This window comes from Thiofaba sp. EF100 (assembly GCF_039822285.1).
GTDB lineage: Bacteria > Pseudomonadota > Gammaproteobacteria > Halothiobacillales > Halothiobacillaceae > Thiofaba.
Genome location: NZ_JBAJEY010000002.1, coordinates 1 through 56,177 on the forward strand (window position 1 = coordinate 1; position 56,177 = coordinate 56,177).

Here is a 56,177-nt window from a genome sequence, read left to right on the forward strand (position 1 = left end):
CCTCGCCCCCATTATGGGACTTCTCTGAAGTGTCCGTGCTATCGGGGTAGAACCCGGAGGTGATTTCGATAATCAGGCAGGGGTTGGTGCGGTAGTAGGGCGATTCGCGGTCATTCGAGTCGCAGGTCAGCACAAGGTCGGGGTAGTAGAAATAGGTATCCCCATCGTCCATGACCTTGACCTTCATATCGGCCATGAAGAGCTGGCAGCCGCGCTTGCGGGCGTGGGGGTAGAGCTGGGCTCCGAGGGCCATCGCGACCAGGCCATGCCGGTCGCTCGCGCCGGCCATGGCCACGACCTCGCCGGCGAGGTATTCGTGCTTGATGCGGCTTTCGAGTTCGCCTTCGAGGTATTCTTCAACGCTTAGTTGGAGTTTCTGCACCAGGGCATGCATGGCTCGTGCTCCTCACTTGGACTTTGCGGGGTAGGAGGCCCGCCCTCGGGCCGATGGCCCGCGCTTGATAGGCCTGTCGCGGCGAGGGCGCCGCTCCTACACGGGGGTTCCGAACGATGGATCGGGTTCATGCGATTGTCCAGGCCCTCAACACCCTACCACCCCGCCGCGCCTTACGTTAAGGTTGCCTGTGGTTTTGTCGGGTTTTGCATAGGGATGATCTCATGGCTCAAGCCCCCGTATTGACGGGTCTGCCCAGGCAGTTGGTGCAAGCGGGTCTTCTCGCCGAGGAGGCGGCCAGCCGGGCCTTTGCCGAGGCGCTGAAAACCAAGCAGTCCTTCCTGCACGTGCTGGCGGCCGAGGGTAAGGTTGATCTTGGCCGAGCGGCGGAGATCGTGGCGTTGGAGTTCGGCCTACCGCTGGTGGAGCTGGAGGCTTTCGACCCCGCGCAACTGCCGCTGCAGGCGGTGAAGGAGGACCTGCTGCGCAAGCACAAGGTCCTGCCCCTGCATCAGCGCGGACGCAAGCTGTTCGTGGCGGCGGCGGACCCCACCCAACAGCAGGCGCTGGACGAGATCCGTTTCGCCTCCGGCCTTGCCATCGAGCCGGTCATTGCCCCGGCGGACAAGCTCGCCACCCTGCTCGAGAAGCTGCTGGAGAGCAGCAGCTCGGCGTCGATGATGCATGGGCTGGATGATGACCTCGGTGAGTTGGACGTGGTGGAGGAGGCCGAGGCAGGCAAGGTTGCCGAGGCGGATGTCTCCGACGCCCCGGTGGTCAAGTTCGTCAACGGCATCCTCATGCAGGCGATCCAGAAGGGGGCGTCCGACATCCACTTCGAGCCCTATGAGCACACTTTCCGCGTGCGTTTTCGCATCGACGGTGAGCTGCGGGAGATCGCCTCCGGTCCCCAGCTCAAGGGCTGGTCGGAGCGGATCATCGCCCGGGTGAAGGTGATGAGCCGGATGGACATTGCCGAGCGCCGCGTGCCGCAGGACGGACGGATCAAGCTGGCGGTGTCCAAGACCCGCGCCATCGACTTCCGCGTGAATTCCTGCCCCACCCTGTTTGGCGAGAAGGTGGTGCTGCGTATCCTCGACCCGTCCAGCGCCAAGCTCGGCATTGACGCGCTGGGTTATGAGCCGGAGCAGAAGCAGTTCTACCTCAATGCGCTGAAGAAGCCCTACGGCATGATCCTGGTGACCGGCCCGACGGGCTCAGGTAAGACGGTGAGTCTGTACACGGGCCTGAACATCCTGAACACCGAGGATCGCAACATCTCGACCGCCGAGGACCCGGCGGAGATCAACATGCCGGGCGTCAACCAGGTGAACGTCAATCCGAAGGCGGGCCTGACCTTTGCCGAGGCGCTGCGCGCCTTCCTGCGCCAGGACCCGGACGTGATCATGGTGGGCGAGATCCGCGACCTGGAAACCGCCGAGATCGCGATCAAGGCGGCCCAGACCGGTCACCTGGTGCTCTCCACCCTGCACACCAACGACGCGCCGCAGACCCTCACCCGCCTGGCCAACATGGGGGTGCCGCCTTACAACATCGCAGGCTCGGTCATCCTCATCATTGCCCAGCGCCTGGCGCGCAAGCTGTGCCCCATCTGCAAGACCGAGGACAAGGTGCCGCGTGATGAACTGCTGCGTGAGGGCTTTACTCCAGTCGACATCGACAAGGGGATGACGATCTACAAGGCCGTGGGCTGCGAGCAGTGCAACAATGGCTACAAGGGCCGCACCGGCATCTATCAGGTGATGCCGATCTCCGAGGAGATGCAGCGCCTGATCATGTCCGGCGCCACCTCCATCGACCTCGCCGACCAGGCGCGCAAGGAAGGCATCCCCAACCTGCGCGAGGCGGGGCTTTTGAAGGTGAAGGCGGGCATCATCAGCCTGGAAGAGCTGAACAACGTGACGAAGGACTGAGAAACGCCGAACCCTCCCGGATGTGGCGCGTCCCCTCCCCCCTGGCGGGGGAGGGTTAGGGAGAGGGGAGCACGTTGCAACGAGTTATCACCCTCTCCCCCAACCCCTCCCCCATCAAGGGGGAGGGGAGAAGCCTCGGGTGAGACAGGGCATCCTAAACACCGCGCTATCAGGGCCAAGACACTGGGCCTACAATCAGCGGGCACACAAGCATGAGGCAAGCCATGGCACAGGCAGGCGAGAACAAGATCACCTTCGTCTGGGAAGGGAAGGACAAGACCGGCAGGCGCATCCAGGGCGAGGTGCTCGCCATCAGCGAGATGCAGGCGCGCAATATCCTGCGCCAGCAGGGCACCCTGCCGCTGAAGATCAAGAAAAAGCCCAAGCCCTTGATCGGCGGCAAGGGCAAGAAGATCAAGCCCGCCCACATCGCCGCCTTCACCCGCCAGCTCGCCACCATGCTCCAGGCCGGGATGCCGCTGTTGCAGGGTCTGGAGATCATCGCCCAGAGCGCGGAGCTGCCCGCCATGGCCAAGCTGGTCAATGAGATCAAGGACGACGTGGCGGGCGGTATCTCGCTAGGCAATGCCCTGGCCCGCCACCCCCTCTACTTCGACAAGCTGTATGTCAGCCTGGTCAAGGCCGGGGAGGATGCCGGCGCGCTGGAGGCCATCCTCGAGCGCATCGCGGTGTACAAGGAGAAGACCGAGAGCCTGAAGAAGAAGATCAAGAAGGCCCTGTTCTATCCGGCCGCGGTGCTGGTGGTGGCCTTCATCGTCACCGCCATCCTGCTGATCTTTGTCATCCCGCAGTTCAAGGACCTGTTCTCCAGCTTCGGCGCCGACCTGCCGGCCTTCACCCTGATGGTGATCGGCCTCTCGGAGATCTTCCAGCAGTACTGGTGGGTGATCTTTGGCAGCATCGGCGTGGCGATTTATGCCTTTTTCTTCTTCAAGAAACGCTCCCAGGCCTTCAATCAGGCCCTGGACCGGCTGGTGCTGCGCCTGCCACTGGTTGGCCCGCTGACCCATAAGGCGGCCATCGCGCGCTTTGCCCGCACCCTCTCGACCATGTTCGCCGCCGGCGTGCCGTTGGTGGAGGCCATGTCCTCGGTGGCCGGGGCCACCGGCAACCATGTGTACGAGAAAGCGGTGCTGGAGATGCGCGACATGACCGCACAGGGCCAGCAGATGCGCATTTCCATGCAGCAGTCCGGCCTGTTTCCCATGATGGTGGTGCAGATGGTGGGCATCGGCGAGGAGACGGGCGAGCTGGACAAGATGCTCAGCAAGGTCGCCGACATCTACGAGGAGGAGGTGGACAACATGGTCAGCGCGCTCTCCAGCCTGATGGAGCCGATGATCATGGCCTTCCTCGGCGTGGTGGTCGGCGGTCTTGTGATCGCCATGTACCTGCCGATCTTCAAGCTCGGCTCGGTGGTGTAAGGTCATGGACGCCCTGCTCCACGCCCTCGAAACCTCCCCCGTCCTGCTCTACACCAGCCTGGCCGTGCTCGGCTTGATGGTGGGCAGCTTCCTCAACGTAGTCATCCTGCGCCTGCCGAAGATGCTGGAGGCGCGCTGGAAGGCCGAGTGCCAGGAATTCCTCGGCCAGCCGGTGGACGAGGCCGACGGCCAGCGCTTCAACCTCGCCATCCCGGCCTCGCACTGCCCAGCTTGCGGACATGCCTTGCGCTGGTGGGAAAACCTGCCGCTCATCAGCTACCTTTGGCTGCGCGGGCGCTGCGCCCACTGCAAGACGCGCATCTCGCCGCAGTACCCGCTGGTCGAGGCTGCCTCGGCGGGCCTGACGGTGCTGACCGCCAGCCAGGTCCCGTTCGGCTGGCCCCTACTGCTCGCGCTGGTGTTCGTCTGGGTGCTGCTGGCGCTGACGGTCATCGACCTCAACACCATGCTCCTGCCGGACCAGCTCACCCTGCCGCTCTTGTGGCTGGGGCTGCTGCTCAACGTGGGCGGCCTGTTCGCGTCCCTGCCGGATGCGGTGATCGGCGCGGCGGCAGGGTATCTTGCGCTGTGGGCGGTGTACCACGGCTTTCGCCTGCTCACCGGCAAGGAGGGGATGGGCTACGGCGACTTCAAACTCCTGGGCGCGCTCGGGGCGTGGATGGGCTGGCAGGCCCTGCCAGGGGTCATCCTGCTCTCGAGCCTGGTCGGCGCCGTCATCGGCATCGGTCTGATGCTGCTGCGCGGGCGCGACAAAAACACGCCCATCCCGTTCGGCCCCTACCTCGCCATCGCCGGCCTGATCTGGTTCTTCTGGGGCGACGCCATCACCGCGCTCTACCTCGGCGGCGGCCTCCGGCCGTAAGCCATGCTGGTGGTCGGCCTGACCGGGGGGGTGGCGAGCGGCAAGTCCACCGTGGCTAGCCTGTTCGCTTCCGACGGTGTGCCGGTCATCGACACCGACCTGATCGCCCGCGAGCTGGTCACCCCCGGCCAGCCGGCGCTGGCGGAGATCGCCGCACGCTTCGGGCCCGACGCCCTGAGCACGGACGGTACCCTCAACCGCCCCTGGCTGCGCCAGCGCATCTTTGCCGACGAGGCCGCGCGCAAAGTACTTGAGTCCATCCTCCATCCCCGCATTCGTGCCGAGGTCCAGCGGCGGCTTGAGGCCCTGCGCCTGCAAACACCGCCCCCTGCCTATGCCTTGGTGGTCATCCCCCTCTTGGTCGAGACCGGGGCTTACGATGCATTGCTCGACCGGGTGCTGGTGGTGGACCTGCCGGAAGACCTCCAGCTTCAGCGGCTGATGACGCGGGACGGGGTGGAGGAACCCCTTGCCCGCGCCATGCTCGCCGCCCAGGCCAGCCGGGAGGCCCGGCTTGCACGTGCGGACGATGTGATCAACAACCGGGGTGCGCCTGATGACCTGATGGAGCAGGTGGAAAGGCTCCACCGGCTATACGCCGGCCTGGCCGCCTAAGCTATCGGCCCGAGGGCGGGCCTCCTACACCCGTGGCTGTAGGAGCGCCGCCCTCGGCGCGAAGGAACGTCGGCTCATCGTCCTGGAGCGGGCCTTCTACCCCTCGGTTGTAGGAGCGCCGCCCTCGGCGCGACCGGGCGCCCGAGATCGCTTGGCACAAAAACATCGCACCCCACGGAGGAAAAGGGATACATGGAAGGACCCCATGGATGCCGCTTACGATACGGGCGATGCTCCGAAGCCGGACGGATTTATCTTGTGACCACGGTCACGGCCCAGCGCCTGCGCGTATTCCAGGACCTGATGAAGGCCCGGGCGATGGTGCAGGTGCTGCGCTCAGCCGCATCCTTGGGCGACGCACAGACCCTGGCCTACGTGCTGATGCCAGACCATGTGCATTGGCTCATGCAGCTTGGGGAGCGGCGCCCGCTGAGTGCCGTCGTCGGCACCATCAAATCCATCAGTGCTCGCCGCATTGCAGGGTTACGTTGGCAGGCAGGCTTTCATGATCATGCCTTGCGCCGGGATGAAGACCTGCGTGCAGTGGCGCGTTATGTGATCCTCAATCCTGTCCGCGCGGGTTTGGTTCAGCGGGTTGGGGATTATTCCCATTGGGACGCGGTGTGGTTGGCTCAAGAAAAGGCGCCATGATCCATCGGCCCGCGGTCGGGCCTCCTACAGACCGGTTGTAGGAGCGCCGCCCTCGGCGCGACCGGGCGCTGGTTCATCGGCCCGGGGGCGGGCCTCCTACAAGCGCCCCTGCTTCCACCCGCAAACGCACGCGCAGGCGGCGGAAATCATCCGGCGGCAAGGCATCGCGCGGCAGTGGCACATGCAGACGCCCTCCATCCTCCAGCCGGAAGGCCAGGCTCACCCACCACGGCAGGCTGCGGCTGGCCTGCACATCGAGCAGCGCCCGGCGCACCTGGCCGTTGGCGAGGATCAGGTGCCAGGTGGCCCCGTCCCCCCATTGCATCTCCCGCACCGGCAGCATGCCGCGCAGGGCAAGTACGGCGCTGGCGGCCAGAGTCAGGCTCAGGCCGAAGGCCGCCGGCCCCGGCAGGGCGGACAGCCCCAGGGCCAGCACGCCCAGTCCGTGGACGAGCAGGATGGCCACCACCAGCGTGGGCGAGCGGCGGGGCTTGAGCAGTAGGATGGGCGAGTGTTTGCGCATCGTTGTTCTCCCTGCACAGGGCTATCGCATGAAGGTTCTGGAGCGCGCGCAACAGGCGAAAACCCAGCCTGCAAAGGGGGGCTATTGGGGTGTAGGAGGCCCGCCCTCGGGCCGATCGCTCCAGCTCGACATGCCTGTCGCGGCGAGGGCGCCGCTCCTACGCGGGTATTCAGAGCGATGAACCAGGCTCATGCGCTTGCCTGCTCTCCCTGAACCTTGCCGGGCTGCACCCGCCCGGCGTGGTGCTAAGATGCCGCGAACAGCCCGTTCACGCCAGATCGCACCGCTTTCCGGAGAGCCCCATGAAACCCGAGTGGAAAACCTTTCTGCAGCAGCGCGGCGCCGAGTGGGATGCGGACCAGGCCCGCGTCGCCCATTTCGGCAACCCCGACCAGGAGCTTGCCCTGAGCCTCACCGGCGAGATCATCGCCGACCTCGGTCACCGCGGGCTGATCGCGGTGATGGGGGAGGAGGCGGAAGGCTTCCTGCAGAACATGCTCTCCAACGACGTGCGCCAGGTGAGCGCCACCCGCAGCCAGCTCACCAGCCTGAACACCCCCAAGGGGCGCATGTTGGCCCTGATGCGGCTGTTCCGGCGCGAGGGGGTGTATTACCTGAGCCTGCCCCGCCCGCTGGTCGAGCCTACCCTCAAGCGCCTGCGCATGTATGTGCTGCGCAGCAAGGTGACCCTGGAGTCCGCCGGCGAGGCCCTGGTGCGCTTTGGCCTGGCCGGCGAGCGGGCGGAAGGCTTGCTGCGCGAAGCCTGGGGCGAGCCGCCGGCGGCCATCGATGAGGTGCGCACCGAGGGTGGGGTGACCGTGCTCCGCATCCCCGGCCCCAGCCCGCGCTTCGAACTCTACGGCGAACTGGAGCCGATGCAGAAGCTCTGGCAACGGCTGGACGTGCATGCCGTGCCGGCGGGCGCGGCGTGCTGGGAGCTTCTGGACACCCTCGCCGCCCTGCCCGAGGTCTACCCCGAGACCGTGGAGGCCTTTGTGCCGCAGATGGCGAACCTCGAGCGCGTCGGCGGGGTGAGCTTCAAGAAGGGCTGCTACCCCGGCCAGGAGGTGGTGGCGCGCATGCACTACCTGGGCAAACCCAACCGGCGCATGGCCCTGCTGCGGGCCAAGGCGGCGGAGAATGCCCAGCCCGGCCAGGCTGTGTTTGGTGATGACCCCGAAACGGCCGTCGGCACGGTGGTGCGAGCCGCCCCCCACCCAGACGGCGGCATCGTGCTGCTCGCCGTGGTACGCTTGCCCGCCCTGACGGAAGGTGCGCTGCATCTGGGCGCCGTGGACGGCCCCGAGCTTGCGCGCCTGCCCCTGCCCTATGCCCTTGAGGACGACGCAGCATGACCGCCTTCAACGACCCGCTCATCATCGCCGGCCGCGCCTACCAGTCCCGCCTGCTCACCGGCACCGGCAAATACAAGGACATGGAGGAGACCCGCCTGGCCACCGAGGCCGCCGGGGCGGAGATCATCACCGTAGCGGTGCGCCGGGTGAACCTTGGGCAGAACCCGAACGAGCCCAGCCTGCTCGACGTGCTGCCGCCCTCGAAATACACCCTGCTGCCCAACACCGCCGGCTGCTACACCGTGGACGATGCAGTGCGCACCTGCCGCCTGGCGCGCGAGCTTTTGGACGGACACGACCTGGTCAAGCTGGAGGTCCTGGGCGACCCCAAGACCCTCTACCCCGACGTCACCGCCACCCTGCAGGCCGCCGAGATCCTGGTGAAGGACGGCTTCAAGGTCATGGTCTACACCTCCGATGACCCCATCATCGCCAAGCGCCTGGAGGAGATCGGCTGCGTCGCGGTCATGCCGCTGGCCGCGCCGATCGGCTCGGGGCTCGGGGTGCAGAACAAGTACAACATCCTCACCATCGTCGAGAACGCCAAGGTGCCGATCATCGTCGATGCCGGGGTGGGTACCGCTTCGGATGCGGCGATCGCCATGGAACTTGGCTGTGACGGCGTGCTGATGAACACCGCCATCGCCGAGGCCAAGGACCCGGTGATGATGGCCGCGGCGATGAAACACGCGATCATCGCCGGACGGCTGGCCTACAAGGCCGGGCGCATGCCGCGCCGCCGCTTCGCCTCGGCCTCCTCGCCGACCGAGGGGCTGTTCTTCTGATGAGCGAAGCGGCCGAGCACACGCCCCCCCGGCGAACCATCAAGAGCTTCGTCCGCCGCGAAGGCCGCCTGACGGTCGGCCAGCAGCGCGCGCTGGACGAGCTTCTGCCGCGCTTTGGCCTGCCCGCAGGCGAGGGGCCGATCGACCTTGCCGCCCTGTTCGGCAACGACCACCCGGTGACGCTGGAGATCGGCTTCGGCAACGGCGAGTCGCTCGCGGCCATGGCCGCAACGGCCCCCGAGCTGAACTTCCTTGGCGTGGAGGTGCACCGCCCCGGCGTCGGCCACCTGCTGCAACTCATCGAGCAGAAGGGCCTGACCAACGTGCGCGTGGCGAACACGGATGCGGTGGATCTGTTGAAGCAGCGCATCCCCGAGGCTAGTCTCGACCGCCTGCTGCTGTTCTTCCCCGACCCCTGGCACAAGAGCCGCCATCACAAGCGCCGCATCGTGCAGCCGGGCTTTGCCGAGTTGGTCGCCTCGCGCCTCAAACCCGGCGGGCTGTGGCACCTGGCGACCGACTGGGAGCCTTACGCCGAACACATGCGTGAGGTGCTGGAGGCCTCCCCCGCGTTCGAGAACGTGCACGGCCCTGGCGCCTTCGCCCCGACCCGGCCGGCCTGGCGGCCGGAGACCAAGTTCGAGCGTCGCGGCCTCAAGCTTGGACACGGCGTCTGGGATCTGCTCTACACACGCAGGGCCTGACCGTCCCCCTTCGCCACCGTCTTTGTCAAGCGGGGAACAAGGGCTTAGAATCGGCCGGATTTTTTCCATTTCTCACCCTTGTCCCGGGAGACCCCTCCATGTCCAAGAAGCATCCCGTCGTCGCGGTGACCGGTTCCTCCGGCGCCGGCACCACGACCGTCAAGCGCGCCTTCGAGCAAATCTTCCGCCGCGAGAAGATCAACCCCGCCATCATCGAGGGCGACAGCTTCCACAGCCTGAACCGCGTCGAGTTCCGCGAGGCCGTGAAGAAGGCCGAGGCCGAGGGCAACAACAACTTCAGCCACTTCGGACCGGAAGCCAACCACTTCGACAAGCTGGCCGATCTGTTCAAGTCCTACGGCAAGGATGGCACCGGCAAGAAGCGCTACTACCTGCACAGCGACGAGGAAGCCGCCGAGCACAACGCCCGCCTGGGCACCAGCCTCAAGGCCGGCGAGTTCACCCCGTGGGAAGACATCCCCGAAGGCACCGACCTGCTGTTCTATGAAGGCCTGCACGGCCTGGTGAAGACCGACACGGTGGATGTCGCCCAGCACGTCGACCTGGGCGTGGGCGTGGTCCCGGTGGTCAACCTGGAGTGGATCCAGAAGATCCACCGCGACAACAAGGAGCGCGGCTACTCCGCCGAAGCGATCGTGGACACCATCCTGCGTCGCATGCCGGACTACATCAACTACGTGACCCCGCAGTTCTCGCGCACCGACGTGAACTTCCAGCGTGTGGCCACTGTGGACACCTCCAACCCGTTCATCGCCCGCGACATCCCGACCCCGGACGAGAGCTTCGTGGTGATCCGCTTCCGCAACCCGAAGCGCGCGGATTTCCCGTACCTGCTGTCCATGATCCCGGGTTCCTTCATGTCCCGTCCGAACACCATCGTGGTTCCGGGCGGCAAGATGGGCTTCGCCATGGAGCTGATCCTGGCCCCGATGATCCATCAGCTGATCGAAGGCCGCGGCAAGTAATTTCCGCCCCTTCTGGAAAACGACCCCGGCCTGGCCGGGGTTTTTTATGGAGCCCTCCATGACGCCCGACCGCTACGCCGTCATCGGCAACCCCATCGCCCACAGCAAGTCCCCCTTCATCCACACCCTGTTCGCAGAGCAGACCGGACAGGCGATGACCTACGAGCGCATCCTCGCCCCCCTGGATGGCTTCCGCGAGACGGTGCTGCGCTTTCGTGCCGAAGGCGGGCGGGGGATGAACGTCACCGTGCCATTCAAGCTCGAGGCGGCTGAACTCTGCGACCGCCTGAGCGGGCGCGCGGCCCGCGCCGGGGCGGTCAACACGCTCATCTTCCATGCGGACGGGACGATCGAGGGCGACAACACCGACGGCGCGGGCCTGGTGCGCGACCTGCTCGGCCATGGGGTACCGCTTGAGGGCCAGCGTGTGCTGATCCTTGGTGCCGGCGGGGCGGTGCGCGGCGTGCTCGCCCCACTCCTGGCCGAGCGGCCCGCTGCGCTGGTCATCGCCAACCGCACCGCCGACAAGGCCGAGCAGCTCGCCGCCGACTTCGCCGACCTGGGGCCGGTGCACGGCTGCGGGTTCGAGGCCCTCGCGGGGCCGTTCGATCTCATCATCAACGGCACCTCAGCCAGCCTCACCGGTGAGCTGCCGCCGCTGCCCGACGACCTTCTGGGGAAAGGGGCGGTGGCCTACGACATGGCCTACGGCAGCGAGCCCACACCCTTCCAGCGCTGGGCGCAGGCCCACGGCGCCCGGCTTGCGCTGGATGGACTGGGGATGCTGGTCGAGCAGGCGGCGGAGAGCTTCTACCGCTGGCGCGGGGTGCGCCCGGATACCGCCCCGGTGCGCCAGGCCCTGGGCGCCAGTCACACCGCCTGAGGGCGCCCCCAACCGAGGGGTCGCGCCGGGGGCGGCGCTCCTACGCCACGGGGTAGGAGTCCCCCGACCGATGATCCGGCGCCCGTTCGTGGCGCGCGCGTTGCCACCACGGCCTGGGGTGTAGGAGGCCCGCCCCCCGGGCCGATTCACCCGCGTCGGTGACCGTGCAGCAGCGCATTCAGCTTGCATTAAGCCTGCGCGTGCCACAATCAAGGCATGAAACACCGTGCCTTGCTCATCCTGCTGCTCAGCCTTCCCGCCCTCGCCCTGGCCGAGGACAGGATCGGGCTGGCCGACGCCCTGCGCCAGGCCTTGCCGCAGGCCCCCGAACAGGCCCTGGTGGAGGCTCGCCAGGGTGAAGCGCAGGCTATCCAGGCGCAAGCCGAGGGCCCCCTCGCGGCGCCCCCCGCACTCGTCCTGGGATCGCAGGGCGGGCGCGACCAAGGCGGCTTTGGCGAATACCGCGAATGGAGCGCGGGGGTCGAGCTGCCGCTCTGGCGCTCCGGCCAGGCCGATGCCCAAGGCCGCCTGGCCAGCCGCATCGACGGCCAGGCACGCGAGGATCAGCGCCTGATCGCCTGGGAACTGGCCGGCCAGCTGCGCGAGGCGGCCTGGCAGGTCGCGCTGGCGGAGGCGGCGGTGGCCGCGCAGGAGGCGGCAAGTCAGGAGGCCCGCCAGGGGCAGGAGCGGTTAACCCGGCTGGTCGCCCTGGGCGAGCGCCCACGCGCCGACCTGGTCACCCTCGACGGCGTGCTGCTGGAGCTCGACACCCAGCTGGAGGTGGCGCATGCCGAGTTGCGTCAGGCCCTGGCGACCTGGCGGCGGGTCAGCCGGCAGGAGGCCCCGCCGACCGTGACGGCGGAGGCCTTGACCACCGAACGCCCCCTCGATGAGCTCCCCCCGTGGACCCAGGCCCGCCAAAGCCTGGAGCGCGCGCGCGCCGAACGGGAAACCGGCGTGCTGGCGGCCAAGGGCACGCCCGCGCTCGGCCTCATGGCCCGGCATGAACAATCCCCGGACAGTCCGACGCGGGAGGCCCTTGCCCTCAACCTGAGCCTGCCCCTGCCGTGGGAGCGTCACCGCCAGGCCGCCGAGGCCGCCCTGCGCTATGCCGAGACAGAGGCGGCGGTGCGTCTCGAGCGGCTGGCGCGGGAATGGCAGGGGCAACGCCAGCAGGCCGCCCTGGGGCTGGAAGCCGCGCGCAAGCAGGCCGAGCTGGTGCAGCGCCGCGCCCAGTCCGCGCGCGAGGAGCTGCGGCTTGCCGGGCGGCGACTGGAGGAGGGGGAGATGGACACCCTCGATTACGTCAACGTAATGCGGCGGACCTTCGAGGCCGAGCGCGCGGCGCGCCTGGGCCAGCTTGAGGTCGGCCGCTGGATTGCACGCTTCAACCAGGCCCAAGGCGTCTTGCCATGAACCTTCGCTCCCTGCTCACCGGACTGGCCCTCTTGGGCTGCTCGGCCCTTGCCCTGGCGGGCGAGACCCTCGAGCTCGAGCTGACCCCCGCCCAGATCGAATCCCTTGGGCTGCGCTTCGCCGCCCCCGTCCCGGCCACCTCGGCCTCGGGCAGTGCCTGGCCGGGGACGGTGCTGCTGCCGCCAGATGGGCACGAGTTGCTGATCGCCCCCCTGCCCGGCCGGGTGGTGCGCGTGCACGCAAGTAGCGGCGAGGTGGTGCAGGCCGGGCAGCCGCTTCTGACCCTCTACAGTCCGACGCTGGTGCAACTGGTGCAGGATTACCTGCGCGCGCAGGCCAGCGAGGATCTGGCCCGGCAGACCCTGACCCGCGAGCAGCGCCTGGTGCGCGAGGGGATCGGGGTCGAGCGCCGTCTGCGGGAGGCCGAGATCGGGCTGCGCCAGGCCCAGGCGGAAAGCCAGGGTCTGGCCGCGCGCCTGAAGCTCGCCGGACTCGACCCACGCCAGACCCTTCAGGGCAAGGTCGTCTCCGAGCTGGTCGTGCGCGCCCCCCGTGCGGGCAGCCTGCTGCTGCTGCACGCCACCCCCGGCGCCTGGCTGGACGAGGGGGCGGCCGCCGCCGAACTGGGCTACACCGAACGCCGCTGGGTGGAGGCCGAGCTGCCGCTCGAGCAGGTGGGGCAGGTGCAGCCGGGGCAGCGGGCCGAGATCCAGCCCGGAGCCATGGCCGGCCGGGTCCTGGCCGTGGCCCTGACCGCCGAGGCCCAGCGCCAGACCGTGCGGGTACGCATCGAACTCGATCAGGGCGGCACGCTGCGCCCGGGCCAGCGCGTGCAGGTGCGCTTCGATGAAACCGGTCTCCTCTGGCGGGTGCCGGGCAGCGCGCTGGTGAACCTCGATGGCAACGAGGTGGTCTTCGTGCAACGCCGGGAAGGCCTGCTGCCCCGGCCCGTCGTGCTGCGCGGCCGAAGCGGGGAGGCCGCCTTGGTCGAGGGTGCCCTGTCGGCGGAGGATCGCGTCGTCACCCTGGGGGCCATGGCGCTCAAGGCCGCCTGGCAGGCCCAGCATGAGGCGAAATGATGCTCGACGCGCTCATTGACCTCGCCCTGCGCCGGCGCCTGCTGACCCTGATCCTCGGGGCGGTCTTGGCGGCGCTGGGCACGTACGCCATGCTGAACCTGCCGATCGACGCCTTTCCGGACGTCTCCGCGCCGCAGGTGAAGATCATTCTCAAGGTGCCGGGGCTGACGCCGGAGGAGATCGAGCGGCGGGTGACCATCCCCATCGAGACCGAGCTTTTAGGCCTGCCCAAACAGACCATGCTGCGCGCGGTGGCCAAGTATGGCCTGACCGACATCACCGTGGACTTCGCCGATGGCACCGATATCTACTGGGCCCGCCAGCAAGTGGCGGAGCGGCTGGCGAATGTGATGGGCAGCCTGCCGGAGGGCGTGGAGGGGGGGCTTGCGCCGATCACCACGCCGCTTGGCGAGATGTTCATGTTCACCATCGAGGGGCCGCAGTCGCTGGAGGAGCGCCGCGCCCTGCTTGACTGGGTGATCCGCCCCGCCCTGCGCACCGTGCCCGGGGTGGCGGACGTGAACGCCCTCGGCGGACGGGTGGCGACCTTCGAGGTCGCCCCCGACCCCACGCGCATGGCCGCGCGCGGGGTGCGCATCGAGGATTTGCGCACCACCCTCATGAGCAACAACCGCAATGATGGCGCCGGCCGGCTGACCGCAGGCGAGGAGGCCCTGCTGGTACGGGTCATCGGCCGCGCCAGCAGCCTGGAGGATCTGACCAGCCTGCGCGTGCCGACCCGCGAGGGCGGCAGCGTGCGGGTGGACGAGGTGGCCGAGGTGCGCCTGGCCAGCCTCACCCGCAACGGCGGGGTGACCCGCAATGGTCAGGGCGAGACGGTGGAGGGCCTGGTGCTGGGGCTGCGGGGGGCGAACGCCCGGGCGGTGGTCGAGGGGGTCCGTGCACGCCTCGACGAGCTGGCGCCCAGCCTGCCGGAGGGCGTGCACATCGAGGTGTTCTACGACCGCGGCAATCTGGTCGATCAAGCCACCCACACCGTGAGCAAGGCCCTGATCGAGGCGGTGGTGCTGGTGGTCATCATGCTGGTGCTGTTTCTGGGCGAGGCACGGGCCGCCCTGGCCGTCGCGCTGATCCTGCCGCTGGCGGCGCTCGCCACCTTCCTCGCCATGCGTGAGCTTGGCATGAGCGCCAACCTGATGAGCCTCGGGGGGCTTGCGGTCGCGCTCGGCATGCTGGTCGACGCCGCGGTGGTGGTGGTGGAGAACATCGTCGCTCAGCTCGGTCAGCAGAATGGGCGCAGCCTGACCGACACCGTGCGTGCCGCCACCTTTGAGGTCGCCAAGCCGGTCGTAAGCGGCATGTTCATCATCGCCGCCGTGTTCCTGCCGCTGCTCACCCTGCAGGGGCTGGAGGGCAAGCTGTTTTCCCCCGTCGCGGTGACCATCATCATCGCCCTAGGCGCCTCGCTGCTCCTGTCCCTGACCTTCATCCCGGCACTCTCGGTCGGGCTACTCAAACCGGGCGCACACCATGAATCCCGCCTGGTGCGGGGATTGCACAAGGTGCATGATCCCGCCCTGCACTGGGCCCTCCGCCATCCACGCAGCCTGATGGGTGGAGTGCTGATCGGTGTGGTGATTGCGGCCCTGGCCCTCGCCCAGGCGGGCAAGACCTTCATGCCGACCATGGACGAGGGCTCACTGATCCTGCAGCTGGAAAAACACCCGTCCATCGACCTGGATGCCTCGCTCGCCCTGGATCAGCGCGTGCAGCAGGCACTGCTTGCGCGGGTGCCGGAGATCGAGGCCATCATCGCCCGCGCAGGCAGCGACGAGTTGGGCCTCGACCCGATGGGCCTGAACCAGACCGACAGCTTCCTGGTGCTCAAGCCGCGTCACACCTGGAGCGTGCCCGACAAGGATGCCCTGATGGACCGCATCCGCACGGTGATGGAGGATTTCCCGGGGGTGACGTATGGCTTCACCCAGCCGATCCAGATGCGCGTCTCCGAGATGATCATCGGCGCGCGCGGCGATGTGGCCATCCGCCTGTTCGGCCCCGAGCTTTCCGTGCTGAACGAGAAGGCCGCCGCCATCGCCGCCACCCTAGAGGGCATCCCTGGCGCGGAGGACGTGTTCACCACCCAGGCCGAGGGCGTGCGCTACCTGACGGTGACGCTGAACCGCCCGGAACTCAACCGCCTGGGGCTCTCGGTGGACGAGGTGGCGAGCCTGTTGCGCGCCCAGCTGGAAGGCTTGCGGGTGGGCGAAATCCAGCAGGGGCTACGCCGCATCCCGCTGATCCTCAAGGCCCCGGCGGGGCAGACGCCCGAAGATTTGGCCGCCCTGCCCGTGGTGTTGCCGGATGGGCAGCAGGTGAGCCTGGGCCAGCTCGCCCGGCTGGAAAACATCGATGGCCCGGTCTTGATTCAGCACGAGCAGGCGGCGCGCAACGTGGTCATCCTCTGCAATGTGCGCGGCCGCGACCTCGCCGGCTTCGTGCAGGAAGCCCAGCAGAAGGTGGCGCAGGCCGTACCCCTGGAGCCGGGCTACCGCCTGACCTGGGGTGGCGAGTTCCAGAATCAGCAGCGCGCCATGCAGCGTCTTTCCATCGTGGTGCCCGCCGCCCTGCTGCTGATCCTTGGGATGCTGGCGGCGACCTTCGGCGGCCTGCGACCGGCCCTGCTGGTCATGGTCAACGTGCCGCTGGCCCTGATCGGTGGCGTCCTGGCCCTCTATCTTGCCGGGGAATATCTCTCCGTCCCGGCCTCGGTGGGCTTCATCGCCTTGCTCGGGATTGCCGTGCTCAACGGCGTGGTGCTGGTCAACACCTTCCTCCACCTGCGCGAGAATGGGCTGGATCTGCGCAGCACGGTGCTGGAAGGCACCCGCCGCCGCCTGCGGCCGGTGATGATGACCGCCACCATCGCCGCCTTGGGGCTGGTGCCGCTGCTGTTCGCCCAGGGGCCGGGGGCCGAGATCCAGCGCCCGCTGGCGGTGGTGGTGATCGGCGGGCTGATCAGCTCCACCCTGCTGACCCTGATCCTGCTGCCGGTGCTGTACGAGCGTTTCGGTGAAGCTCGAAGCGCCACCCCATCGACCTGACGCCCGTTTTGCGCCACCATCCGTGGCATGCGCATCCTGCTGGCCGAAGACGACGACACCCTCGCCACCGCGCTGCAAACGACCTTGCAGCGCGCCGGCTTCGCCGTGGACCGTGCCCGTGATGGCCCCGAGGCACGCTTTCTCGGCCAGGAGGGCCTGCATGATGCGGTCATCCTCGATCTCGGCCTGCCGGGATGCTCCGGCCTGGAGGTCCTCCGCGCCTGGCGTGCAGCCGGGGTGCGTCTGCCGGTGCTGATCCTGACCGCACGCGATGCCTGGCACGAGAAGGTGGATGGCTTCAATGCCGGGGCGGACGATTACCTGACCAAACCTTTCCACCCCGAGGAGCTGGTTGCCCGCCTGACGGCCCTGCTGCGCCGCGCACACGGCCTCCCCCCCGGCCCCCTGCGCGCGGGCAGTCTCACCTTGGACGAGGGCCGCCAGGAGGCGCAACGAGCTGATGGTTCGAGCATCCCGCTGACCGCAATGGAGTTCCGCCTGCTGCGCCTGTTCATGCTCCACCCGGGCCAGGTGCTGGCCAAGGCCTGGTTGGAGGAGCGGCTGTACGACGAAGGCCACGCGCTTGGCAGCAATGTGCTGGAGGTCTACATCAACCGCCTGCGCGCCAAGCTCGGCCGTGACAGCATCCAGACCCGCCGCGGCCAGGGGTATGTCTTCCTCCCCGGAGAGGGCGCATGAGCCTGTATGCCCGGCTGGCCTGGTGGCTGGGGGCGAGCCTGGCGCTCCTGGTGCTGCTGCACGGATTCGTCACCGAACGCGCCCCGCGCCTGACCACGGAGGACTACATCGCCACCCGCCTGGAACATGATGCGGAATGGCTGACGGATGCCCTGCACATCGAGGCCGGGCGCCCCTGGCTCGAGGCGCGACTGATCCCGCCCATCTACCAGCGTCCGGGCAGCGGGCATTACTACACCCTGGTGCTGGGCGGGCAGACCCTGACCTCGCCCTCCAGCAGCGGGCGCGCCCTGCCCATGCCGAAGACCTCCGGAGTGAGCGAGGCCGCCATGCCGCGCGCCCCCCAAGCGGAGAGCAGCGGGCACGGCCACACCGCCCAGGGTCATGGCGAGGAGCCGCTTCTGATCCTGCGCCGCGACCTTCCTGAGGGCGGCACACTCCTGCTGGCCGAGAGCCTGGACGACCTCGAGGCCCACCTTGCGACCTTCCGCACCCGCTTCATCGCCCTCTCGCTCGCCCTGTTCCTGCTGCTGCTCGGCGGCCAGTTCCTGCTCCTGCGCTGGCTGCTGCAGCCGGTCAAGCAGTTGGAGCGGGATACCAAGCGGCTCGAGCGCAACGAGCTGCAGCAGCTGCCCCATCCCCGGCTGAACGAACTACGCCCGCTGGTGCGGGCACTCAATGCCCTGCTCGAGCGCCAGACGCGCCGGATCGAGCGCTCCCGCCATGCCCTGGCTGACCTCGCCCATGCGCTCAAAACGCCCCTGGCCGCGCTGCGCCAAAGCCTGCCCTCGCCCCTGCCTGCCGCGGCGGAGGCCGCCCTGCAGCGCATCGAGGAGATCATCCAGCGCGAGCTGCGCCATGCCCGCTGGAGTGAGCCGGGCACCACCGGCCTGACCCTGCTGGATGCCGCGCCCACGCTCGAGGAACTGCTGCAGACCATGCGCCTGGTCCACCGCGACCGGGAACTCGCGTTCGAGATGCGGGCACCGGAGCACCTCCTGCTCCCCCTCGACCGGGAGGACCTGCTCGAACTGTTCGGCAACCTGCTCGACAACGCCGGCAAATGGGCACAAACACGAGTGCGGCTGACCCTGCGCCCCGCGGAGGGGCAGCTGACGGCCCTGATCGAGGACGATGGCCCCGGGGCCGACACCGAACGCCTCAACCAGGACACCCCGCGCGGCCAGCGCCTGGACGAGAGCCGTCCCGGACATGGGCTGGGCCTGTCCATCGTGCGGCAGATCGTCGCGGCCTACGGTGGCAGCCTGCACTTCGGCCCCAGCCCTGAGCTGGGCGGGCTGCGGGTCGAGGTGAGGCTGCCGCTCCCCGCGCGCTGAGCCCCTCGCGCCCTCTACACCGCCCGGCAGGCGCACCACACCTCCACCCGCGCACACCCGGCTGCCTTGAGCACCCGGGCGAGTTCCCCCGCCGTCGCCCCGGTGGTCAGCACGTCGTCCACCAGCGCCACATGGGCAGGTGGCGGCTGCAACACGGCGAAGGCCCCGCGCACATTGGCTGCGCGCGCCGCCTCGGGCAGGTTCATTTGCGGTGAGGTCACGCGGATTCGCCGCAGGCTGTGAGGCAGGAGGGGCAGGCCCAGCACACGGGCAAGGGGCCGGGCCAGCTCGAGCGCCTGGTTGTAGCCGCGTTCACGCAGGCGCCGGGCGTGGACGGGGACGGGCAGCAGCGCTTCCGGCAGGCGGTCCCCTCGCTCCCGCACGGACGCCAGCAGAGGCCAGGCCAGCGGCATACCGTGGCTGAGGCGGCCGTGGAACTTGAACTGGGTGAGCAGGTACCGCGCCGCCCCGCTGTACTCCAGGGGCGCGAGGGCGGCATCGAAGGGCGGCGGCTGGCGCAGGCAGGCCGGGCACACGCCGGGCGTGACCACCGGCAGGGCGCAGTGCGGGCAAGCCAGCGGCACCCGCGGCAATTCGGCCGAACAGGCCGGACAGAGGTTGTCGCCCCCCGCCGGGGCATCGCACAGCAGGCAGCGGCGGGGCAGGAGCCAATCCGTTATACTGCCGAACGCCCTGTTCCATTCCATGCGCATTGCGGGGGCCCTCCATGCACGAACATCCATCCGACTCTAGCACTGGCGGCGAAATTCTTCCGGCAGCCAACCAGCGCCGCGCGGCCTCCTGGTTCAACTACGGCAACCTGATCGTCATCACCTTGGCGGGCATCCCCCTGCTGCTCGCGGGCTCGGCCAGCGGCCGGACCATGATCTTCGCCACCGCCGCGGCCATCATCCCCATCATCCTCTGGTTCGGCGGCTCGATGCTTTTGTATGCGCTGAACAAGCACCACCCCAACCCCAAGGTCGGCCACTACACCCAGTGGGCGGCCTACCGCTTCTACGCCATCACCGGCAGCCTGGTGGTGATCGGCGCGTTCTTCCCCGCCGACATCCGTTATTACCAGGCCTTCTGGGCCGTGGCCGCCGCCATCCTGATCCCCTGGTCGATCCTGGACCTGCGCAGGATCCAGCGCGACGACTGGCGGCCGCTGCAGGTCCCCGCCCGCGTTGAGGAGCACTGAGCCCATGAGCGTCATCCGCCACGACTGGAGCCGCGAGGAGATCCTCGCCCTGTTCGACCTGCCGTTCAACGACCTGTTGTTCCGAGCGCAAAGCGTGCATCGCGAACACTTCGACCCGAACACGGTGCAGGTCTCCACCCTGCTCTCGATCAAGACCGGTGCCTGCCCGGAAGACTGCTCCTACTGCCCACAGAGCGCCAAGTACGACACCGGCCTTGAGAAGGAGCGCCTGCTGCCGCTGGAGGAGGTGGTGGAGGCGGCCCGCGCGGCGCGCGCCAAGGGCGCCACCCGCTTCTGCATGGGCGCCGCCTGGCGCAACCCCACCGACAAGAACCTGGAGACGGTCGAGGCGATGGTGCGCGCGGTCAAGGACCTCGGCATGGAGACCTGCGTCACCCTCGGCATGCTCAAGGCCGAGCAGGCCCAGCGCCTGAAGCAAGCCGGACTGGACTACTACAACCACAACCTCGACACCTCGCCCGAGTTCTACGGTGCCATCATCAGCACCCGTACCTACGAGGACCGCCTGGACACCCTCAAGCACGTGCGCGAAGCGGGCCTGAACGTATGCGCCGGCGGCATCGTCGGCATGGGCGAGTCCCGCCGCGACCGGGCGGGGCTCCTGCAGCAGCTGGCCAATATGCCGAAGCATCCGGAATCGGTGCCCATCAACAACCTGGTGCAGGTCGAGGGCACCCCGCTGCACGGCACCGCGAAGCTCGACCCGTTCGAGTTCGTGCGCACCGTCGCCGTCGCCCGCATCCTCATGCCCAAGTCCTACGTGCGCCTGTCCGCCGGCCGCACCGAGATGAGCGACGAGCTGCAGGCGCTGTGCTTCCACGCCGGCGCCAACTCGATCTTCTTCGGCGGCAAGCTGTTGACCACCGACAACCCGGATGAGGACCACGACAGCGCCTTGTTCCGCCGCCTGGGCCTGAAGGGCATCGAGGCCCACCACGATGGCGGCTCCTGCGCAAGCTGCGGGGCGATGGATACGCTGTGTGCCTGAGGGGTGGGGCGCTGGATGAGTTGAACAACAAGGCTGGCTGGACACCTCTCTCCCTCAGGGAGAGGGGCAGGGGGAGAGGGAAAATCCCCCTCGGCCGCGCCGTGACGAGGCCGACCGGAGGGAGGTCAAACGGCCAGGGAGGGCCGTTTGAGGTTCGCCGCCACAGGATGTGGCGTCGAACCGGCCTCCCGGAGGCGGTCTCGGCACGGGAACCCCGAAGGGCGGCCTTGCGGGGGATGTTTCCCTCTCCCCCGACCCATGATCCCTCCTCTCCGTCCCTTCCGGCTTCCATGCCGGAAGCCCCTGCGGGGTGAGGCCGTCGAGAACTCCCGCTTGCGGGAGAGGGGGTGTTCAGCCAACCTTCGTTTGTCGATCGCCCATGAAAGACCAACGCCTGCGCCAGCGCCTCGCCGAGCGCCACGCCGCCCACCTCTACCGCCGCCCGCGCATGGCGGAGGGTCCCTCCACGCCACACCGGGTCGTGGACGGCCGGCCGGTGCTCAGTTTCTGCAGCAACGACTATCTTGGCCTTGCCAGCCACCCCCAGGTCATCGCAGCCTTCAAGCAGGGCGCCGAGCAGTACGGGGTGGGCAGCGGCGCCGCCCACCTGGTCAATGGCCACACCCGCGCCCATCAGGCCCTGGAGGAGGAGCTTGCGGACTTTGTCGGGCGCGAGCGGGCGCTGCTGTTCTCCACCGGCTACATGGCCAACCTTGGGGTCATTGGCGCACTCGTCGGTCGTGGCGACGCGGTGTTCGAGGACCGCCTCAACCACGCCTCGCTGCTGGATGGCGGCCTGCTCTCCGGCGCACGCTTCAAACGCTACCCCCATGCCGATGCTAACGCGCTGGCGGGCCTGCTGGCCGAGTCCGGTGCCGGCGAGCGGCTGGTCGTCACCGACGGCGTGTTCAGCATGGACGGCGATCTTGCCCCGCTGCCGGCCCTTGCCACCCTCGCCCATCAACACGATGCCTGGCTGATGGTGGACGACGCCCACGGCCTGGGCGTGCTCGGGGCGCGCGGGCGCGGCACGGTCGAGCACTTCGGCCTCGGCGCGATGGAGGTCCCGGTGCTGATGGGCACTCTCGGCAAGGCGCTCGGCACCGCCGGGGCCTTCGTCGCTGGGGATGCAGACCTGATCGAATGGCTCATCCAGGCCGCCCGCCCCTACATCTACACCACCGCCATGCCCGCCGCGCTGGCCGAGGCCACCCGCGCCAGCCTGCACCTGGTCGACGAGGAACCCTGGCGGCGCGAGCACCTCCGCACCCTGATCACCCGTTTCAGGGCGGGCGCCGAGCAGCTCGGCCTGCGCCTGATGCCCTCGGACACGCCGATCCAGCCGATCCTGGTCGGCGATGCAGGCGAGGCCCTGGGCCTGAGTCAGCGACTTTGGGATGCCGGGATTCAGGTCACCGCCATCCGCCCGCCCACTGTGCCGCAAGGCACGGCACGCCTCCGTGTCACCTTCAGCGCCGCCCATAGCCTGCAGGATTTGGACATCCTGCTTACCGCCCTGTGTAAGTTCAGAAACCTTTGGCACTCCTCACCTTCGGGAGGAGAGCCATGCAAATCCATCGAGTAGGTTACGGGATCCGGGGGTTTTACCGGATCGCTGAACTTGGTCATCTTTGGGCGATGACTCCGAAAGATGCTCAAGAACGTTTCAAGATTCTCCAGTTTTGGGACAAACACGGGCTCGAGGCGACCATGGAGGCCTTTGGGGTATCCAGGCGCACGCTCTACCGCTGGAAGAAGGCCGTGAAGGATGCTTCGAGCAACCCAGCGGCCCTGGCAGCGTGCTCCAGCCGCCCCAAGACGTGCCGTGCACCGACCACGCCCACCTGCGTTAAACGCCAGATTCGCCTTCTACGGCAAGCCCACCCCAACCTGGGGAAGGCCAAGCTGCATGTGCTGATCGCCCCTTGGTGCGAGGCCCGGGGGCTGCCTGTTCCCTCCGTTTCCACCATCGGCCGCATCATTGCGCGGGAGCCGGACAAGATGCGCTTTGCGCCGCAAAAGCTCGATGCCCGCGGGCGCCCCAAGAAGCCCCGTCAGGAGAAGCTCAAGAAGGCGCGCAAGCCCAAAGACCTGCATGCCGCCCCGATGACCCTCTGGGCGCTGGACACCATCGAGCGGGTGCTCGATGGTGTGCGGCGTTACATCCTCTCGCTCTTTGATCCGGTCTCCCGCATGGGCTTTGCGGTGGCCCTGCCCAGCAAGACCACCCAGGCGACCGCGCAAGCCCTGGAGGCCCTGATCCTTGGCCTCTCTGAACCCCAGCAGCCGATGAGCGCCCCGCGTGTGCTCTACGTCCTCTCCGACAACGGCCCGGAGTTCAAGAAACACTTCCATGCCCTGCTTGAAAAGCATGGCCTGACCCACTTCTGGACCTATCCGCGCTCACCGAAGATGAACGCCCATGTTGAGCGCTTCAACCGGACCGTGCAGGAGCAGTTCGTGGACTACCACGAGGACCTGCTGTTCACCGACATCCACGCCTTCAACAAAAAACTCGCCGAGTGGTGCATCGCTTACAACACCGTCATCCCCCACCACAGCCTGGGCCTCCTCTCTCCCGTACAATGGCTCCTTCAAAACCACCCTGAGTGCCAAAGGTACTGGACCCAAACACGCCCTTGAGAACCTTCGTCCTGCGTCCTAATCTCAGGAAAGGCGCTCACAACGACACAGGAGTCTCGCCATGAATACTCGCATCCTTGCCCTGCCCCTGCTCGCCGCCGCCGTCGCCCTGGCCGGCTGCCAGACCTATCAGGAACGCCCCCAGACCACCACCGGCGCCGGCATCGGGGCGGTCACCGGGGCCGTGCTCGGCAGCGCGATCGCCGGGCGAGGCCAGAAGACCGAGGGCGCCATCCTCGGCGCGGTAGTCGGCGGCCTGGCCGGCGGTGCCATCGGCAACTACATGGACGAGCAGGAGCGCGCCCTGCGCCAGCAGACGGCAGGCACCGGCATCGATGTCTCCCGTCAGGGCGAGAACATCGTCCTAAGCTTCCCGGACCAGATCAGCTTCGACGTGGGCCGCGCGGACATCAAGCCGCAGTTCATGCGCACCCTGGACAGTGTGGCCCAGACCCTGCGCCAGTATGACCGCACCCGCATCGAGATCGCCGGCCATACCGACAGCACCGGCAGCATGGAAGCCAACCAGCGCTTGTCCGAGAACCGCGCCAACGCCGTACGCAGCTACCTGGCCAGCCGCGGTGTCGCACCCGAGCGCATGTACGCGGTGGGCTACGGCCAGAGCCGCCCGATCGCCAGCAACGCCACCGCCGAGGGCCGTGCACAGAACCGCCGGGTGGAGATCATCGTGATCCCAAACCAGTAGGAGGCCCGCCCTCCAGGTCGTTTCAAAACTCTTTGAAACAGCCTGGGAATGCGAGCCAAGGATGGCTCGCCCGAGCGTCAATCACAGCAAGTGATTGACGCTCGGAGTCCGTCGCGGGCGTGTACCGCGACGTTCTCGAAGGCCGAACCCCGCAGGGGCTTCCGGCATGGATGCCGGAAGGGCGTGAGAGGAGGACCAGGCGAGTTTCAAAAGGGCAGGACAGCCCTTTTGAAACAGCCTGGGGGCGCCGCTCCCACAGCGATGAGACATCAAATCACCCCCCGCTCGGCCAATGACACCGGCTCGCCATCGCCGATGACGAAATGGTCAAGCAGGCGCACGTCGACCAATCCCAGCGCCTCCTTCAGGCGCAGGGTGATGAGCTCGTCTGCGCGACTCGGCTCCGCCACCCCGGAGGGGTGATTGTGGGCCACGATCAGGGCCGCCGCATTGTGCTGCAGGGCACGGCGTACCACCTCGCGCGGGTGCACGGCGGCCTCGCCGAGGGTACCGAGGAACAGCTCCTCGGCGGCGATCAGGCGGTGGCGGGCATCGAGGAAAAGGACAAGGAAGACCTCGCGTGGCTGATCGCGCAGGCGGGCGGCGAGGTAGCCTCGCACCGCCCCGGGCGAGCTGAAGGCGTCGCCGCGCACGAGCGATTCGCGCAGGTGGCGGCGTGCCATCTCCAGCACCGCCTGCAGCTGGGCGTACTTGGCATCGCCCAGCCCAACCCCGGCGCAGAATTCCGTGCGCGAGGCGTTGAGCAGCGGCCGCAAGCCCCCGAAGCTCGCCAGCAGCTCACGCGCCAGGTCCACGGCGGACTTCCCCGCCACGCCCGTGCGCAGGAAGATCGCCAACAGCTCCGCATCCGACAGCGTGGCCGGACCATGCTTGAGCAACTTCTCCCGCGGACGCTCGTCCTCGGGCCAGTCCGTGATCGCCATGCCTGTACTCCTTGTCCTTGGCCGACGGGCACGAGTGTAGGCCACCTCTGCCCCAAAAGCCGCACGGCAGGATAAACTGCCAACATGAACCTTTCCGGCAAGCACATCCTGCTCGGCCTCTCCGGCGGCATCGCCGCCTACAAGGCCTGCGACCTCGTCCGCCGTCTGCGGGACGCGGGCGCCGAGGTGCGCGTGGTGATGACCGAAGGCGCGACCCATTTCCTCACCCCGCTCACCCTGCAGGCCCTCTCCGGCCATCCGGTGCGCGCGTCCTTGTGGGATGAGACGGCCGAGGCGGCCATGGGCCATATCGAGCTTGCCCGCTGGGCGGACGCCATCCTCATCGCCCCGGCCAGCGCGGATGTGATGGCGCGCCTCGCGGCCGGCCTGGCGGACGACCTTTTAACCACCCTGTGCCTCGCCACCGAGGTCCCGTTGTTCCTCGCCCCGGCCATGAACCGGGTGATGTGGGCCCACCCGGCCACCCAGGCCAATGTGCAGACCCTCGCTGCGCGCGGTACCACGCTCTTCGGCCCGGCCGCAGGAACGCAGGCCTGCGGCGAGACCGGCGAGGGGAGGATGCTGGAGCCGCTGGAGTTGGTTGCCCTGCTCTCGCGCCATCTGGCCCCGGAACAGAATCGGCCGTGGGCGGGCCGACGGGTCGTGATCACGGCCGGCCCCACGCGCGAGGCGCTCGACCCGGTACGCTTTCTCTCCAACCGCAGCTCCGGGCGCATGGGCTTCGCCCTGGCTGAGGCGGCGCGGGATGCCGGCGCCGAGGTCGTGCTGGTCAGCGGCCCCACCGCCTTGCCCACTCCTGAGGGCGTGACGCGCATCGACGTGGAGACGGCCCTGCAGATGCGCGATGCGGTGATGACACAGATGCCCTGCGACATCTTCATCGGCACCGCGGCGGTGGCCGACTACCGTCCGCTCGAGCCCGCCCCCGGAAAGATCAAGAAGACCGCTGACCAGCTCAACCTCACCCTGGTGAAAAACCCCGACATCCTCAGCGAAGTCGCCGCCCGCCTCGATCGCCCCTTCGTGGTCGGCTTCGCCGCTGAAACCGAGCATGTCCTCGAGCACGCGCGCGACAAGCTCGTGCGCAAGCGCCTCGACCTGATCGCCGCCAACCGCGTCGGGGAAGGCCTCGCCTTCGACCAGCCGGACAACGCCCTCACCGTACTCTGGGCCGGCGGCCAGGCCGAGCTGCCCCAGGCAGACAAGCGCCAGCTCGCACGCCAGCTCATCGAACTCATCGACCAGCGAATCACCCCCCGTGCATAACATCCAGCTCAAGATCCTCGACCCGCGCATAGGCACGGACATTCCCCTGCCTGAGTACGCCACCGCCGGCTCCGCCGGCCTCGACCTGCGCGCCTGCATCGACGCCCCGCTCACCCTCGCCCCCGGCCAGACGGAGCTCGTGCCGACCGGCATCGCCATCCACATTGGCGATCCGGGCCTTGCCGCCGTGATCCTCCCGCGCTCGGGGCTCGGCCACAAGCACGGCATCGTGCTCGGCAACCTGGTCGGCCTGATCGACTCCGACTACCAGGGCCAGCTGTTCGTCTCGGTGTGGAACCGTGGCCCGACCCCCTTCACCATCGCCATCGGCGAGCGCATGGCGCAGCTGGTGTTCGTGCCTGTGGTGCAGGCCCACTTCGAAGTGGTCGACGCATTTCAGGCCACGGACCGGGGGGTCGGGGGCTTCGGCTCCACCGGCCGCGGCTGAGCCGAGCGATGCTCGATCCCACCCGCCTTCGCCACGCCTACGACCTGCGCGGGCGGGTCGGCATCGACTTCTCGACCGACGACTTCTTCCGCCTGGGCCGCACCCTCGCCCGCCACATGCGTGCGGAGGGACGTCGGTCGCTGGTCGTGGCGCATGACGGCCGCCTGAGCAGCCCGGATCTTGCCCGGGCCTTGCTCGACGGGTTGCTCGCGGGCGGGGTCGACGTGCTCGACCTCGGCCTCGCGCCCACCCCCCTGGCCTATTTCTCCGAGCGCCACCTTGACGCCGACGGTGTCGCCATCGTCACCGCCAGCCACAACCCCGCGGACTGGAACGGGCTGAAGCTGGTCCTGGGCGGCGAGGTGGTGTTCGGGCAGGCACTCGCCGCCATCGTTGAAGAGGCCCGGCGCGATGCGCCCGATGACGCCCCACCCGGCCGTCATCACAAGCCCGACCCCACCCCCGCCTACCTCGACCACCTCCAGATCCATCAGCCGCTGCCCCGCCCCTTGCGGGTCGGCCTGGACGCCATGCACGGGGCCGCCGGCCCTCTGGCCCTCCACGCACTCCGACGCCTCGGCGTCGAGGTCGCGGCCCTCCGCTGCACCGTGGACGGCCGCTTTCCCGATGGCCCACCCGACCCCTCGCGGGCGGAAAACCTCACCCTGCTGGCGCGCACGGTGGTGGAGCAGCGGCTGGACCTCGGCCTCGCCCTGGACGGTGATGGCGACCGCCTGGTGGTCATGGACGGGCGCGGCGAGGTCATCGCCCCCGACCGGTTGCTGGTCCTGTTCGCCAAAGCCATCCTCGAACACCAGCCCGGCGCCACCGTCCTGCTCGACGTGAAGGGTTCGCACGCCAGCCGCCGCGCCATCGAGGCCGCCGGCGGCTCGGTCGAGATCGTCCCAAGCGGCCACGCGAACATGCGTGCCGCGCTGCGGCGCGCCGGCGCGCTCCTGGGCGGCGAGCTGTCCGGCCACCTGTTCTTCGCCGACAACGGCTATGACGACGGCCTGGATGCCGCGGTGCGGCTGCTGCGGCTCTTAGCCGCGCACCCCGAATCGCCCACGGCGCTGTTTGACACCCTGCCGCGTGCCCACGCCACGCCCGAGCTGCTGATCCCACGCCCTGCCGATCTGGACCTTCCAGCCCTGCTCGAAACGCTGGCTGCCCGCCTGCCCCGCCCCGGCGAACGGCTGCTGCGTATCGACGGGCTTCGGCTGGAATCCTTTGATGGCTTCATCCTCGTACGCGCCTCCAATACCCAGCCGCTGCTCACGCTGCGCATCGAGGGCGAGGACGAAGCGGCCCTCGCCCGGTTAAAATCGCGCCTGAGCCAGGCTTGGCCCGACTCGGCCCCGCGCCTCTCCACCCCGTTCTGAAGCGAGCCCACCATGGACAACCAGACCGCCCTGAATACCGCCAACGTCCTCGTTGAAGCCCTGCCCTACATCCAGCGCCTGCACGACAAGACCGTGGTCATCAAGTTCGGCGGCAACGCCATGGTGGACGAGGCGCTGCAGAACGCCTTCGCGCAGGACATCGTGCTGCTCAAGCAGGTGGGCCTCAACCCGGTGGTGGTGCACGGCGGTGGGCCGCAGATCAACCAGGTGCTGGAAAAGCTCGGCAAGAAGGGCGAGTTCATCCAGGGCATGCGGGTCACCGACCGCGAGACCATGGACGTGGTGCAGATGGTGCTCGGCGGCCTGGTGAACAAGGACATCGTCGCCTTGATCAACCGCCACGGCGGACGCGCGGTGGGGCTCACCGGGCGCGACGCGGGCCTGGTGCGGGCCAAGAAGCTGCACATGACCCACCAGACACCGGAGATGGCCGAGCCGGAGATCATCGACCTTGGCCACGTGGGTGAGGTGGACCGCATCGACCCGGCCATCGTCGAGGCCCTGGACCGCTCCGACTTCATCCCCGTGATCGCGCCGGTGGGCGTGGGTGAGGACGGCGCGGCCTACAACATCAACGCCGACGTGGTGGCCGGCAAGCTGGCCCAGGTGCTGAAGGCCGAAAAGCTGCTGCTGCTGACCAACACCCCGGGCGTGCTCGACAAGCAGGGCAAGCTTTTGACCGGCCTGACCGCAAAGGACGTGGACGGGCTGATCGAGGACGGCACCATCTACGGCGGCATGCTGCCGAAGATCGAGTTCGCCCTGGACGCCGTGCGCGGCGGGGTGAAGACGGTGCAGATCATCGACGGCCGCGTGCCGCACGCGGTGCTGCTGGAGCTGTTGACCGACAAGGGCGTGGGCACCCTGATCAGGGGTTGAGCCGGGAGCGGGGCGCGCTGCTGGAGACGAGCTTGAGGGCGCGCCAACGCGCAAGGTCCTGGGCAAAGGCGTCGACCGTACGTCGGCGCTCCTGCTGCAGGCGCTCGATCGCCTGCCCCCCCTCCTCGATGCGGCGCTTCAGCTCGGGGATCTCCGCATGGCCGGGTTCGCGGCCCTCCAGCATGGCAAGGCGGGCACGCTGATCATCCAACTGACGCTCCAGCACCTCGCGCTGGGCATCCAGCGCCGCCAGCCGTGCATCCCGGGCCTCGAGGATGGAGGCCTCGCTGGCATAGAGCTTGAGCAACATGGCATCCCGCTCGGCCTGCTTCTGCGCCTCGCGCCGCAGGGCCTCGCGCTGAGCCTCCTCACGGCGCAGGGCCTCGCGCTCCTCGGGCGTCGGCTCGGGGGCGAGAAGGCGCACTTCGCGCCCCTGCGGGTTGAGCACCGCGTGTCCATCGCGCACCTTGTCCGGCGGCAGGGTGTCGGCATACACCACCGCTCCTCCTGCCTCCTTCCAGCGGTAAAGCTCAGCCGCATCCACGCCCGACGCCCCCAGCGCCAGGAACCCACCCATGATCACCGCGCCCAGCAACATCATGTCTCCTCCCTGGCCCAGCGAATGCTCCTGAAGAGTTAAGCACGAAGAGGCCCACGATGGAATGGCTCGATCATCTCCTTTTATTGACTGTGGCATTAGCCGCCAATCTGCTCTCCGCCCTGGCGGGTGGCGGGGCGGGGCTGCTGCAGCTGCCGGCGCTGATCTTCCTCGGCCTGCCGTTCGGCGTCGCCCTGGCGACGCACAAGGTGGCGAGCGTGGCCCTCGGCGTGGGCGCCACGCTGCGCCATGCCCGCCAGAACACGCTGGATCGACGCTTTACCCTGTTCATCCTCGCCTGCGGCCTGCCGGGGGTGGTGGCAGGCTCCAGCCTGATCCTCACCGTGCCGGAGACGCCGGCACGCATCGCCTTGGGGCTGATGACCATCGCCATGGGGGTCTATTCCTGGCGCAATCCTGGACTTGGGCAGGACCATGCCCCGCGCCACCGCGACCTGCACGGTTTCCTCATCGGCGGTGCGGTGCTGTTTGCCATCGGGCTACTCAACGGCTCGCTCACCTCGGGCACCGGCCTGTTGGTCACCCTGTGGCTGGTGCGCTGGTTCGGCCTCGACTACAAGCGCGCAGTGGCCTACACCCTGGTGCTGGTCGGCCTGTTCTGGAACGGCGCGGGGGCGCTGACCCTGGGCTGGCTTGGCGAGATCCGCTGGGACTGGCTGCCTGCCCTGTTCGTCGGATCGCTGATGGGCGGCTACCTCGGCGCGCACTTCTCCATCATCAAGGGCAACCGCTTCATCAAGCGGGCCTTCGAGGGGGTCACCATCGCCACGGGCCTTGCCCTGATCGGAGGCACAATCGCATGACGGATGCAAGGAGTTATGCACAAATCAGGTGCAGGACCGCGTAAGTCATTGATTTGCTGTCACGCGACTCACGCACGATCACGCACACAAGCTAACCCATTGATTTTAAAGGGGGCGCGCAATGTGGTTAAATGCTGACCAACTCAGCAGCAACCACATCGCCATGCGCCCCCGGAAGGAACACCCACGATTCATCCACCGAGTTATCCACAACCGTTGGGGATAATTCACCGCCCCCGAAAAAAGCACACCCGGCTGTGGATCGCCCCTCAGCGGCTGGGAACAAAGCGTAACGCGACATAGCCCCCAGACAGCAGCATGGCCACGCCGACCAGCCAGAACGGCGCGCCCAGACCGCCGCTCCACTGCGCCGTAAGGCCCAGGGCAAGGCCGCCGATGGCATAGCCGAGATCGCGCCAGAAGCGATAGATGCCGAGGATAGAGGCGCGCTGAGCCGGTTCGGCCAGATCGGCCACCGCCGCCCCCAGGGTGGGGTAGAGCATCGCCATGCCGGCGCCAATGACGGCGGCCTCCAGCGCCCACAGCAGGGGGGAGGCGGTCAGCCCCGTCGCGATCACCCCCACCCCGCACAACCCCATCCCCCACACGATCAGGCCCTTGCGCCCGATGCGGTCGGACAAAGGGCCCGTGACCAGCTGCCCCGCGCCCCACACCAGGCCGTAGACCGCGACCAGTCCGCCAGCCTCGACCAGGCTCGCCCCCCGTGTGACAAAGAACACCGGGAAGAACAGCCAGACGATGGCATCAGTGAACTTCTCCACCAGCCCCGCCTGGTGCAAGGCGCGCAAACGCACATCGTGCCAGGTCGCCGGCCAGAACAGTGGGCGCAGCGACATGGGCGCGGGTGTTCCTCCCTTCGGGTGAACCCTCTGATGAGCGAGGGCCCAGGGACGGGTCTCGCGCACCCCCCACAGCCCGAGCGCCAGGGCGACCAACACGGTCAGCGTGCCAAACCAGAACAGTCCCTCCCGCGCGCCGTACAGCTCCGCCAGGGCGGCGGTAAACAGGCCCGCCAGAGCAACCCCCGCATACCCCGAGAACTCGTTCAGCCCGTTGACCAGCCCGCGCTGCTCGGCGCGTGCGAGGTCGAGTTTGCTGTTGAGCGCCATCGACCAGCACAAGCCCTGGTTGACGCCAAGCAGCACGGTCGCGGCGACAATCCAGCCCCAGCCCGGCGCGTACAGGACCAGGAACGGCACCGGCAACGCGGCGAGCCAGCCCGCGATCAACACAGGTCTGCGCCCCCAGCGGTCGGACAGCCGCCCCGCGAACAGGTTGAGCAGGGCCTTCGCCAGCCCGAACACCACCACGAACGACGTCAGGGCGAGGAAGGAGCCCTTGGCCAGGCCAAAGTCCGACTCCGCCAGCACCGGCAACACGGTGCGGGTCATACCGATCGTCGCGCCGACGAAGAACACCTGCAGCAGTTGGAGCGTGAACTGGGCGAGGTTGGCGCGGATGCCGTGCAGGATGTCCATGGAGAGCTTCTCGTGTGGATGTCGATGGGAAACATCCTAGCGGCTGTTGACATGTCAATCAATTGATTGATTGAATGAATGCGCATCTTGAACGCCGCCCATTCCCACAGAAGGAGCCCACCATGTTCCTGGTCCAGCATCCCAGCCCCCTGTCTTCCCTGGCCTACCTGTTCGGCTGTACCGGCAAGCGCGCGGCGATCGCTGTCGATGTGCACGCGGGCGACGAGGAGGCCTTCCTCGCCATGGCGCGCGAGAAAAATGTCGATATCCGCTACGTCATCGACACCCACATCCACGCCGACCATGTCTCCGGCGGCCGCAGGCTCGCGCAGCTCGCCGGCGCACACTACGCCCTGCACGAGAGCAACACCGGTGTGGTGCCCTGGGACTTCATGGGGCTGCGCGACGGCCAGGTGCTGGAGGCGGGCAACGTCAGCGTGCAGGTGCTGCACACCCCGGGCCACACCGAGGACAGCATCACCCTGCTGGTGACCGACCGCTCACGCTGCGACGAGCCTTGGTTCCTGGTGACCGGCCACACCCTCTTCGTCGGCGCGGTCGGCCGCCCCGACCTCAAGGGCCGCGAACGGGAGATGGCGGAAAAGCTGTACGACTCGCTGTTCGGCAAGCTGCTAAGCCTGCCGGACCACCTCGAGATCCTGCCGGGTGCGCAGGCGGGCAGCGTGTGCGGTGGCGGTATCAGCGGCAAGCCGGTTTCCACCCTGGCCTTCGAGAAGCGTTACAACAAAGGCCTGATCCGCAACCGGGAAGCCTTCGTCGAGGCCATCCTCGAGACCGCCCTCGCCCTGCCCGAGCCCGAGGGCATGCGCGACATCATCGCCGCCAACATCGCGGCCGAGATCCCGGCCTGAGCACGCCACAGAGAGCGACATGATGGAACCGACGATGATCCTGCTGCTGGCTGTCCTCGGCCTGGCCCTGGTGTTTGGCGCCGCCGCGCAGTTCTCCCGCGTCTGCGTGCCGAGTGGGCTGAGCGATTGGATGTTCCGGGGCGAGCACGGTCGCCTGGCCGCCTATTTCATCGCCATCGGCGTGGCAGTCATCGGCACCGGCTTGCTGCAAGCCCTGGCGGGCATCGACCTGAACGACACCAAGCCCCCCTACCGCAGCCCGGAGTTCGCCTGGGGCCGCTATGCCATCGGAGGCTTCCTGTTCGGCGTGGGCATGGTGCTGGCGCGCGGCTGCCCGGTGCGCAACCTGGTCAAGCTCGGACAGGGCAACCTGCAGTCCCTACCGGTGCTGGTGGTGATGGCGGTCACCGCCTACGCCATGACCCGTACATCCCTCTATGCCAAGTGGTTCTTGCCCTGGGTCGGCGGACTGTCACTCAACCTGACCCCGTTCGGCATCGCCCATCAGGACCTCGCCAGCCTGCTCGGCGGCGGGGCGGGCCTCGCCCTGGCCCTAGCTCTCGCCGTCGGCCTCGCCTTCCTCGCCCTTGCGGCACGTTCACTGCCCCCCTCCGCGGCGCGCCGGAGTGCGATCTGGCTGGGCGGCGTCCTGATCGGCGCGACCGTCGCGGCCGCGTACTGGCTGACGGGTGGCCCGCTGGGCCAGAAGGCCTTGGAGACCGCGGAGATGATGGAGACCCCACCCGAGGGGCTCGGCATCCAGTCCTTCACCTTCGCCGCGCCACTCGGCGACGTGGTGCACTACCTCGGCCAGCCGACCGCGACTTCCGCCATCACCTTCGGCGTGGTCGCGGTAGCGGGCGTACTACTCGGTGCCCTGCTAAGCGCCGTCGTGCGCCGCGAGTTCGCCGTGCAGCGGTTCGGCGCGCCGCGCGAATGGGCACGGACCCTGGGCGGTGCGGTGCTGGTCGGGGTCGGCAGCGTGCTAGCCATGGGCTGCACCGTCGGCCATGGCCTAAGCGGCATCGCCACCCTTGCGCTCGGCTCGTTCGTGGGACTCGCCGCGATCCTGGCCGGGGCGTGGAGTGCACTGAAGCTCGAATCCCTGCTTGGCCAGCGCGCCCCGGTCGGCTGCGAAGCGTCCACCCCCGCTCAGGATTGCCCGGCGCCAGGGAACGGCTAGAATCGTCAGACTCAAATAATCAATTGAACGAGCATGAGCGGCTTCAAGCAGGACCTCAACGACCAGTTCGCCCGCCTTGGCAAGGCGCTCTCCAACGGGCGCCGGCTCGAGCTTTTGGAATACCTTGCCCAGGGCGAGCGCAGCGTCGAGCAGCTGGCCAAGGTCAGCGGCCTGAGCGTGGCCAACACCTCCCAGCACCTGCAGCAGATGCGCCAGGCGGGGCTGGTGAGCGCGCCGGGAGGGCAAGCACATCCTCTACTCGCTCGCAGGCGAGGACGTGGTACAACTGCTGGACGTGCTGCGCACGGTCGCGGAGCGCCGCCTGTCCGAGGTGCGCGAGATGGTCGCCAAGGTGCTCACCGCGCGCGACAGCCTGGAGCCGGTGCAGGCCGCCGAACTGCTCGAACGCTCCCGCCTGGGCCTTGTCACGGTGCTGGATGTGCGCCCGCCTGAGGAGTTCGAGGCCGGTCATCTGCCCGGTGCGATCAACCTCACCCTGGCGGAGCTCGAGAAGCAGCTGGATCGCCTGCCGCGCGACCGCGAGGTGATCGCCTACTGCCGCGGCCCCTACTGCGTGCTCTCCTTCGAGGCCGTCGCCCGCCTGCGGCAGCAGGGTTTCAAGGCGCGGCGGCTGGAGCAGGGCTACCCCGAATGGAAACTCGCCGGCCTTCCGACTGAAGCCGGTCCACAGTGAGACGACCATGAACGACACGACCCCGCTCCAGCAGCTGCGCGCCTACCTTGCCAGCGTCATCGTCGGCCAGAGTGCGCTGCTCGACCGCCTCCTGATCAGCCTTTTGACCGGTGGTCACCTTTTGGTCGAGGGCCTGCCGGGCCTGGCCAAGACCACCGCCATCAAGACCCTGGCCGAGGGGGTGCACGCGAGTTTCCAGCGCATCCAGTTCACCCCGGACCTCTTGCCCTCCGACCTCACCGGGGCCGAGGTCTATGATCCGGACAGCCACCAGTTCAGCTTCCGCCCAGGTCCCCTGTTCCACGAGATCGTGCTCGCGGACGAGATCAACCGCGCCCCGGCCAAGGTCCAGGCCGCCCTCCTGGAGGCCATGCAGGAGCACCAGGTCACCATCGGTGGTGTCTCCCACAAGCTGCCCGAGCTGTTCATGGTGATGGCGACCCAGAACCCGCTGGAGCAGGCCGGCACCTACCCCTTGCCGGAGGCCCAGCTCGACCGCTTCCTGCTGCACGTGGTGCTGGACTACCCCAGCGAGGCGGAGGAGCTCGAGATCCTGCGTCGCCATCGTGCCGCAGGGCAGGCCGCCCGCCCTGCGGCGCCGCGGATCGACGTCGCCTGGGTGCTTGCGGCCCGCCGCCAGGTCGAGCAGGTCCACGTGGCCCCCGAGCTCGAGGCCTGGATCGTGCGCCTGGTGGCCGCCACCCGCCGTCTGGCCGAGCTCGTGCCCGAAGCGGCCGGCATGATCGACTGTGGCGCCTCGCCGCGCGCCTCGCTCGCCCTCGCCCAAGCCGCGCAGGCGCTCGCCTTCCTGCGCGGGCGCGATTTCGTCACCCCGGAGGATCTGCTCGACATCGCCCCGGATGCCCTGCGCCACCGCCTGCTGCTCAGCCCGGCCGGCCAGCTCGCACGCCTCAACCGCGACACCCTGATCGCCAAGCTCTGCGATGCGCTTCCCACCCCTTGAGCGCTGGCTGCATCGGCATCAGGCGCGGGGCGACCTCCACGCCCCCCTGCTTGACGATGCGACGCTGGCCGAGATCGCTGCCCTGACGACCAGCCTACCCGAGCCGGTCCGTCTGAGTCCCCGGCTGCAGCGCGGCGAACAGGCCTCGCCCTACCAGGGCCCCGGCCTCGACTTTTCCGACCTGCGCCCGTATCAGCCGGGCGATGATGTGCGGCGGATCGACTGGCGGGTCAGCGCACGTCTGCAGAAGCCCTTCGTGCGTGTCTATGCCGAGACCCGTCAGGCCGTGACCTGGGTGGTGCTCGACCGCGGACCGAGCATGCGCTTCGGTACCCGTGCGCGGCTCAAGGCCGCCCAGGCGGCGCGGCTCGCGGCCCTGGTCCTGGGCGGCGCGGGGCGGGCGCTGGATGCGCTGGCGCTGACCCTGCTGGATGGCGACGCCTACACCACCCAGCCCCCGCGCAGCGGGCGTGCGCCGCTGCACGCGGCCCTTGAGGCCCTGCGCACCGCCTGCCCCCCGCCCCAGGACACCGCCCCAAGCCGCTGGAGCGAGGTCCTCGCCGAGCTGGAACTCACCCTGCCGCACGGGGCGCGGCTGTGGCTGATCTCCGACTGCCTCGGCCTCACCCGCGAGGATGAGGCCCTGCTGGAGCGCCTGGCCGCACGCGCGGAGCTGACCCTCTGTCCGATCGAGGATGCCAGCGAGCGCGCCTTGCCCCCACTTGGCCGGGTGCACCTGCAAACGGCTGCAGGCACGGTCGAGCTGGATACCGCATCCCACGCGCTGCGCACGGCCTATGCCGAGGCACGCGCCACCCGCCTCAAACATCTGGAGGCCCTGGCCGGCCGCCTGCGCGCGCGTCTGCTGCCCGTGGGTGCGGATGAGGAGCTCGCCGTGATCGCCACCCGCCTGGCTGGAGGCGCCTGATGGAAGGGATGCACGACATCATCCCCCCCGCCCCGGTGAGCGGTGGACTGACGGGCCTCATGGCACAGGGCGGACTGTCCCACCCTGTGCTGCTTGCCCTGCTGGCGGGCCTGCTCGTACTCCTTGCGCTCGCCCTCGGGCTCCTGCGCCACCGCCTGCGGGCAGCCCTGCGCCTCGCCCTGACCCGGCGCGCCCTGCGCGCAGGCAGGCTGGATCGGGTCGAGGGCCTGATTCGCCGCCACTTTGGCCTGGCCCACCTCCACCCCGGGCGGCCGCCCGCCGCCATCGACGCCCAGGCCTGGCACGCCCTGGTCGAGGGCCTGCATGCGGCACGCTTTGGCGCCCATGCCACCCCACTGGCCGCACTCCAGCCTCGACTCAACGCGGTCTTTTCACCCTCCCCCTCGAGGGGGGAGGGCTGGGGAGGGGGTGATGAGCGCGTGGCCGGCGTCACACCGGCCCCCTCACCCCAACCCTCTCCCCCCGGGGGAGAGGGCGAACAGGCGGGCCTGCACCCATGATCGCCTTCGCCCATCCTTGGCTGCTGCTCCTGCTGCCCGTCGTCCTGGGGCTGGGCTGGCGCTTCCGTGCCGCCGCCCCCGCAGCCTTCAGCCGCGCCCCGGTGCTGTTGCGCCACCCCGCCCTCGCCCGCCTGGGGCTCGGCACCGCGCGCACCGCGCCCGCCGTGCGGCGCTGGCTGCCGCTGGTGCTGGCCCTGCTGGTGCTCGCCGCCGCCCGGCCGCAGAGCGAAGGGGGCTGGCTGCCACCGGCGGGCGAGGGCCGCGACATCCTGCTTGTGATCGACGCCTCGCCCAGCATGTCCATCCACGACATGACGCTGGACGGCAAGACCGTGCCGCGCATGGCGGTGCTCAAAGAGGCGGCAAGGAGCTTCATCGACGCCCGCCTGCAGGACCGCCTAGGGCTCATCGTGTTCAGCGACGCGGCCGCCACCCTCGTGCCGCTCACGCACGATCGCGCCGTGGTCGCGGCCCAGCTTGCCCGCCTCACCCCAGGCAGCACGGGCGCGGCCACGGCCATCGGCGAGGGGCTGGGGGTGGCGCTGCGGCAGGTCGAGGGCCGCACCCCGCCCCCGGTCATCGTGCTGTTCACCGACGGCGACAACACCGGCGGCATCCTGCGCCCGCGCGAGGCGCTGGCCTATGCCCAAGCCTTGGGGCTGCGCCTGTACACCGTCGCCGTCACGCCGGAGCCTGCCCTGCCGACCACCGATGCGGGCGGGCTTCGGGAGCCGACCCTCGCGGAGATGAGCGAACTCACCGGGGGTGCGGCCTACCGGGCCGGGGATGCCGACAGCCTGGCCCGCATCCTGGCCGAGATCGACCGGCGCGAGGCGACCACCCGCCCGCCCCCCACGGAGCGGGTGAAGCTCGAGTGGTATCCCCTTCCTCTCGGTCTGGCCCTGCTCCTGCTCACCCTGGGCCAGTGGCGCGAACTGCGCACGGGGAGGGCGGCATGAGTACCCTGCTGAGCATCCAGTGGCACTGGCCCTGGGCCTTTGGCCTGCTGCTCGTCCCGCTCCTGCTTTGGCTGGCGGGCCTTATGCGCCGCGCCCGCCTGCTGGACTATGCCGACCCCACCCTGCGGCCCTGGGCGCTCACGGATCAGGCCCGAGCCGGTCACGGCCGTGCGCTTGTGCACGCGCTCGCCTGGCTCATGCTGACCCTCGCGCTGGCCGGTCCACGGCTGCCGGTGGAGCAGGCGGGGGCGGCCGTACCCGCCCGGAGTGACGTGCGGGTCCTGGTCCTGCTCGATGTCTCCGCCTCCATGCAGGCGACCGACATCGCCCCCTCGCGCCTTGCCCGCGCCGGGCTGAAGCTGTCTATGCTTCCCGAGCAGCTTTCCGGCGAGTCGCTCGGCCTTGCGGTGTTTGCCGGCACCGCCGGACTGGTCATCCCTCCGACCCGGGATGCCGGGGTCTTCCGCTTTGGCCTGGAGCAGGGTCTTACGATGCTGGAGGATGCCCCCGGCACCGAACTCGCCACCGCCCTCGAGGTCGCCCGGCGCGCCCTCGGTGAGGGCGATGCGCGCCACGGCCGGGCCATCCTGCTGGTCACCGACGGCGAGGCCGAGGCCCTGCGGGGCAATGCCCTGCTGGCGGCGGTGGAAGCCTTACGCGAGGCCGACCTCCCCCTGTTCATCCTCGGTGTGGGGAGCGAAGAAGGGGCCCCCATCCCGGACGGTGCCGGCGGTGTCCGCATGGTCGATGGCGAGGCCTGGGTCAGCCGGATGGATGCGATGCGGCTTGCGGAGATGGCCGAACGAACCGGCGGCCAGTTCGTGAGGGTTGCGGACGGCGACGGTGATCTGCACTCGCTTGCGGCCGGCCTGCGGGCCCTGCCCAGCCATCCCGACCCCGGCGCCGCACGCGCCTGGCGCGAGTTGTTCCTTATCCCGCTGCTGGCGGGCCTCATCCTGCTTCTGCTGGCCTATGCCCCCGCTCTACGCAGGCCGGGCCTTGCGGCCTTGCTGCCCACCCTCCTGCTCGGCGGCCTGCTCAGCGGCCCCACGGACGCCTGGGCCGACCCAGCACTTGCCGCCGCCTACGCGGCCTGGGCCCGCGGCGACTTCGTCCAGGCCCAGCTGCTCTACGCCCACCAGCCGGGGGCCCAGGCGCGCCTTGGCGAGGGCGCGGCCGCCTACCGGCGCGGCGACTTCGACCACGCCGCCCAGAGTTTCACCACCGCCTGGCTGCTGGCCCCGGATGACACGACCCGCGCCGACGCCCTCTACAACCTGGGCAACGCCGAGCTGAAGGCCGGCCACCCGGAGCGCGCGGTGGCCGCCTATGAGTCCGTGCTGCGCCTGCGCCCCAACGATGAGGCAGCACAGGCCAACCTGTGGCTCGCCCGCCAGCAGGCCGAGGAGCGGTCGATGCAGCGATCCCGCCCGGAGAGCCCCCCCGGCCGCCGGCCGACCGACTACGCGCGCTACGACGAGGACGTCACCGCCGACTTTCCCACCGAGGAGGCCGCTTCCGGCGGCGACCTCTCTGCCGGCGGCCCGGGTGGTGGCAAGCCGACAGGCAAGGCGACCGGCTTACTTACCCTGACGGAGGCCGACCGCCAGGCCGCAGAGAAGAAGATGGAACTGCTGCGCGACGCGCCCGCCCCCCTGTGGCGCGCGATGATGCGCAGCGAGACGCCCGGGCGGGTGAGCGAGGGGCTGCCATGGTGAAACGCGTACCGAACGCCTCCATCGCGGCGACACGCCGCGCCCACCGAACCTGCTTTGGGCTGTGGGAGCCGCGTGCCGCGGCGATAGGCGCAGGAGTCCGGCCCCCCCCCCTCACCGCCATCCTTCTGGCCCTGCTGCTCATGCTCGGCCCCCAGGCTCACGCCGAGCTTGGCATCGACGCCCACCTCGCCAACCCGACCCCCTGGCTGCGCGAGGAGGTCCTGCTCACCGTCGAGGTGCTGGACGACCGCAGCATCGTCGAGCAGATCATCGCCCCCTGGACCCCGCCGGGGGTGATCGTCCGCCCGCTCGGCAGCCGTCAGGAGCGCCTGCAGACGCCTGAAGGGGTGCGCATCCGCCACCGCCACCTGTGGGCGGTCATGCCGCTCTATCCCGGCGTGCTTCCGCTCCAGCCGCCCACCGTCGAGGCCCGCGTCACCGGCGGCAAGCGCCTGCCCCTGACCCCGCCGCAGCTCGAGCTTACCGCCCGCCCGCTCGACCCGCTGCTGCCGGTCGATATCCCGGTCAGCCCCCTGCAGCTCACGGCCGCCCCCCTGCCCGAGGCCGTGCCGAGGGGCCGCCCCTTCACCTGGAGCCTCGCCATCGAGGGCCAGGGGCTGAGCGCGCGCGGCATCGAACGCTGGCTCAAGGAGGCCCTGCGCGATACTGGCAGCCTGCGTGTCTACCCACCGGACATCAAGCTGCGGGACGGCATCGACCCAACCCAGCCCCTGCGCCAGCGGGTCGAGATGCAGCTGACGCTGGAGGCGCGCGACAGCGGCCAGGTGCGCCTGCCGCAGATCCGCCTACCCTATATCGACCCGACCGACGGCATGGTTCGCCTGACCTCGCTGCCCGCGACCGAGCTGCGCGTACAACACCCGCTGTGGCTGGCACTGCGCCCCTGGTTACCGTGGTTCGCGGGCGCAATGCTGCTGGCCGTCCTGGTCATCCCCCTGCAACGCTGCGGACGACGCTGGCTCGCACGACGGGCATGGCTGCGCTCACTGCGTGAAGCCGACACCCCCGCGGCCCTGCGCAGGGCCTGGCGAGGGGGGGCCGAAATGCTGGTCGATGCCCAGACGCAGGCACGGGTCCAGCGCCTGGACGCGGCCTGCTATGGCAACCACCCCTTGGGCGAAGCCGATTTCCGCACCCTCAGGCAAGCCTTGCTGCAGGCCGCCGCCGGCGCACACAGGACGGGCTGCTGGCCATTTCATGGCGCGCGATCTAGCATCACACTATCTCCACCCCCCTGAAGGATCCCCGTTGAGAGACGAGGCCGTCCATCCGCGGTAGTCACGGGATGATTTGAAGCGATGAAATCCACCGTCCTCCGCCTACCCGCCGTGCTGGCCATCCCGGCCAACCCGGCAGCGGCCACCAACAGGTTCCTGATCGGCGCGGTGATCCTGTTGCTGCCGCTGGTCGTGCTGGGGCAGACGAGCGCCGGCGCCATGCCCTTCGTCACCTACACACAGGCCCACGCGGTGCTGGAGGGGCTCACGGTCGCCCTCTCGGTCATGATCTTCATGCTCGCCTGGAGTACCCGCGGGGCCGGGATCGCCATGCTCAACATGGCGCACTTCCTGACCTTTCCCGGCATGCCCGGCGTCGACGAACACTCCGGCCTGCAGCGTTCCCTGAGCTTCTGGATGCCCACCCAGGCCATGACGGCCGCCGCCCTGCTCGCCGCGGCCCTGCTGCCCTCCGCTGTGGGGAATGCACGCAACCTGATCAGGCTGAGCGGCACCCTTACGCTGGTCGCGAGCGGCCTGATGCTGGGGCTGGAGTTCCTCCGGCCCGACTGGCTGCCGGTGTGGTGGGTGGCGGGCAGTGGCCTCACCTCCGCCAAGGTCCTGGGTGAATACCTCATCGCCATCGCCTTTGCCGGGGCGACCCTGCTGCTGGTGTTGCGTGCCTGGCGCGACACCTCCGCCGAGGAACGGACCGCCTCCACCCTGCTGGCCTGGGCGGCCCTGATCCTGTCGATCGGCGAACTGGCCTTCACGCTCTACAGCGGCGTCAGCGACTGGGTCGCCCTGCTCGGCCATTTCTACCGGATCACCGCCTTCCTGCTGGTCTACCAGGCCCTGTTCGTGCATGGCGTGCAGCTGCCCTACCAGCGCATGGCCGACTCCGAACGCACGCTGGCAGAGAGCCAGGCGCGTTACCGGCAGCTGTTCGAGACCTCGCCGGACGGCATCCTGCTGCTCGATGCCGATCACAGGATCCGCAAGGCCAACCCGAGCATCACGCGCATGTTCGGGCATGCCGACGGAGAGTTGCTCGGGCGCCCCCTCGACAGCCTCATCGCCTGGGATGGGCAGGAGGGCTCGCCACGGCTGCACGACGACCATGTGCCCCTGCGGTCGTTGCACACGCTGACGGTCGATAAGGGCACCGAACTGACTGGGAAGCGGCGGGAGGGCAGCCACTTCCCCATGGAGGTCGAGCTGGTGCCGCTGGAACACTCCGATGCCGATGACCTCGCGGCCATGTGCATCATGCGAGACGTCACCGAACGCAAGCGCCTCGAAAGCCAGCTCGTCCACCAGGCGATGCATGATGCCCTCACCGACCTGCCTAACCGCGTGCTGCTGCTCGACCGCATGGAGCAGGCCCGGCTGTATGCCCAGCGTAGCGGCACCCCATTCGCGGTCATGTTCCTCGACCTCGACTACTTCAAGAGGATTAACGACAGCCTCGGCCACCAGCAGGGCGACCTGCTGTTGAAACAGGTCAGCGAACGCCTGAGCAGTGTGCTGCGCGAGGATGATACGCTGGCCCGCCTGGGTGGCGACGAATTCGTCATCCTGCGCGCGGGACTGGAAAGCGGGGCCGATGCCTCGCGGATGGCGGAAGACCTCCTCAACGCCCTCGGGCAGCCCTTCCGGCTCGGCGAGCAGGACGTGTACATCGGCGCCAGCATCGGCATCACCCTCTACCCCGACGATGCCCAGGCAGGCGAAACCCTGCTGCGCAATGCCGACCTTGCGCTCTACCAGGCCAAGGCCACAGGGCGTAACACCTTCCATTTCTTCTCGCGCGAGATGGATCGCGAGGCCCAGGAGCGGCTGACCCTGGAGACGCAACTGCGCCGGGCCATCGCCATCACCCAGACGGCCTCGCCGCAGGCCATGGCCACCGGCCTGCACACGGGCCTCGAGCTGCACTACCAGCCCCAGGTCCGCGCCGATGGCCAGCTGGTGGGTGCAGAGGCCCTGCTGCGCTGGCGCAACGAGGGCCAGCTGGTCATGCCTCATCGTTTCATTCCGCTGGCCGAGGAAAACGGCCTGATCGTGCCGATGGGCGCCTGGGTGCTGCGCGAGGCCTGCCGGCAGGCACGCCAGTGGCTGGACGAGGGCCTGACGCTGGGCAGCATGGCCATCAACGTCTCCGCCCGCCAGTTCCGTCAGCACGACTTCGTCGAACAGGTGCGCCAGGTTCTGGAGGAGACCGGCTGGCCTGCCGCACGGCTGGAGCTGGAGATCACCGAGAGCATGATCATGGAGGCGCCGCAGGAAGCCGCCAGCGCCCTGCGGGAACTGGCAGCACTCGGCGTGGCGATCGCGGTGGACGATTTCGGCACCGGCTACTCGTCGCTAGCCTATCTGAAGACCTTCCAGGTCGACCGTCTCAAGATCGACCAGACCTTTACCCGCGCACTACCGGACGACCCGGACAACACCGCCATCGTCAACGCCATCATGTCCATGGCGCATGCCCTCGGTCTGCGGGTCGTGGCGGAAGGGGTGGAAACGGAGGCCCAGCGCGCCTGGCTGTCGCTGCGGGAGTGCGATGTCATGCAGGGCTGGCTGTTCGGCAAGGCGCTGCCCGCTGCCGATTTCGAAAGCCGCTTCCTGATGAGCAAGAGGCCGCAGGCTCATCCAGCGGATTGAGGGGCGCTCAGCGGGGGTTGCCGAAGCCGTCGAAGGCGGACGATCCCGCCAGTTGCACTCCGATCCGCGGCAAGCCCTCGGCCAAGGCGTCACCCGCGCTCAGACGCCAGCCATGGACCGCGGCGAGCGCTTCGCCGCGCTCGTCGAGCAGGGCCTGGCTGACCGCGCGCAGGCCCGGCCAGATCGCGGGGCGTTGCCAGCGCGGGGCCTCGCCCTGCTCGAGGGCGTAGTGGATGTCCTCCTCGAACCGTCTGGCCAGCAGGGCCGCCGCATGGGCCGGTAGCGCAGCGGCGAGGACGCCGGCATCGTTCACCCGTCCCAGCGCATCCTGCCCCTGGCGCAGGTGGCGCAGCACGTCCTTCGCCTCCAAGGCCGTCGCCAGCGGCTCCAGCATGTAACGCAGCTGCTTGCCAACCAGGCGCAAGGGGTGCAATCCCTCGGGCAGGTGGTGCATGTCGGCAAGATAGGGCGTGGCGGCGTCCATCCAGCGTTCCGCCATCCAGGCACCGAACGACTCCCTGTCCGCCCCCTCGAGCGGGCGCATGCGCTCCAACGCACGCTGCGCCCCCTCCAGCATCTCCGGCAGGGTGTCCAACAGGGCCGCCCGGTGGGCCGCATGTTCGCCCGCCAGCCGCTCGCGCAGGGCCTGCCAGCCATGACGCTCACGCCCGCGGAGCTGCACACCGGCCAGCCAGGCCTCCTGCACCTCCAGGTCACGCACAGGCCCGCTCTCGCGCGCGAAACTGCGCAGGGCACGGCGCGCCTTGCGGGGAATATCGACGAGAGGTGCGCAGAGTTTGAGCCAGACGCGGGCGCGCCGCACCGCCACGCGCGTATCGTGCAGGGCCTCTTCGGCGGAAGGGGTCTTGCGCAGCAACGCCCCCTGGGTCAGGACCTCCTGCAAACGCTGGTGCAGGATGGTCAGACACACATCGGCCACGGGGCGCTGGAGATCGTCGAGGGTCAGCATATCCACCTCGGGAGTGGTTCGCGACATATCGTTCGAGCATAGCCCGCCTGGACTTCAGGGGGATGACAGCCGGTTAGCGGATCACCATCCCGGGCCCCAGGGGGCCGGTATCCGAGGCCAGCCGGTGCGCGGCGCGGATCGGCGCGGGAAGGCGGTAGCGGGTCACGGCGGCCATGACGCTGGCGATCGCGGCCTCAAGACCCAGCCGGTGACCGATCGAGACATAGACCGGCTTCACCCCCGCACGGGTGCGCAGGACGGCGCCGATCACCTCGTCCTCATCCTCGAGCGGTACCCACGCCCCGCGCACGTTCGGCACCTCAGCATGGCGACCGCACAGGCGGGTCTTGCCGACGCCGACACTCGGCAGACCGGTGACCACCCCGAGGTGCGCCGCAATGCCGAGACGGCGCGGGTGGGCGATGCCCTGTCCGTCACACATCAGCAGCTCGGGCGTCTGCCGCAACTGGCCGAGCGCCATGAGCACGGCCGGCAGCTCGCGGAAGGCGAGCAGGCCGGGGACATAGGGGAAGCGGGTGGGCAGCCGCGCGAGGGCGGTCTCGACCACCCGGCAGGCAGGCATGTCGAGCACCGCCACCGCCGCCCGGGTGGTGCGACCTTCGGCCTCGAAGCCCACGTCCACCCCGGCAATCCGCCCGGCGAGGATCGGAGGGCCCTCGCGCAGCACCCGGGCGGCCAGCTCGCGCTGGATCTCCACCGCCTCGGCGGGCGTCACGTCCCAACGATGGGGGGCTTCGAGCCTCATCGGCGGAAGGGCGGCAGGCCGTCCAGGAACGCCTCCCACACCAGCAGGCGATGGCCGCGCAGGAGGAAAAGCGAGCGCCGCGCCCACCGGGGGCCGCTGCGCCCCGGCGGCAGGACCGCAAGCTCAAGTCGCCGGGCGCCACCGCGGAACAGCAGCGAGCCGAGCGGACGCCGCCCGAGGCGCGCAAGACCGAGCCTGCGCTGCGCCGCAGGCGAGCCGAGGGTGATGGCATGCACGTAGGGCGTCCACGCCCCCGCATGCCGACAGGACAGACGCACCTCGCGCCGCCACACCCGCGCGCCGATCCGCAGCCCGAGCAGGCGTGCGCTGGCGGGGTCGGCCTCAGCCCACCCCTCGCCCAGCACCTCGACGACCAGTCTCCCCGGACAGACGCGCGCCAGGTGTCGGGTCAGCGAGCCCGGAGCGCGCAGCCAGGCCAGGGGGGGACGGGAACGGGGTCTGACGGCAAGCATGGGGACAGGGGCCATCCTGAGGTCGGAAGACACACATCCTATCTTAAGTAAAAGCCAGAGAACGCGACTAAACTGCTGATATCTCCACCCCATCGTGGAGGCCGCCAGTCACCGGAGGATGCGCGCCATGCCCAATGAATACTTCCTTTACGCCGCACTGGCCGGGATGCTCATCTTCGGCGTCGTCTGCCTCCTCACCATGAGCGCCACCCTCTCATGGGGGCTGTCCTTCACCGCGGCGCTGGCCGCGCTCTACTACCTCTCCCCGCATATCCTCCCGGAGAATTCGCTCTTCCATCTCGAAAGGGACCTCACCCTGCTGGCGCACAACGTCTTTTTCATCGCCAGCTGGCTTGCAGGGAGCCTGATCGCCCGCTGGGTCTGCCTCCGCGGCCAGTCCTAGGCCTGTCCGTGGCCACGCCGCCCCTGGACGTGTTCACACAAACGTAACCCTACCGACACCCCGAGGTCACAACCCCGCGCCAGCATGGCGGCTCCGTTCTGCAAGCACATCCACGGAGCCTCCATGAACAAGCGCCTTCTTACCCTTTTCCCTCTCACCGCCGTCGCCGCAGCGGTGGGTCTCGCCCTCACCGGCTGCGGTGGTGATGGCGAGCCCCTCGTCTCCAGCGTCGAGTTCACCGCCACTCCGGCGGCTGCGACCGATGAGCAGATGATCAAGAACTACACCACCTCCGTCGCCCGTGTGACCTACACCGACGGCTCGGTGAAGGAATACCCGCTCACCTACAACACCCTGTTCAAGAACACCGACCAGACGAGCGAGGTCAAGGGCAAGAAATACGCCGCTGCCCAGCTCTTTGACGTGGGCATGAACCCGATCAAGGATCCGAACGGCGACCCTGTGATCTCCGAAACGGCCGATGCCAACTCGCTGCTCAAGGTGGGCGACAAGCTGTTCCTGGTCAACCACTGGGAGTATGACGACGTCCTGGCCGACGGACAGGATGCCTACAAGGTCGCCAACTGGTACTCCCGCATGCCGATGAGCATGAACCTCACCGAGCTCAAGCAAGATGGCAGCGGCAAGCTCAGCCTGGTCAAGCAGACCGCGGTGGACTTCTCCTCCGTCAACGGCGGCTGGATCTTCTGCGCTGGCGGCCCCTCCCCGTGGAACACCCACATCGGCGGCGAGGAGGACTACGACCTCTACTTCGTGCCGGGCGAGAGCAAGTACAGCACCACCCAGGCGGGCCTGAAGGCCATGACCGAGGTCTACTTCAACAACATGAAGACCGCCAACCCCTACCACTATGGGTTCATCACCGAGGTCGCGCCGAAGGCGGACGGCACCTATGCCGTGCAGAAGCTCTACAACATGGGCCGCGGCACCTGGGAGCTGGCGCGCTTTGCCAAAGATGGCCGCACCGCCGTGTTCGGGGATGACGGTGAGTACTCCGGCATCTTCATGTTCGTGGGCAACGAGACGAACAATCCCAAGGCCGGTGGCACCTTGTACGCGGCCAAGTGGAACCAGACCTCGGCGGATGGTTCCGATGGCGGCACGGCCAACATCCAGTGGGTCAAGCTTGGCTCGGCCACCTATGACGAGATCAAGAAGCTGATCGACTCCGGCATCACCATCGGCGACATCTTCGAGACCTCGCTGACCGAGCAGGCCGGCTTTACTCCCACCCGCGCAGGCTCGTCGCAGACCATCTGGGTCAAGCTCAAGCCGGGCATGGAAAAGGCCGCCGCCTTCCTCGAGACCCGCCGCTATGCCGCCTACCTTGGTGCCACCACCGAGTTCACCAAGGGTGAGGGCGTCGCCTTCAACCACGCCGACAAGAAGATGTACTACGCCATGAGCCGCATCGAGAAGTCGATGAAGGCCGCCGATGGCGGGCCGGTGGATCACGTGCGCCTGAAGGAAAACAAGGCGGGCGCCACCTACACCTTCGACCTCGCCTCCGGGCAGAAGGACACCGCCGGCAATGCCATCAACTCCGACTATGTGCCGACCAAGGCCTATGTCGAGACTGCACTGCTCGGCAAGCCGATCACCGCCGATGCCAATGGCAACACCGCGGATGTGAACAGCATCGCCAACACCGACAACGTGTTCTACTCCGAGGCCATGCGCACGCTGTTCATCGGCGAAGACTCCGGCATGCACGTCAACAACTACCTGTGGGCCTACAACGTGGACACCAAGAAACTCTCCCGCATCCTGAACCTCGCGGCGGGTGCGGAGTCCACCGGCTTGCAGATCGTGGACGATCTGAACGGCTATGCCTACATCATGAGCAACAACCAGCACCAGGGCGACTGGATCAGCACCCAGCCCGCCGCGCTGACCCAGCGCCTGGAGGCCAAGGCCGCCGAGCTGTTGGGCCGCAACAAGTATGGGGTCACCAACTACCGCCTGGAGGCTCATGTGGGCTACATCGGCGGTCTGCCGGCGATCCGCAAGTAAGGAAGCTCTCGGGCAGGCCTACGGGCCTGCCCTTTTTCCCGAGCCTTGCATCCCTGGGTTCGGGAAAAAGCAAGAACCGACCATGCGCACCGAAACCATCCTCGGACTGTCTGCCCTCGCCGTTGCCGTCGGGCTGGCCCTGCTCGCCTGCCAAGGCGGCGGCGACAGCAGCACCCAGACGAACAGCCCTTCAACGCCCCCGGCGACCCCTGCCTACGCCCCCTTGAATGGCGAGAGCATCAGCCGCGCCACCTTCCAGAACCCGCACGCCCACATTCCGGCGCAGTGCTACATCGAAACCAGCTTCGGCACCCAGAACGCCTACCTGTTCTGCCACACCGACGGGGTGGCGAAACGCGGGCTCGGCAACAACAACCCGCAAGCCGGGCTCAACCCCAATGTCGGCAATCTCCAGGCCGAGTATGCCTTCGGGGTCATCGATTACCCCTTTGTTCCCAACTCCAGCATCAACCCATGGATCAACACGCTGCGCCCAGAGGTGCTGAAGAAGGCCGTCGATGCCCTGGGGCTCAAACTCGAAGACTGGGATATGCAGGCCTACGTGCGCCAGGACAACTGGCGCGCGGCCTTTGCCCAGCGCCCCGGCTCGCCCAAGGAGTGGGATAGCGGCATCGACCACCCCCTGCGCCTCTTCCCGGGCCTCGCGCCCGACGACCTCCCTGCCGGCAACGACGGTTTCGTCCGCAGCACGGTGGCCGAGCGCGGCTTTTTCCAGGACGGCCAGGGCTGGATCACCGGCTGGCGGGCGGTGAATTTCATGCCCTACGGCATCTTCACCCCACGCTCGGGCAGCGTCTCGGGCATCTACATCCGCCTGCCCGAAGTGTTCATGAAAGACGCCGAAGGGCGCTTCAGCCTGGCCGTCTATGCTGCCAACCTCGAACGGGTAGCCGCCAATATCCAGGACCGGCTGCAGGGCGAAACCCATTACCTGGGGGCCGCCGCCGGCATCGCCATCGTGCGCGGCCAGTACCCGCTCGGCACCGAGTTCGCCCACCCCCTGCACTACGTGGACGTGGAGGCGGATGGTGCCAACCCCAGCATCAGCCCGTATCCTGGCACCCGCGCCCGCCGGGTGAAGGAGATCCGCTGGATGTACAAGATGCACCCATGGCATCCCGAAGAATTCGGCATGGGGCTCAAGGACGAGTCCGCCCCTGTCTATGCCAACCGCCAGCAAGGCTGGATCGATAACGGCGTCGGCTGGCTACTGGGTGGCTGGATCGAAGATGCAGGCGGTGCCCTGCGCCCGCAAAGCCCCTCCGAACTCACCCAATGCGTCGGCTGCCACTCGGGGAACCTGCGTCAACCGGACATCGGCCAGAACGCCGTCTACACCTCGGGCACCGGCAACACCATCGACAGCACCTGGGCCCTGCCGCGCAAGCTCGCAGGCGAGGCCGGCTGGCGTGAGATGGACTACCTTGGCTACACCGCCAAGGCCCAGGCCGTGCTGGATGAGTCCCCGGGCAGACTCACCCTTCCTGAGCCGCATAACCGCGCCTTGGGACAGGGGGAGTTCAAGGTCTTCCTGGACTACGTGGTGGGTGCCTCGCTTTATGGCGACATGCCAGCGAGCATGGACGCTTATCTTGCCGACCAGATCCGCAAGTCCCGTGGTTATTCGGCCGACTGGCCGAGCCTCTCAGCCGCGCTGGCCGACGGGCGGGCTGAGTCTGTCCGCAGCGCGCAGGAAACACGGCTTAAGCTCATGCGTGAGTTCACCGCCCGTGGGGCGTACAAGGATGCTGAAGGGCGCATCCTGCCCGAGCTGTTCCTGCCTTCCCGCCGCGAGGCGCTGGAGGCCGCCCGCTGCTACCGCCAGGTGGTCGTCACCCAGCGCTACGACTTCGGCAAGGACGTGTTCGCCGAAACCCCATTCACCTTGCGCTACTTCCGCACCCCGGAGGTCGGCTTTACCCATCAGGACGGCCGCCCCTACGTCTTGGGCGAGGTGATCACCGACCGCCCCATCGAGACGAATCCCGCCAAGTTCACCTTTGGGATGGGCATCACTCCGACCCTGATCGACGAGGACAAACCCTTCGCCCAGGGGGGGACGTTCCTTCGCGATTATGTGCCGTTGCTTGATTAAGGAGGGTTGATTCAGCGTTTTATCGCGCCGGGGGCGGCGCTCCTACGGGAAGAGGGGCCGCCTGTAGGAGGCCCGCCCCCGGGCCGATCAACTCACACCTTGGCATAGCCGATCCCCGCGCCCACCCAGCGTTCGATCAGGGGCTCCACGGCCTCGGGATGCTCGCGCAGGAGGGTGTCCGCCAGCTCGCGCACCTGAGGGATCAGCTCCGCGTCGCGCGCAAGGTCGGCAAAGCGCAGGCGCGCCAGGCCCGTCTGCTGGGTGCCGAGAAACTCTCCCGGGCCACGCAGTTCCAGGTCCTTCTCGGCAATGCGGAAGCCGTCATTGGTCTCGCGCATCACCGCCAGGCGCTCTTTGGCCACCTGGGAGAGCGGCGGGGAGAACAGCAGCACGCAGCTCGACTCCACCGCGCCGCGCCCCACCCGGCCGCGCAGCTGGTGCAACTGGGCGAGCCCCAGCCGCTCGGCATTGTCGATGATCATCAGCGAGGCATTGGGCACGTCCACCCCCACCTCGATCACCGTGGTGGCCACCAGAATGTCGAGCTGCCCGGCCTTGAACGCCTGCATCACCGCCTCTTTCTCGCGCGGCTTCATGCGCCCGTGCACCAGGCCAATACGCAGGTCCGGCAGGGCCTCCGTCAGCGCGAGGTGAGCCTCCTCCGCGGCCTTGGCCTCAAGTTTCTCGCTCGCCTCGATCAGCGGACAGACCCAGTAGGCCTGCCTTCCTGCGCGGCAGGCGCGGCCGAGGCGCTCCATCACCTCCTCGCGCCGGGTGTCGGGCACCGCCGCGGTGTGCACGGGGGTGCGGCCCGGCGGCAGCTCGTCCAGCACCGACACGTCCAGATCGGCGTAGGCCGTCATCGCCAGGGTGCGCGGGATGGGGGTGGCGGTCATCACCAGCTGGTGCGGGTGCAGCGCGCCCTGCCGGCCCTTCTCGCTCAAGGCCAGGCGCTGGTGCACGCCAAAGCGGTGCTGCTCGTCGATGATGATCAGCCCCAGGCGGGCGAACGCCACCCCCGCCTGAAACAGGGCATGGGTGCCGGTGACCACCCGGGCCGTACCGGAGGCCACATCCGCAAGGGCCTGCCGTCGCGCCGCGCCCTTCTGACTGCCGGCGAGGAAGGCCACCGGGATGCCGAGCGGGGCAAACCACTGGGCGAGGTTGCGCGCATGCTGCTCGGCCAGAAGCTCGGTCGGGGCCATCAGGGCGACCTGCCGGCCGGCCTCCAGCGCCGCGCAGGCGGCCAGCGCGGCGACGATGGTCTTGCCCGAGCCCACATCCCCCTGCACCAGGCGGCGCATGGGCCGGTCGCGGGCGAGGTCCGCGCGGATCTCCCCGAGCACCCGCTGCTGCGCCCCGGTGAGCCTGAACGGCAGCCCCGCCATCAGTTGCTCCGCCAGCGCCCCACCGATGCCGAGCGGCTCGGCCCGCCACTGCTCGGCCTGCGCCCGCCAGCGGCGCATGGCGAGCTGCTGGGCCAAGAGCTCTTCGAACACCAGCCGCGCCCCGCCAGGGGTCGCCAGCGGGGTGGCCGCCGCCTGGGTCGGGCGATGCAGGTCCTCCAGCGCCGTGCGCAGATCGGGCAGGCCCAGCGCCTCGCGCACACGGGCCGGGAGCAGGTCGGGCAAGAGTTCCGACTGGCGCGCCCAGAGGCCCAGCGCCTCGCGGATCAGCCGCCGCAGGGTGCCCTGCATCAGCCCCTGGGTGGTGGGGTAGATGGGCGTCAACGCGGTGTCGAGCGGCGCCGGGAGGGGCGTGATCTCCGGGTGGGCCATGTCCAGCCCCGCCAGCCCGCCCTTGACCGTGCCATAGGCGCGCAGGCGCTGGCCGCGCTTGAGCCGCTCCGCCAGCCCGCGCGGCGGGTTGAAGAACCACAGCGTCAGCCGGCCGCTGCCATCCCCCAGCACGGCGCGGTATTGCAACCGGCGGCCGTTACGCGACTCCACCGCAAGGATCTCGCCCTCCACCTGCGCCGTCTCCCCCGGGCGCAGGGTGCCGATCAGGCTCACGTGGGTGCGGTCCTCGTAGCGCAGCGGGGCATGCAGCAAAAGATCGACCACGGTGGAAAGCCCCAGCGCCTCTAGACGTGCGGCCAAGGCCGGGCCCACGCCCTTGAGGGCGGTCACGGGCGGCGGGGCGGAGGTGGCGCGGGTCATGGGGGCATTGTAGGCGGGGAGGGCTTGGGCTTGGCAAGCCGGGAAATCACGACGCTCCCCGCCCACAGAAGCTCGGCCCGGGGGCGGGCCTCCTACAGCCGCGTGTAGGAGCGACGCCCTCGTCGCGATCAGTCGTCTGGGGCGGCCTACGGCCGGCTGCGGTAGAACTGCATCGGTACGGCCTGCACCTCGCGCGCCCGCTCGCGGGCCACGCTGCGCTTGAGCTTGCCGACCACGTGCATCTCGCAGGGCTTGCAGTCGAACACCAGCTTGAGTTTCTCGCTGCCGTTCATGAGCCACAGCGGTTCGGCCTTGATGGTGCCGTGCACGCCGAGCACCCCGCGCGTCTGCTTGGGGCAGAGGCTCAAGGAATAGCGCACGCAGTGCTTGGTGATCATCAAGGACACCTCGCCTTCTTCCTCGTGCGCCTCGAAGGCGGCGTCGATGAGCTTGACACCATGTTTGGCGTAAAAGTCGCGCGCCTTGTGGTTGAACACATTGGCCAGATAGGTGAGGTGCTCCGCAGGATAGGGCACGGGCGGCTCGACCGGCTTGGCGCGCTCAAGGCGCGGCAGGGCGGCCCGACGCGCGGCTTCCAGCGCCTCGATCCCCTCGCGCCGCAGCTGATTGACGAGGGAGGCGGGCACGAACCACGGTTCGCGCAGATCGAACGCGATCTCCACCGCCTCGAAGATCGTCGCCCCGAGCTTGCTTAAGTTCTCGCGCAGGCTGGCCTCCGCGCGTGCGGCATCGCGGGCCGCTTCCTTGGCGAGGAGGAGATGGGCGGTCGCGCGGTGACCGTCCTCATCGACCAGGGTCAGGGTGAGACCGTCCTCGGTATCGGCCAGGCGCATCCAGAGCTTGATGCGGCGTTCGGCAGATTTCCGCTCCAGCCCGCGCACCCAGCTCATGTCGCGGTTGCGGTTGATGGTGAGCCCTGGGCGCAGGTGCCTAAGCTCGCCGATGGGGTCCTTCGGCACCACCCGCCAGCGGTGGGGCGCCATCCGCTCGGCGGTATTGATCGCCATGCCGACCAGTTCGCGCTGCAGGTCGAAGTAGCACAGGCCATCGCCGTTGTGCAGTTCTATCCCCTCCTCGGTCTCGATCTCCACCGCGTCCTTGTGGACCTTCACCACCCAGCCGATCGGCTGGCCTGGGTTCTTGGGCGAGTCGAAGGCGCCGATGTCGATCTGGCGGCCATTGACGAAGTAGTCCGTGGCGTCGCGGTTGAAGTTCTGCTTGGGATCAGGGGTGAAGAACAGCCGCGTGGTGCCGCTGGAGCTGCGGGCAAGCTGGGGACGTTCTTCAAGGATGGCATCCAGCAGGCGGCGGTAGTGGGCGGTGATGTTCTTCACATAGCCCATGTCCTTGTAGCGACCCTCGATCTTGAAGCTCTGGATGCCGGCGTCGATCAGGGCGGCGAGGTTCGCGCTCTGGTCGTTGTCCTTCATCGACAGCACGTGCTTGTCGTGCGCCAGGATGCGACCCTCGGCATCCCGCACCTCGTACGGCAGGCGGCAGGCCTGGTTGCACTCGCCGCGGTTGGCGCTGCGGCCGGTGTGGGCCTCGGAGATGTAGCACTGCCCGGAGTAGGCCACGCACAGCGCGCCGTGGATGAAGAACTCCAAGGGCACCGTGGTCGCGGCGCGGATGGCCTTGATCTGCTCGAGGGTCAGCTCGCGCGCCAGCACCAGCTGGGAGAGGCCCACATCCTGCAGAAAACGCGCCTTCTCCGGGGTGCGGATGTCGCACTGGGTGCTGGCGTGCAACTGAATCGGCGGCAGGTCCAGCTCCAGCAGGCCCATGTCCTGGATGATGAGCGAGTCCGCCCCCGCCTCGAACAGCTGCCAGACCAGCCGGCGCGCCGGTTCCAGTTCATCGTCGCGCAGGATGGTGTTGAGGGTGACGTGGATGCGGGCGTGGAAGCGGTGGGCATACTCGACCAGGCGGGCGATGTCGGCCACGCTGTTGTCGGCGCTCTTGCGCGCACCAAAGCCCGGACCGCCGATGTAGACCGCATCGGCCCCATGGTTGATGGCCTCGATGCCGATCTCGGCATCGCGGGCGGGGGCGAGGAGTTCGAGTTGATGGTCGAGCATGTGCTTGCCTCGTCGATCAGTCAGCTCAACACGTCGCCTCAGTCACCCCGGCGCGGGGCGCGGTTCCCGCTGCGGGCCTGGCCTGCGCGCGCGCCCTCGGGACGGGGCCCACGCCGTTCGCCGGCCGGCCGTTCGGCGCGGTTGCCGACGTTGTCCGGACGCGGGCCGCGACGCTCGCTGCCCGTACGATTTGCCCCCTCGGCGCGAGGGGCGCGCGGCGGGCAGCCTTCACTGGAGCGGGCCGTGCCTTGTGTCGGACGGCCGCCGCCACGCGAGCCGCGCGGACCGTTGCGGCCATTCTGGATCGGTTCCGGCTTGATGCTCGGGTCCACCTCGAAGCCCGGCACGATCTCGCGCGGCAGTTCGCGCTTGATCAGGCGCTCGATGTCGCGCAGCAGCTTGTGCTCGTCCACGCAGACCAGCGAGATGGCCTCGCCCTCGGCCCCCGCGCGGCCGGTGCGGCCGATGCGGTGCACGTAGTCCTCGGGCACGTTCGGCAGCTCGTAGTTGACCACGTGCGGCAGCTCGGCGATGTCGATGCCGCGCGCGGCGATGTCGGTCGCCACCAGCACCGCCAGGCTGCCGGATTTGAACTCGGACAGCGCGCGGGTGCGGGCGGACTGGCTCTTGTTGCCATGGATGGCGAGCGCGGGGATGCCGTCGTTGCTCAGCTGCTCGGCCAGGCGATTGGCGCCGTGCTTGGTGCGGGTGAACACCAGCACCTGGTGCCAGTCGTTGTCCTTGATCAGCTTGGCCAGCAGGTGGCGCTTCTTCTCGCGGTCGACCGGGTAGATCTTCTGCGCGATGGTGTCGGCGGTGGCATTGCGGCGCGCCACCTCGATCAGTTGCGGGTTGTCCAGCAGGCGGTCGGCCAGGGCCTTGATCTCATCCGAGAAGGTGGCGGAGAACAACAGGTTCTGCCGCTTGGCGGGCAGCAGGGCCAGCACGCGCTTGATGTCGTGGATGAATCCCATGTCCAGCATGCGGTCGGCCTCGTCCAGCACCAGGATCTCGACCTTGGAGAGGTCGACGTTGCCCTGCTGGTGGTGGTCGAGCAGGCGGCCCGGGGTGGCGACGAGGATGTCCACGCCCTGACGCAGGCGGTCGGTCTGCGGCTGCATCCCGACGCCGCCGAACATGACCATGGAGGAGAGTTTCAGGTAGCGGCCATAGGCGCGCACGCTCTCCTCGACTTGGGCGGCAAGCTCGCGGGTGGGTGTG

At 68.7% G+C, this 56,177-nt stretch carries 49 protein-coding genes and 1 pseudogene (1 of these 50 running past the window's edge); 38 read left to right on the plus strand and 12 right to left on the minus strand.

The annotated features are described in order from the left end of the window. On the minus strand, positions 1–394 hold a 394-nt coding region (locus tag V6D91_RS04385), incomplete at its 3' end, for a Uma2 family endonuclease (RefSeq protein WP_347318116.1). Between the two features lie 224 nt (positions 395–618). On the opposite strand from V6D91_RS04385, the gene pilB reads away from it, so the two are divergent. The 5 genes from pilB to V6D91_RS04410 all read left to right on the plus strand — a co-directional run bounded on the left by pilB (position 619) and on the right by V6D91_RS04410 (position 5,922). Next, a complete protein-coding gene (pilB, locus tag V6D91_RS04390) occupies positions 619–2,328 on the plus strand; it encodes a type IV-A pilus assembly ATPase PilB (RefSeq protein WP_347318118.1) in 1,710 nt (569 codons plus the stop codon). A gap of 224 nt (positions 2,329–2,552) precedes the next feature. Beyond that, positions 2,553–3,773: a type II secretion system F family protein gene (locus V6D91_RS04395; RefSeq protein ID WP_347318120.1), complete on the plus strand. Its 1,221-nt coding sequence runs from the start codon at positions 2,553–2,555 to the stop codon at positions 3,771–3,773. Positions 3,774–3,777: 4 nt separating this feature from the next. Beyond that, positions 3,778–4,656, plus strand: coding sequence for an A24 family peptidase (locus tag V6D91_RS04400; protein ID WP_347318121.1), 879 nt, complete (start codon positions 3,778–3,780; stop codon positions 4,654–4,656). 3 nt (positions 4,657–4,659) lie between these two features. Continuing rightward, a complete protein-coding gene (coaE, locus tag V6D91_RS04405; RefSeq protein WP_347318123.1) occupies positions 4,660–5,271 on the plus strand; it encodes a dephospho-CoA kinase in 612 nt (203 codons plus the stop codon). A 192-nt stretch (positions 5,272–5,463) separates the two neighbouring features. Continuing rightward, positions 5,464–5,922: a transposase gene (locus V6D91_RS04410; RefSeq protein WP_347318125.1), complete on the plus strand. Its 459-nt coding sequence runs from the start codon at positions 5,464–5,466 to the stop codon at positions 5,920–5,922. A gap of 73 nt (positions 5,923–5,995) precedes the next feature. Here the strand turns inward: V6D91_RS04410 and V6D91_RS04415 are convergent, their stop codons facing one another. After that, entirely contained in the window at positions 5,996–6,445 is a 450-nt protein-coding gene (locus V6D91_RS04415; protein WP_347318127.1) for a protein YgfX, read from the minus strand. Between the two features lie 302 nt (positions 6,446–6,747). Here V6D91_RS04415 and V6D91_RS04420 point away from each other — a divergent pair, with 302 nt between their 5' ends. The 10 genes from V6D91_RS04420 (at position 6,748) to V6D91_RS04465 (ending at position 18,754) form a co-directional block, all read left to right on the plus strand. Further along, positions 6,748–7,800 (plus strand): folate-binding protein, encoded by a 1,053-nt coding sequence (locus V6D91_RS04420; RefSeq protein ID WP_347318129.1) that lies wholly within the window; start codon positions 6,748–6,750, stop codon positions 7,798–7,800. Then, positions 7,797–8,585 (plus strand): thiazole synthase, encoded by a 789-nt coding sequence (locus V6D91_RS04425; protein WP_347318131.1) that lies wholly within the window; start codon positions 7,797–7,799, stop codon positions 8,583–8,585. Before V6D91_RS04420 ends, V6D91_RS04425 begins: the two co-directional genes overlap by 4 nt. Further along, entirely contained in the window at positions 8,585–9,289 is a 705-nt protein-coding gene (trmB, locus tag V6D91_RS04430; protein ID WP_347318132.1) for a tRNA (guanosine(46)-N7)-methyltransferase TrmB, read from the plus strand. The genes V6D91_RS04425 and trmB overlap by 1 nt, the downstream gene beginning before the upstream one ends. A 98-nt stretch (positions 9,290–9,387) precedes the next feature. Further along, positions 9,388–10,275, plus strand: a complete 888-nt coding sequence (locus V6D91_RS04435) for a phosphoribulokinase (protein ID WP_347318133.1) — start codon at positions 9,388–9,390, stop codon at positions 10,273–10,275. A gap of 58 nt (positions 10,276–10,333) precedes the next feature. Continuing rightward, positions 10,334–11,158, plus strand: a complete 825-nt coding sequence (gene aroE, locus V6D91_RS04440) for a shikimate dehydrogenase (RefSeq protein WP_347318135.1) — start codon at positions 10,334–10,336, stop codon at positions 11,156–11,158. Positions 11,159–11,374: 216 nt separating this feature from the next. Then, a complete protein-coding gene (locus tag V6D91_RS04445) occupies positions 11,375–12,574 on the plus strand; it encodes a TolC family protein (protein WP_347318137.1) in 1,200 nt (399 codons plus the stop codon). Continuing rightward, complete coding sequence (locus V6D91_RS04450) at positions 12,571–13,653, plus strand: efflux RND transporter periplasmic adaptor subunit (protein ID WP_347318139.1); 1,083 nt, start codon at positions 12,571–12,573, stop codon at positions 13,651–13,653. Before V6D91_RS04445 ends, V6D91_RS04450 begins: the two co-directional genes overlap by 4 nt. Further along, a complete protein-coding gene (locus V6D91_RS04455; protein ID WP_347318141.1) occupies positions 13,653–16,718 on the plus strand; it encodes a CusA/CzcA family heavy metal efflux RND transporter in 3,066 nt (1,021 codons plus the stop codon). Before V6D91_RS04450 ends, V6D91_RS04455 begins: the two co-directional genes overlap by 1 nt. A gap of 27 nt (positions 16,719–16,745) precedes the next feature. After that, the gene (locus V6D91_RS04460) at positions 16,746–17,417 is read left to right on the plus strand and encodes a response regulator transcription factor (protein WP_347318143.1); all 672 of its coding nucleotides are present in this window, start codon (positions 16,746–16,748) and stop codon (positions 17,415–17,417) included. Next, positions 17,414–18,754: a sensor histidine kinase gene (locus V6D91_RS04465; RefSeq protein WP_347318144.1), complete on the plus strand. Its 1,341-nt coding sequence runs from the start codon at positions 17,414–17,416 to the stop codon at positions 18,752–18,754. Before V6D91_RS04460 ends, V6D91_RS04465 begins: the two co-directional genes overlap by 4 nt. Before the next feature lie 14 nt (positions 18,755–18,768). On the opposite strand, the gene V6D91_RS04470 is transcribed toward V6D91_RS04465, so the two are convergent. Continuing rightward, entirely contained in the window at positions 18,769–19,467 is a 699-nt protein-coding gene (locus V6D91_RS04470; protein WP_347318146.1) for a ComF family protein, read from the minus strand. A 14-nt stretch (positions 19,468–19,481) separates the two neighbouring features. On the opposite strand from V6D91_RS04470, the gene V6D91_RS04475 reads away from it, so the two are divergent. The 5 genes from V6D91_RS04475 to V6D91_RS04495 all read left to right on the plus strand — a co-directional run bounded on the left by V6D91_RS04475 (position 19,482) and on the right by V6D91_RS04495 (position 24,313). Further along, positions 19,482–19,955, plus strand: coding sequence for a hypothetical protein (locus tag V6D91_RS04475; RefSeq protein ID WP_347318148.1), 474 nt, complete (start codon positions 19,482–19,484; stop codon positions 19,953–19,955). Positions 19,956–19,959: 4 nt separating this feature from the next. After that, positions 19,960–20,964, plus strand: a complete 1,005-nt coding sequence (gene bioB, locus V6D91_RS04480) for a biotin synthase BioB (RefSeq protein WP_347318149.1) — start codon at positions 19,960–19,962, stop codon at positions 20,962–20,964. A gap of 379 nt (positions 20,965–21,343) precedes the next feature. Next, positions 21,344–22,549 carry an 8-amino-7-oxononanoate synthase gene (bioF, locus tag V6D91_RS04485; RefSeq protein ID WP_347318150.1) on the plus strand — a complete coding sequence of 402 codons (1,206 nt, stop codon included), beginning with the start codon at positions 21,344–21,346 and terminating at the stop codon, positions 22,547–22,549. Between the two features lie 53 nt (positions 22,550–22,602). Then, positions 22,603–23,607, plus strand: coding sequence for an integrase core domain-containing protein (locus V6D91_RS04490; RefSeq protein ID WP_347318152.1), 1,005 nt, complete (start codon positions 22,603–22,605; stop codon positions 23,605–23,607). Positions 23,608–23,668: 61 nt separating this feature from the next. After that, on the plus strand, positions 23,669–24,313 hold the full coding sequence (locus V6D91_RS04495; protein WP_347318154.1) for an OmpA family protein: 645 nt from the start codon (positions 23,669–23,671) through the stop codon (positions 24,311–24,313). 269 nt (positions 24,314–24,582) lie between these two features. On the opposite strand, the gene radC is transcribed toward V6D91_RS04495, so the two are convergent. Further along, on the minus strand, positions 24,583–25,257 hold the full coding sequence (radC, locus tag V6D91_RS04500) for a DNA repair protein RadC (protein ID WP_347318156.1): 675 nt from the start codon (positions 25,255–25,257) through the stop codon (positions 24,583–24,585). Positions 25,258–25,341: 84 nt separating this feature from the next. On the opposite strand from radC, the gene coaBC reads away from it, so the two are divergent. From coaBC to argB, 4 genes are read left to right on the plus strand one after another with little or no spacing between them, the layout of a single operon-like run. After that, positions 25,342–26,544, plus strand: a complete 1,203-nt coding sequence (gene coaBC / locus V6D91_RS04505) for a bifunctional phosphopantothenoylcysteine decarboxylase/phosphopantothenate--cysteine ligase CoaBC (protein ID WP_347318157.1) — start codon at positions 25,342–25,344, stop codon at positions 26,542–26,544. Continuing rightward, entirely contained in the window at positions 26,537–26,992 is a 456-nt protein-coding gene (dut, locus tag V6D91_RS04510) for a dUTP diphosphatase (RefSeq protein WP_347318158.1), read from the plus strand. The genes coaBC and dut overlap by 8 nt, the downstream gene beginning before the upstream one ends. Positions 26,993–27,000: 8 nt before the next feature. Beyond that, positions 27,001–28,374 carry a phosphomannomutase/phosphoglucomutase gene (locus V6D91_RS04515; protein ID WP_347318159.1) on the plus strand — a complete coding sequence of 458 codons (1,374 nt, stop codon included), beginning with the start codon at positions 27,001–27,003 and terminating at the stop codon, positions 28,372–28,374. Between the two features lie 12 nt (positions 28,375–28,386). After that, complete coding sequence (gene argB, locus V6D91_RS04520) at positions 28,387–29,274, plus strand: acetylglutamate kinase (protein ID WP_347318160.1); 888 nt, start codon at positions 28,387–28,389, stop codon at positions 29,272–29,274. Here the strand turns inward: argB and V6D91_RS04525 are convergent. Then, the gene (locus V6D91_RS04525; RefSeq protein WP_347318162.1) at positions 29,264–29,875 is read right to left on the minus strand and encodes a DUF4124 domain-containing protein; all 612 of its coding nucleotides are present in this window, start codon (positions 29,873–29,875) and stop codon (positions 29,264–29,266) included. The two genes, argB and V6D91_RS04525, sit on opposite strands and share 11 nt — an antisense overlap. 56 nt (positions 29,876–29,931) lie before the next feature. On the opposite strand from V6D91_RS04525, the gene V6D91_RS04530 reads away from it, so the two are divergent. After that, positions 29,932–30,696: a sulfite exporter TauE/SafE family protein gene (locus V6D91_RS04530; RefSeq protein WP_347318164.1), complete on the plus strand. Its 765-nt coding sequence runs from the start codon at positions 29,932–29,934 to the stop codon at positions 30,694–30,696. Between the two features lie 269 nt (positions 30,697–30,965). Here V6D91_RS04530 and V6D91_RS04535 read toward each other — a convergent pair whose 3' ends face one another. Next, positions 30,966–32,195, minus strand: coding sequence for an MFS transporter (locus V6D91_RS04535; protein WP_347318165.1), 1,230 nt, complete (start codon positions 32,193–32,195; stop codon positions 30,966–30,968). 122 nt (positions 32,196–32,317) lie between these two features. Between V6D91_RS04535 and V6D91_RS04540 the strand changes: the two genes are divergently transcribed. The 10 genes and pseudogenes from V6D91_RS04540 to V6D91_RS04585 all read left to right on the plus strand — a co-directional run bounded on the left by V6D91_RS04540 (position 32,318) and on the right by V6D91_RS04585 (position 43,936). Beyond that, entirely contained in the window at positions 32,318–33,067 is a 750-nt protein-coding gene (locus tag V6D91_RS04540; RefSeq protein WP_347318166.1) for an MBL fold metallo-hydrolase, read from the plus strand. A 19-nt stretch (positions 33,068–33,086) separates the two neighbouring features. Continuing rightward, positions 33,087–34,250 carry a YeeE/YedE family protein gene (locus tag V6D91_RS04545; protein ID WP_347318168.1) on the plus strand — a complete coding sequence of 388 codons (1,164 nt, stop codon included), beginning with the start codon at positions 33,087–33,089 and terminating at the stop codon, positions 34,248–34,250. A gap of 33 nt (positions 34,251–34,283) precedes the next feature. Then, positions 34,284–34,944: pseudogene (locus V6D91_RS04550) on the plus strand (metalloregulator ArsR/SmtB family transcription factor). A 7-nt stretch (positions 34,945–34,951) separates the two neighbouring features. Next, complete coding sequence (locus V6D91_RS04555) at positions 34,952–35,908, plus strand: AAA family ATPase (protein ID WP_347318170.1); 957 nt, start codon at positions 34,952–34,954, stop codon at positions 35,906–35,908. Beyond that, positions 35,889–36,836, plus strand: coding sequence for a DUF58 domain-containing protein (locus tag V6D91_RS04560; protein WP_347318172.1), 948 nt, complete (start codon positions 35,889–35,891; stop codon positions 36,834–36,836). Before V6D91_RS04555 ends, V6D91_RS04560 begins: the two co-directional genes overlap by 20 nt. Next, entirely contained in the window at positions 36,836–37,357 is a 522-nt protein-coding gene (locus V6D91_RS04565; RefSeq protein ID WP_347318174.1) for a hypothetical protein, read from the plus strand. The genes V6D91_RS04560 and V6D91_RS04565 overlap by 1 nt, the downstream gene beginning before the upstream one ends. Further along, positions 37,354–38,316 carry a VWA domain-containing protein gene (locus V6D91_RS04570; protein WP_347318176.1) on the plus strand — a complete coding sequence of 321 codons (963 nt, stop codon included), beginning with the start codon at positions 37,354–37,356 and terminating at the stop codon, positions 38,314–38,316. The genes V6D91_RS04565 and V6D91_RS04570 overlap by 4 nt, the downstream gene beginning before the upstream one ends. Beyond that, a complete protein-coding gene (locus tag V6D91_RS04575; protein ID WP_347318177.1) occupies positions 38,313–40,034 on the plus strand; it encodes a VWA domain-containing protein in 1,722 nt (573 codons plus the stop codon). Before V6D91_RS04570 ends, V6D91_RS04575 begins: the two co-directional genes overlap by 4 nt. Next, positions 40,028–41,293 carry a hypothetical protein gene (locus tag V6D91_RS04580; protein ID WP_347318179.1) on the plus strand — a complete coding sequence of 422 codons (1,266 nt, stop codon included), beginning with the start codon at positions 40,028–40,030 and terminating at the stop codon, positions 41,291–41,293. The genes V6D91_RS04575 and V6D91_RS04580 overlap by 7 nt, the downstream gene beginning before the upstream one ends. 60 nt (positions 41,294–41,353) lie before the next feature. Beyond that, positions 41,354–43,936: an EAL domain-containing protein gene (locus V6D91_RS04585; protein WP_347318180.1), complete on the plus strand. Its 2,583-nt coding sequence runs from the start codon at positions 41,354–41,356 to the stop codon at positions 43,934–43,936. 7 nt (positions 43,937–43,943) lie between these two features. Here V6D91_RS04585 and V6D91_RS04590 read toward each other — a convergent pair whose 3' ends face one another. Genes V6D91_RS04590 through V6D91_RS04600 form a run of 3 tightly spaced genes read right to left on the minus strand, consistent with a single transcriptional unit; the run spans position 43,944 to position 46,145 of the window. After that, positions 43,944–44,933 carry a CHAD domain-containing protein gene (locus tag V6D91_RS04590; RefSeq protein WP_347318182.1) on the minus strand — a complete coding sequence of 330 codons (990 nt, stop codon included), beginning with the start codon at positions 44,931–44,933 and terminating at the stop codon, positions 43,944–43,946. A 46-nt stretch (positions 44,934–44,979) separates the two neighbouring features. Beyond that, entirely contained in the window at positions 44,980–45,672 is a 693-nt protein-coding gene (gene nfi / locus V6D91_RS04595) for a deoxyribonuclease V (RefSeq protein WP_347318183.1), read from the minus strand. Then, a complete protein-coding gene (locus V6D91_RS04600; RefSeq protein WP_347318185.1) occupies positions 45,669–46,145 on the minus strand; it encodes a chorismate lyase in 477 nt (158 codons plus the stop codon). The genes nfi and V6D91_RS04600 overlap by 4 nt, the downstream gene beginning before the upstream one ends. Positions 46,146–46,272: 127 nt before the next feature. Between V6D91_RS04600 and V6D91_RS04605 the strand changes: the two genes are divergently transcribed. The 3 genes from V6D91_RS04605 to V6D91_RS04615 all read left to right on the plus strand — a co-directional run bounded on the left by V6D91_RS04605 (position 46,273) and on the right by V6D91_RS04615 (position 50,698). After that, positions 46,273–46,548 (plus strand): hypothetical protein, encoded by a 276-nt coding sequence (locus V6D91_RS04605; protein ID WP_347318187.1) that lies wholly within the window; start codon positions 46,273–46,275, stop codon positions 46,546–46,548. Positions 46,549–46,671: 123 nt separating this feature from the next. Then, a complete protein-coding gene (locus tag V6D91_RS04610) occupies positions 46,672–48,582 on the plus strand; it encodes an alkaline phosphatase PhoX (RefSeq protein WP_347318188.1) in 1,911 nt (636 codons plus the stop codon). Positions 48,583–48,664: 82 nt separating this feature from the next. After that, entirely contained in the window at positions 48,665–50,698 is a 2,034-nt protein-coding gene (locus tag V6D91_RS04615) for a hypothetical protein (RefSeq protein WP_347318190.1), read from the plus strand. Positions 50,699–50,790: 92 nt separating this feature from the next. Here the strand turns inward: V6D91_RS04615 and recG are convergent, their stop codons facing one another. The 3 genes from recG to V6D91_RS04630 all read right to left on the minus strand — a co-directional run. Beyond that, positions 50,791–52,857, minus strand: a complete 2,067-nt coding sequence (gene recG / locus V6D91_RS04620; RefSeq protein ID WP_347318192.1) for an ATP-dependent DNA helicase RecG — start codon at positions 52,855–52,857, stop codon at positions 50,791–50,793. A gap of 146 nt (positions 52,858–53,003) precedes the next feature. Next, positions 53,004–54,956 carry a U32 family peptidase gene (locus V6D91_RS04625; RefSeq protein ID WP_347318194.1) on the minus strand — a complete coding sequence of 651 codons (1,953 nt, stop codon included), beginning with the start codon at positions 54,954–54,956 and terminating at the stop codon, positions 53,004–53,006. A 38-nt stretch (positions 54,957–54,994) separates the two neighbouring features. Then, positions 54,995–56,177: the 3' portion of a DEAD/DEAH box helicase gene (locus tag V6D91_RS04630; protein WP_347318196.1), read on the minus strand. Its footprint extends 242 nt past the window's final position; the window shows 1,183 of its 1,425 coding nt (coding positions 243–1,425); its start codon lies off the right edge, out of view; its stop codon occupies positions 54,995–54,997.

What these genes read in the sequence shown, in the direction of transcription:
- V6D91_RS04415 (WP_347318127.1), bottom strand. Translation starts at nt 6,445, where the DNA reads ATGCGCAAACACTCGCCCATCCTACTGCTCAAGCCCCGCCGCTCGCCC.
- coaE (WP_347318123.1), top strand. Translation starts at nt 4,660, where the DNA reads ATGCTGGTGGTCGGCCTGACCGGGGGGGTGGCGAGCGGCAAGTCCACC.
- bioF (WP_347318150.1), top strand. Translation starts at nt 21,344, where the DNA reads ATGAAAGACCAACGCCTGCGCCAGCGCCTCGCCGAGCGCCACGCCGCC.
- nfi (WP_347318183.1), bottom strand. Translation starts at nt 45,672, where the DNA reads ATGAGGCTCGAAGCCCCCCATCGTTGGGACGTGACGCCCGCCGAGGCG.
- coaBC (WP_347318157.1), top strand. Translation starts at nt 25,342, where the DNA reads ATGAACCTTTCCGGCAAGCACATCCTGCTCGGCCTCTCCGGCGGCATC.
- trmB (WP_347318132.1), top strand. Translation starts at nt 8,585, where the DNA reads ATGAGCGAAGCGGCCGAGCACACGCCCCCCCGGCGAACCATCAAGAGC.
- V6D91_RS04545 (WP_347318168.1), top strand. Translation starts at nt 33,087, where the DNA reads ATGATGGAACCGACGATGATCCTGCTGCTGGCTGTCCTCGGCCTGGCC.
- bioB (WP_347318149.1), top strand. Translation starts at nt 19,960, where the DNA reads ATGAGCGTCATCCGCCACGACTGGAGCCGCGAGGAGATCCTCGCCCTG.
- V6D91_RS04515 (WP_347318159.1), top strand. Translation starts at nt 27,001, where the DNA reads ATGCTCGATCCCACCCGCCTTCGCCACGCCTACGACCTGCGCGGGCGG.
- V6D91_RS04425 (WP_347318131.1), top strand. Translation starts at nt 7,797, where the DNA reads ATGACCGCCTTCAACGACCCGCTCATCATCGCCGGCCGCGCCTACCAG.
- recG (WP_347318192.1), bottom strand. Translation starts at nt 52,857, where the DNA reads ATGACCCGCGCCACCTCCGCCCCGCCGCCCGTGACCGCCCTCAAGGGC.
- V6D91_RS04495 (WP_347318154.1), top strand. Translation starts at nt 23,669, where the DNA reads ATGAATACTCGCATCCTTGCCCTGCCCCTGCTCGCCGCCGCCGTCGCC.
- V6D91_RS04570 (WP_347318176.1), top strand. Translation starts at nt 37,354, where the DNA reads ATGATCGCCTTCGCCCATCCTTGGCTGCTGCTCCTGCTGCCCGTCGTC.
- aroE (WP_347318135.1), top strand. Translation starts at nt 10,334, where the DNA reads ATGACGCCCGACCGCTACGCCGTCATCGGCAACCCCATCGCCCACAGC.
- V6D91_RS04435 (WP_347318133.1), top strand. Translation starts at nt 9,388, where the DNA reads ATGTCCAAGAAGCATCCCGTCGTCGCGGTGACCGGTTCCTCCGGCGCC.
- V6D91_RS04580 (WP_347318179.1), top strand. Translation starts at nt 40,028, where the DNA reads ATGGTGAAACGCGTACCGAACGCCTCCATCGCGGCGACACGCCGCGCC.
- V6D91_RS04610 (WP_347318188.1), top strand. Translation starts at nt 46,672, where the DNA reads ATGAACAAGCGCCTTCTTACCCTTTTCCCTCTCACCGCCGTCGCCGCA.
- V6D91_RS04470 (WP_347318146.1), bottom strand. Translation starts at nt 19,467, where the DNA reads ATGCGCATGGAATGGAACAGGGCGTTCGGCAGTATAACGGATTGGCTC.
- V6D91_RS04410 (WP_347318125.1), top strand. Translation starts at nt 5,464, where the DNA reads ATGGAAGGACCCCATGGATGCCGCTTACGATACGGGCGATGCTCCGAA.
- V6D91_RS04615 (WP_347318190.1), top strand. Translation starts at nt 48,665, where the DNA reads ATGCGCACCGAAACCATCCTCGGACTGTCTGCCCTCGCCGTTGCCGTC.
- V6D91_RS04585 (WP_347318180.1), top strand. Translation starts at nt 41,354, where the DNA reads ATGAAATCCACCGTCCTCCGCCTACCCGCCGTGCTGGCCATCCCGGCC.
- V6D91_RS04420 (WP_347318129.1), top strand. Translation starts at nt 6,748, where the DNA reads ATGAAACCCGAGTGGAAAACCTTTCTGCAGCAGCGCGGCGCCGAGTGG.
- V6D91_RS04560 (WP_347318172.1), top strand. Translation starts at nt 35,889, where the DNA reads ATGCGCTTCCCACCCCTTGAGCGCTGGCTGCATCGGCATCAGGCGCGG.
- V6D91_RS04590 (WP_347318182.1), bottom strand. Translation starts at nt 44,933, where the DNA reads ATGTCGCGAACCACTCCCGAGGTGGATATGCTGACCCTCGACGATCTC.
- V6D91_RS04625 (WP_347318194.1), bottom strand. Translation starts at nt 54,956, where the DNA reads ATGCTCGACCATCAACTCGAACTCCTCGCCCCCGCCCGCGATGCCGAG.
- V6D91_RS04575 (WP_347318177.1), top strand. Translation starts at nt 38,313, where the DNA reads ATGAGTACCCTGCTGAGCATCCAGTGGCACTGGCCCTGGGCCTTTGGC.
- V6D91_RS04540 (WP_347318166.1), top strand. Translation starts at nt 32,318, where the DNA reads ATGTTCCTGGTCCAGCATCCCAGCCCCCTGTCTTCCCTGGCCTACCTG.
- V6D91_RS04475 (WP_347318148.1), top strand. Translation starts at nt 19,482, where the DNA reads ATGCACGAACATCCATCCGACTCTAGCACTGGCGGCGAAATTCTTCCG.
- V6D91_RS04565 (WP_347318174.1), top strand. Translation starts at nt 36,836, where the DNA reads ATGGAAGGGATGCACGACATCATCCCCCCCGCCCCGGTGAGCGGTGGA.
- pilB (WP_347318118.1), top strand. Translation starts at nt 619, where the DNA reads ATGGCTCAAGCCCCCGTATTGACGGGTCTGCCCAGGCAGTTGGTGCAA.
- V6D91_RS04465 (WP_347318144.1), top strand. Translation starts at nt 17,414, where the DNA reads ATGAGCCTGTATGCCCGGCTGGCCTGGTGGCTGGGGGCGAGCCTGGCG.
- V6D91_RS04445 (WP_347318137.1), top strand. Translation starts at nt 11,375, where the DNA reads ATGAAACACCGTGCCTTGCTCATCCTGCTGCTCAGCCTTCCCGCCCTC.
- V6D91_RS04530 (WP_347318164.1), top strand. Translation starts at nt 29,932, where the DNA reads ATGGAATGGCTCGATCATCTCCTTTTATTGACTGTGGCATTAGCCGCC.
- V6D91_RS04490 (WP_347318152.1), top strand. Translation starts at nt 22,603, where the DNA reads ATGACTCCGAAAGATGCTCAAGAACGTTTCAAGATTCTCCAGTTTTGG.
- V6D91_RS04600 (WP_347318185.1), bottom strand. Translation starts at nt 46,145, where the DNA reads ATGCTTGCCGTCAGACCCCGTTCCCGTCCCCCCCTGGCCTGGCTGCGC.
- V6D91_RS04450 (WP_347318139.1), top strand. Translation starts at nt 12,571, where the DNA reads ATGAACCTTCGCTCCCTGCTCACCGGACTGGCCCTCTTGGGCTGCTCG.
- V6D91_RS04535 (WP_347318165.1), bottom strand. Translation starts at nt 32,195, where the DNA reads ATGGACATCCTGCACGGCATCCGCGCCAACCTCGCCCAGTTCACGCTC.
- V6D91_RS04555 (WP_347318170.1), top strand. Translation starts at nt 34,952, where the DNA reads ATGAACGACACGACCCCGCTCCAGCAGCTGCGCGCCTACCTTGCCAGC.
- V6D91_RS04455 (WP_347318141.1), top strand. Translation starts at nt 13,653, where the DNA reads ATGCTCGACGCGCTCATTGACCTCGCCCTGCGCCGGCGCCTGCTGACC.
- radC (WP_347318156.1), bottom strand. Translation starts at nt 25,257, where the DNA reads ATGGCGATCACGGACTGGCCCGAGGACGAGCGTCCGCGGGAGAAGTTG.
- V6D91_RS04460 (WP_347318143.1), top strand. Translation starts at nt 16,746, where the DNA reads ATGCGCATCCTGCTGGCCGAAGACGACGACACCCTCGCCACCGCGCTG.
- V6D91_RS04525 (WP_347318162.1), bottom strand. Translation starts at nt 29,875, where the DNA reads ATGATGTTGCTGGGCGCGGTGATCATGGGTGGGTTCCTGGCGCTGGGG.
- V6D91_RS04605 (WP_347318187.1), top strand. Translation starts at nt 46,273, where the DNA reads ATGCCCAATGAATACTTCCTTTACGCCGCACTGGCCGGGATGCTCATC.
- V6D91_RS04395 (WP_347318120.1), top strand. Translation starts at nt 2,553, where the DNA reads ATGGCACAGGCAGGCGAGAACAAGATCACCTTCGTCTGGGAAGGGAAG.
- argB (WP_347318160.1), top strand. Translation starts at nt 28,387, where the DNA reads ATGGACAACCAGACCGCCCTGAATACCGCCAACGTCCTCGTTGAAGCC.
- V6D91_RS04400 (WP_347318121.1), top strand. Translation starts at nt 3,778, where the DNA reads ATGGACGCCCTGCTCCACGCCCTCGAAACCTCCCCCGTCCTGCTCTAC.